The sequence below is a fragment of the Barnesiella sp. genome, from assembly GCF_022723415.1.
In the GTDB taxonomy this organism is placed as follows: domain Bacteria; phylum Bacteroidota; class Bacteroidia; order Bacteroidales; family Barnesiellaceae; genus Barnesiella; species Barnesiella intestinihominis.
The window spans coordinates 1-57,671 of record NZ_JAIJHU010000010.1 but is presented as its reverse complement, the minus strand read 5'-3'; the positions used below and the strand labels follow the sequence as shown (position 1 = coordinate 57,671).

33 protein-coding genes and 2 pseudogenes (1 of these 35 running past the window's edge) are annotated in these 57,671 nt (G+C 44.8%); 23 read left to right on the top strand and 12 right to left on the bottom strand.

Going from position 1 to position 57,671, the window contains the following annotated elements; all coding sequences use genetic code 11:
* The 23 genes and pseudogenes from QVD32_RS03695 to QVD32_RS03590 all read left to right on the top strand — a co-directional run.
* Positions 1-2,492, top strand: the 3' portion of a protein-coding gene (locus QVD32_RS03695; protein WP_287710149.1) for a family 10 glycosylhydrolase. 268 nt of this gene lie to the left of the window's left edge; only the last 2,492 of its 2,760 coding nucleotides appear in the window; the start codon falls outside the window, past its left edge; it ends in the stop codon at positions 2,490-2,492.
* A 66-nt stretch (positions 2,493-2,558) separates the two neighbouring features.
* Positions 2,559-4,016 carry a hypothetical protein gene (locus tag QVD32_RS03690; protein WP_287710148.1) on the top strand — a complete coding sequence of 486 codons (1,458 nt, stop codon included), beginning with the start codon at positions 2,559-2,561 and terminating at the stop codon, positions 4,014-4,016.
* A gap of 257 nt (positions 4,017-4,273) precedes the next feature.
* Complete coding sequence (locus QVD32_RS03685) at positions 4,274-6,712, top strand: phosphodiester glycosidase family protein (protein ID WP_287710147.1); 2,439 nt, start codon at positions 4,274-4,276, stop codon at positions 6,710-6,712.
* Between the two features lie 21 nt (positions 6,713-6,733).
* Complete coding sequence (locus QVD32_RS03680) at positions 6,734-9,196, top strand: phosphodiester glycosidase family protein (RefSeq protein ID WP_021891817.1); 2,463 nt, start codon at positions 6,734-6,736, stop codon at positions 9,194-9,196.
* 19 nt (positions 9,197-9,215) lie between these two features.
* Entirely contained in the window at positions 9,216-11,696 is a 2,481-nt protein-coding gene (locus QVD32_RS03675) for a phosphodiester glycosidase family protein (RefSeq protein WP_021891818.1), read from the top strand.
* An 18-nt stretch (positions 11,697-11,714) separates the two neighbouring features.
* Positions 11,715-12,626 carry a TolB family protein gene (locus QVD32_RS03670; RefSeq protein ID WP_021891819.1) on the top strand — a complete coding sequence of 304 codons (912 nt, stop codon included), beginning with the start codon at positions 11,715-11,717 and terminating at the stop codon, positions 12,624-12,626.
* Between the two features lie 10 nt (positions 12,627-12,636).
* Positions 12,637-15,021, top strand: coding sequence for an Ig-like domain-containing protein (locus QVD32_RS03665; RefSeq protein WP_021891820.1), 2,385 nt, complete (start codon positions 12,637-12,639; stop codon positions 15,019-15,021).
* Positions 15,022-15,368: 347 nt separating this feature from the next.
* A complete protein-coding gene (locus QVD32_RS03660; RefSeq protein ID WP_008861345.1) occupies positions 15,369-16,208 on the top strand; it encodes a hypothetical protein in 840 nt (279 codons plus the stop codon).
* A gap of 272 nt (positions 16,209-16,480) precedes the next feature.
* Positions 16,481-19,465 carry a golvesin C-terminal-like domain-containing protein gene (locus QVD32_RS03655; protein WP_021891821.1) on the top strand — a complete coding sequence of 995 codons (2,985 nt, stop codon included), beginning with the start codon at positions 16,481-16,483 and terminating at the stop codon, positions 19,463-19,465.
* A 3-nt stretch (positions 19,466-19,468) separates the two neighbouring features.
* Complete coding sequence (locus QVD32_RS03650; protein ID WP_021891822.1) at positions 19,469-21,337, top strand: outer membrane protein assembly factor BamB family protein; 1,869 nt, start codon at positions 19,469-19,471, stop codon at positions 21,335-21,337.
* A gap of 8 nt (positions 21,338-21,345) precedes the next feature.
* Positions 21,346-22,803, top strand: coding sequence for a glycosyltransferase family 2 protein (locus QVD32_RS03645; protein WP_021891823.1), 1,458 nt, complete (start codon positions 21,346-21,348; stop codon positions 22,801-22,803).
* Positions 22,804-22,808: 5 nt separating this feature from the next.
* Positions 22,809-23,738: a DUF4922 domain-containing protein gene (locus tag QVD32_RS03640; protein WP_046411266.1), complete on the top strand. Its 930-nt coding sequence runs from the start codon at positions 22,809-22,811 to the stop codon at positions 23,736-23,738.
* A 6-nt stretch (positions 23,739-23,744) separates the two neighbouring features.
* Positions 23,745-25,049, top strand: a complete 1,305-nt coding sequence (locus QVD32_RS03635) for a SpoIID/LytB domain-containing protein (protein WP_021891825.1) — start codon at positions 23,745-23,747, stop codon at positions 25,047-25,049.
* A 10-nt stretch (positions 25,050-25,059) separates the two neighbouring features.
* Positions 25,060-25,563 (top strand): annotated as a pseudogene (locus QVD32_RS13260) (MFS transporter); the annotation flags it as partial.
* 567 nt (positions 25,564-26,130) lie between these two features.
* Positions 26,131-26,925: pseudogene (locus QVD32_RS13255) on the top strand (MFS transporter); the annotation flags it as partial.
* Between the two features lie 17 nt (positions 26,926-26,942).
* Entirely contained in the window at positions 26,943-28,175 is a 1,233-nt protein-coding gene (locus QVD32_RS03625; protein WP_021891827.1) for an exo-beta-N-acetylmuramidase NamZ family protein, read from the top strand.
* A gap of 25 nt (positions 28,176-28,200) precedes the next feature.
* Positions 28,201-31,020 (top strand): FAD-binding and (Fe-S)-binding domain-containing protein, encoded by a 2,820-nt coding sequence (locus QVD32_RS03620; protein ID WP_021891828.1) that lies wholly within the window; start codon positions 28,201-28,203, stop codon positions 31,018-31,020.
* Positions 31,004-32,176, top strand: a complete 1,173-nt coding sequence (locus tag QVD32_RS03615; RefSeq protein WP_021891829.1) for an acyltransferase family protein — start codon at positions 31,004-31,006, stop codon at positions 32,174-32,176. The genes QVD32_RS03620 and QVD32_RS03615 overlap by 17 nt, the downstream gene beginning before the upstream one ends.
* Positions 32,173-33,009, top strand: coding sequence for a BadF/BadG/BcrA/BcrD ATPase family protein (locus QVD32_RS03610; RefSeq protein WP_008861355.1), 837 nt, complete (start codon positions 32,173-32,175; stop codon positions 33,007-33,009). The genes QVD32_RS03615 and QVD32_RS03610 overlap by 4 nt, the downstream gene beginning before the upstream one ends.
* An 11-nt stretch (positions 33,010-33,020) precedes the next feature.
* Positions 33,021-33,848: an N-acetylmuramic acid 6-phosphate etherase gene (murQ, locus tag QVD32_RS03605; protein ID WP_021891830.1), complete on the top strand. Its 828-nt coding sequence runs from the start codon at positions 33,021-33,023 to the stop codon at positions 33,846-33,848.
* A gap of 13 nt (positions 33,849-33,861) precedes the next feature.
* The gene (locus QVD32_RS03600) at positions 33,862-34,524 is read left to right on the top strand and encodes a GDSL-type esterase/lipase family protein (RefSeq protein WP_021891831.1); all 663 of its coding nucleotides are present in this window, start codon (positions 33,862-33,864) and stop codon (positions 34,522-34,524) included.
* Positions 34,525-34,877: 353 nt separating this feature from the next.
* Positions 34,878-35,369, top strand: a complete 492-nt coding sequence (locus QVD32_RS03595) for a T9SS type A sorting domain-containing protein (protein ID WP_021891832.1) — start codon at positions 34,878-34,880, stop codon at positions 35,367-35,369.
* Positions 35,366-36,826, top strand: a complete 1,461-nt coding sequence (locus tag QVD32_RS03590) for a CotH kinase family protein (protein WP_021891833.1) — start codon at positions 35,366-35,368, stop codon at positions 36,824-36,826. Before QVD32_RS03595 ends, QVD32_RS03590 begins: the two co-directional genes overlap by 4 nt.
* Positions 36,827-36,966: 140 nt before the next feature.
* Here QVD32_RS03590 and QVD32_RS03585 read toward each other — a convergent pair whose 3' ends face one another.
* The 12 genes from QVD32_RS03585 to QVD32_RS03530 form a co-directional block, all read right to left on the bottom strand.
* Positions 36,967-40,455 (bottom strand): T9SS type A sorting domain-containing protein, encoded by a 3,489-nt coding sequence (locus tag QVD32_RS03585; RefSeq protein WP_195242088.1) that lies wholly within the window; start codon positions 40,453-40,455, stop codon positions 36,967-36,969.
* Between the two features lie 82 nt (positions 40,456-40,537).
* The gene (locus QVD32_RS03580; protein ID WP_021891836.1) at positions 40,538-41,830 is read right to left on the bottom strand and encodes a DUF4832 domain-containing protein; all 1,293 of its coding nucleotides are present in this window, start codon (positions 41,828-41,830) and stop codon (positions 40,538-40,540) included.
* Between the two features lie 78 nt (positions 41,831-41,908).
* The gene (locus QVD32_RS03575; RefSeq protein WP_118687387.1) at positions 41,909-43,720 is read right to left on the bottom strand and encodes a hypothetical protein; all 1,812 of its coding nucleotides are present in this window, start codon (positions 43,718-43,720) and stop codon (positions 41,909-41,911) included.
* Between the two features lie 50 nt (positions 43,721-43,770).
* Positions 43,771-45,210, bottom strand: coding sequence for a DUF4832 domain-containing protein (locus QVD32_RS03570; RefSeq protein ID WP_287710146.1), 1,440 nt, complete (start codon positions 45,208-45,210; stop codon positions 43,771-43,773).
* An 82-nt stretch (positions 45,211-45,292) separates the two neighbouring features.
* A complete protein-coding gene (locus QVD32_RS03565) occupies positions 45,293-46,822 on the bottom strand; it encodes a RagB/SusD family nutrient uptake outer membrane protein (protein WP_008861365.1) in 1,530 nt (509 codons plus the stop codon).
* A 26-nt stretch (positions 46,823-46,848) separates the two neighbouring features.
* On the bottom strand, positions 46,849-50,064 hold the full coding sequence (locus tag QVD32_RS03560; protein ID WP_021891839.1) for a SusC/RagA family TonB-linked outer membrane protein: 3,216 nt from the start codon (positions 50,062-50,064) through the stop codon (positions 46,849-46,851).
* 51 nt (positions 50,065-50,115) lie between these two features.
* Positions 50,116-52,164 carry a glycoside hydrolase family 36 protein gene (locus QVD32_RS03555; RefSeq protein WP_195554690.1) on the bottom strand — a complete coding sequence of 683 codons (2,049 nt, stop codon included), beginning with the start codon at positions 52,162-52,164 and terminating at the stop codon, positions 50,116-50,118.
* 16 nt (positions 52,165-52,180) lie between these two features.
* Positions 52,181-53,245, bottom strand: coding sequence for an amidohydrolase family protein (locus tag QVD32_RS03550; RefSeq protein ID WP_046415944.1), 1,065 nt, complete (start codon positions 53,243-53,245; stop codon positions 52,181-52,183).
* Positions 53,246-53,278: 33 nt separating this feature from the next.
* Positions 53,279-54,106 (bottom strand): class II fructose-bisphosphate aldolase, encoded by an 828-nt coding sequence (locus tag QVD32_RS03545; protein ID WP_046415945.1) that lies wholly within the window; start codon positions 54,104-54,106, stop codon positions 53,279-53,281.
* 6 nt (positions 54,107-54,112) lie between these two features.
* A complete protein-coding gene (locus QVD32_RS03540) occupies positions 54,113-55,066 on the bottom strand; it encodes a carbohydrate kinase family protein (protein ID WP_008861370.1) in 954 nt (317 codons plus the stop codon).
* Entirely contained in the window at positions 55,063-56,304 is a 1,242-nt protein-coding gene (locus QVD32_RS03535) for a class II D-tagatose-bisphosphate aldolase non-catalytic subunit (protein WP_287710145.1), read from the bottom strand. Before QVD32_RS03535 ends, QVD32_RS03540 begins: the two co-directional genes overlap by 4 nt.
* Before the next feature lie 10 nt (positions 56,305-56,314).
* Positions 56,315-57,454, bottom strand: a complete 1,140-nt coding sequence (locus QVD32_RS03530; RefSeq protein WP_021891845.1) for an SIS domain-containing protein — start codon at positions 57,452-57,454, stop codon at positions 56,315-56,317.
* Positions 57,455-57,671 lie beyond the last annotated feature (217 nt).

The window sequence follows — 57,671 nt, the reverse complement described above, 5'->3', positions numbered from 1 at the left end:
TGTATAAATCCTCTTACGAACCGTGGTCGAGCGACCTCGTAGCGACACGAGGAATGGACCCGGGGTACGACCCCTTGCTGTTTGCTGTCGAAGAGGCTCACAAACGGGGTATCGAAATTCACGCATGGTTCAACCCCTACCGGTATGAGAGCGTACTGCACCAATGGGACGGAACGCCTCAAAATTATCGGGAATCTCACCCGGAATGGCTCTTAGACTATTCGGACGGTTCTATCTTGAATCCGGCAATGCCGGAAGTGAGAGACCATATCACCGCCATTATTCAAGAAGTCGTACAAAACTACGACATCGACGGTGTTGTCTTCGACGACTATTTCTACATGTCGGGGACGACCGACGACATGGACGACGAATTATACCAGCAATCCAATCCCGACAACCTCTCTCGGGCCGACTGGCGACGTCAGAATGTAAATAAACTGATCGCTCAGGTCTACCGAATGATTCAATCGGAAAAACCTTATGTGCGATTCGGTATCTCTCCCGCCGGTGTATGGTGCACCGATGCCACAATAGCCGAGCGATACGGCGTTACTCCTACCCCGGTAGGTTCCGACTGGGCGTACGACGATATCTTCTGCGATCCTATGGCATGGATACAAGAACACTCTATCGATTACATATCGCCGCAAATCTATTGGACGATAGGATCGAGCAGCGACTACACGCTTATCGCCGAATGGTGGAGCCAAATCGTAAGGCAATTCGGTTGTCATTTTTATTCGAGCCATTCGGCATCCGATTTGAGCTCGGCCAAAATGCCATCAAAATACGGAAAAACGACAACCGGTACGCTATCGTTCGATCTAAACGGAGAAAAAGTTTCTTCCAAAACGCTCTCTCCCATCGAACGGAAAACAGCCGAAGAAAACGAATACATCGTCGATGGCGCAACCGCTTCGTTCAAAGGCTCCGAACTGGTCAATCAAATTAAAGTAAACCGCACATATGACGAAACGGGAGCCCCGGGAAGCGTATTCTACAACATGCGCAAGGTAACCCATACTTCGGGAATGCTCTCCTTGTTGCGGTCGGACGTTTATAAATATCCGGCTCTGATACCGGCCATCAGCTGGAAAGCGACCTCCGATCCCGGATTAGTATCGAATATCGCTTTCACTAACGGTCAATTATCATGGACGGGAGCAGAGGGTATGCGATACGCCGTATATGCCGTACCGGAAAATGCGATACAAACGACCGCTTGCCGGGACGCCCGCTATCTGTTGGGGCTCTCATACAGCACCGACTATTCCATACCGACAGTTTATCGCACGGGGTATACATACGCTGTTTCCATCGTCGACCGTTACGGGAACGAGTATGCACCCTTGTTCATGGGAGCCACGACAGGTACAAGCGCAGCCGTGACATTAAACACTCCGGTAAACAATGGTACGGCCATAGGCAACTACGAGTTCACGTGGAGCAGTGTCGCCGATGCTTCCTATTATATAGACATTGCCCGCGACGATTTATTCACCGACCTCATACTCTCGCGGGAAACTACCGGTACTTCTTTCCCTTCGAGCTATCTGCCCGACTTGGAAAAAGGGACTTATTACTGGCGGATTCGTACACGAAAAACCAACTGTTCGGACGGTATCTCTGCCGTATATGCATTCCAGTCCGGTCCGTTCGAAATAGAATCTCCGACCAAAGGAGCCACCGAAGTGTCCGTCACGCCTTCTATCACTTGGACCGAATATCCAAACGCTACGGAATACCGACTCGAAATAAACAAATACGACGACTTCCGCTCTATGGGTAAAGTTCTCGACCAACGATATAACGAAAACTCCATTACCCTCCCCGAAGGCGTATTGGTAGGAAATACGAAATATTACGCACGCGTAACCGCATACGCAGGCTCGACAGAAAGTATCAGTAAAACGACGAATTTCACGACAGAATCGAAAGAGCCGTCCATACCGGTCATTCTATATCCCACGCAGGGAGCGACGGTCGAAGCCACGTCCTTACAAGTACGCTGGGCAGAAGAACCGTTCGCCAGCACCTTCCGTATCGAATTACACACCAACGACCAGTTTACCCCGATACGAAACGTAAAAAGACAGACTGTAAACGCATTCACTTACGAAACGGAATTCGACAACTTGACCGACGGTACATGGTATCTGCGGGCCCGCTCGGAATACATAGGAGGCGAAACGGAATATTGCGATACAATATCCTTCACTTTCAAAAATTCATCGGGTATGGAAACTCTCGAAAAGAGGGGTAAATGTTATGTCATACAGGGTGAGAATCCCGCTCTCGTCGTAGGAAACGACGCACGTCACATAACGGTCGATGTAGCCAACTTATCCGGACAAATTATCGGGCGTTTCGCCGATATGGAAAATCCGGCAGCAGGAGACCGTATCGAATTGAGCGGGCTTGTACGTGGAGTCTATGCGGTCATCGTCCACATCGACGGAAAAAGAGAGATATTGAAATTGATTCACTAACAATCTGATATATTGAATTATGCAATATAATTTTTCATTTATTTATTCATTTAATTTATTTTTATCATGAAAAGATTATTACTTGGGATGGTTGCTGCATGTATGGCAACATCGATGGTCGCTCAAGATCCGGCGACGTATGAAAAAGCAGGTGAATACACATTGGAAAACTTGTGGATGAAAGCTGCCACTACCGGGAATAATATGGGAGTAGCCGATCAGTTAGGTGGAGCTAATGACTCCCGTGGTATGACAGTTAAAGGAGACGAAATGTTGTTTGCGTACAGAGCTACTTTTACGGGTATCAAAATCTATGATTTGAAAACCGGAGATAAGAAACGTGATGTTCAATTCGACACAGAAAAGTTTAAAATCACCTACACTTATACCAAAATCGATACTATCGTAAACACTCCCGGCGACACGACATTCCAACAGACACCAATGGAAGAACAAAAAACGCCCGGATTCCTTTGCAACGATATTCAGGTAGACGATGCCGGAAACGTAGTTGTATTCAACATGTCCACTGCATTGAACGGCGAAGCTATCGGCGTTTGGAAAATCGACATGACGAGCGGAGAGCCCACCAAAGTAATGGAATTGGCCAACAAAGATGGTCTGCTCGACGGCTATCGTGTCGACTATTTTGCCGTGAAAGGCGATGTTACGAAAGATGCTATCCTCATGTTCCCGGTCAGCAGCGGGAAATATGTGATTCGTTGCGATATTAAAGACGGACAATTAGCCGGGCAAACAGGTGACTATGAAGGTTATAATTTCAAAGTTATCGAAATCAAATCCTATTATCCCGCAGAAGCTGTCGATAACGGAACCGGACCTCGTGTTTCAATCATCGATAACGACTACTTCTATTTGGACGGCTTCAATAGTGCAGCATCTCTCTACGACATGAGCGGTTCTTTGATCGAAAGCGTAGGTGATGCCCCCGAAGAATGCGCTATCAAAAACGTAGGAAACAACGGTATCTCTGAATTTACATTGAACGACAAACCTTTCTGCGCATACGTAATTTCCAATACGGCCACGACTCCTGCCCAAGCATGGAATATTATCGAAATGGGCGAAGGTCCTACTTTTGCCGGTGCAACTTATTACTGGACATTCCCGCAAGGTGGTATGGGCGATATTTCGAACCCTGTTCGTACCGCATTGCCCCGTATCGCCAAAGTAGCCGACAAAAACGGTAAAGAAGCTGCTTATATCGCTGTCTACGCATCGGGTAGCGGAGCTGCCGTTTACAAAATGACTCCCGACGGATATGACAATAACTCGGAATCGGGTATCGCTAATATAGCTACCGACAACGTGAAGATATTCGTAAGCGGCGATGCCATTTATTTCTCTGGCATGGCAAACGCTGTCGTTTACAACTTCGCCGGACAAAAAGTAATGGAAGCTGCCGGTGTACAATCTATGGCCGCTCCTGCCGCCAAAGGCATTTACATTGTAAAAGCGGTTATCGACGGTGTCGAAAAAGTTCAAAAAGTCGTTGTGAAATAAGCCCTTCGCACTAAGCGACATTTAAATCTATTTCTTAGAGGAAGGGCGGTATATGGCTATATATCGCCCTTCCCTTTACCCTTCCCTATATAAAAGTTCAAAAAATATTCAATCTGCCTATCGTATCTCAAAAATAAATGAAACTCCGAAAAACGGGAGATTCGAGGATAGGATTTGAAAAAGAAACTGAAATTCATTCTATCTATATCGATTAAAACATTTCTAAACCAATCCATTTGTATTAAACGGTTGCCCCTATGAAAAAGATTTTTACACTTTTCGCAATTTTTGCTTGTTTACCCATACTGCTCAGTGCCAAAGGCCCGGCAGTCATCGGTGGCAGCACCTACACGGCCGATACCCTCTCTCATTACAAAGTAGGTCCCGGAACCTATTACACCGCCATTCATTTCTATGGTCCCAAAGACATGAGAGCCTTTTATTTGGAAATCGACGCTACCAATCCTTATCTCTCCTTCCAATCGGTCTTGGGTCGGGATTCGTTGGTTACGTGCGAAGGCATTACCAACATGGCCGCCCGAAAAAGCAAAGAAGGCAGCCGTTATTTCGCCGGTACGAATGCCGACTTTTTCGCTACTTCGGGAGCTATCGGAACTCCGGTACACGGATGTGCGGTAGAAGGCCAATTGGCGAAAGTTCCCGTATCTTCGGGCCCTCAAACATCTTTCACGACAAACGACGAATGCTTCATCTCGTTCGTCACTTATGCCGGTGAACTCACCCATAACGAAACCACATATACCATACACAACGTAAACGGAAGCCGAAGTACCGATCAATTAGTACTCTACAACCGTTATGTCGGGAATTATACTCATACCAATGCTTACGGATATGAAATACCGGTAAGTCTCGCAGACGGAGAGAAATGGGGGCTGAACAAGACCGTGAAGCTGAAAGTGGCAGGTACAGGTTCGGCTGCCGGAAACATGGCTATCGCCGAGAACGGAGCCGTATTATCGGGGCATGGAACGTCTGCCGACTTTTTGCAAACCTTGCAACCCGGCGATGAACTGGAAATAAAAATAATGCTCCAACTCGAAGACGGCAGTTACCCCGACATTAATTGCATGGTAGGCGGGGACCGTAAAATATTGGAAAACGGAGAAGTTCTCGAAACCGATTGGGCAGAGCTCCACCCGAGAACGGCAATCGGTTACTCGGCAGACCGTAGCAAAGTGTACATGCTGGTAGTCGACGGACGTCAAGGCGGATATTCCGATGGCGCTACGACCAAACAAATGGCCGACATGATGAAATTCGCCGGAGCCGCCAATGCCATGAATCTCGACGGCGGCGGATCAAGCGGTATGTATATCGAAAAATACGGACAGGTGAACAGTCCCAGCGACGGACACGAACGCGCTGTCAGCAACGGTATTTTCGTGGTATCGAATGCCCCGGACGACAATACCGTAGCCGAAATCTTATGCACTTCGGCCTACTACTCTCTCCCCAAAAACGGCATATTCACCCCCCATTTCATGGGATACAACCAATACGGGTATCTGATAGATACCGATTTACAAGGCGTTACATTGCGTTGCGACGAGTCTCTGGGATATATAAAAGGGACCGACACATTCGTAGCTTCGGGTGACGGCAAAGGAAAACTATATGCGACTTACAATGGCATAGAAACCTCCATCGATATAGTCATCAACGAGCCGCAAGGTCTTACGCTTCGACTCGATTCGGTCATCAACGACGGGCTTTATGAATATCCCATCGAAGTAACAGCCATCGTTAACGGAGAGAGTATGCTCATTTCTCCCGATGCATTTTCATGGACCGTTCAAGACCCGACGATATGTACTGTCACTGAGGGACTTTTAAAGGGCATCGCGAACGGTAAGACCGATATATATTGCCGTCAAGACGACTTTACCGACACGCTATCGGTAACCGTACAAATTCCCGACAGGCGCAACAGAGCGATAGACGATTTCTCGGATGCCTCGTCATGGGACATCACCAACTCGGCATTGAAAGACATATCGATCGTACCGACAGCACAGGGAACAGAATTGCGATATACATTCAGTTCAGGCCGCGCTCCCTATCTGCAAATCGCCAAAGACATTTACCTGTACAGTCTCCCCGACTCCATGCGAATCACGCTCAACACCGGAGCGACCCAAGTGAGTAAAATAGCACTGTCGATGAAAAACAATGCATCGAGTACTTCCACATTGACCGAATTCGAAAATATACCCCAAAATACCGACCATGTTATCTCGATTCCCATGAACGGATATTTCGAAAACTACCGCGACATGTCGTTATATCCCGTGAAATTCCAAAGTCTGAAATTATTTATCCTCGGTTCGTCTCAAACGGTAGGGAACCCATATACTATCGCACTCAAAGAATTTTCGCTCATTTATGACGGTATCACGGTAAACGTATCGAATCCCGAAATAGCTTCCTTGCTGCGGGTTTACCCCAACCCTGTCGAAGCAGGCGAATCTCAAATACATTTCGTTTTACCCCAAAATGCCGATGTAAACTGTGAATTGTACAACCTCGGCGGGCAGCTTCTAAACCGAGTAGAAATGGGACAAACACCGGCGGGAGAAATTACCCTGCCGATAGGTAATTTGGCGAGCGGGACTTACCTACTGAAAATATATCGTAACGGAATCGCCGATAGCGTGAAAATCATTGTCAAGTAAAAAAATCAATATAAAAAAGTCATGAAAAAGATATTCAGCTTCCTTCTTTCCGGGGTATTGTCTCTCTTTATTTATGCTTCGGGAATAACCATCGGAGGCAAAACCTATGCGGTAGATACCATCGTACACTCGCACGATATAGGTCCCGGCACGAAATATGCCTTTTACGATATACCCGCCTATCCGCTTAAATTCCATGTCATGGAAGTGGACCTTACCAACCCATACGTAGACATCGAGACTTGCCTTAGCGGAGACAAAGCCGTCGCAACGGAGACTCCGTCGAGCATGTCGGCTCGCAACAACCGTCCGGGGCACGAAGTCCTCGGTGCGACGAACGGCGATTTCTATCAATTTCAAGACCCCATCGAAATAGGAATTCCCCGCAGCGGGCAATACCGTCGGGGCGAATGCGTGACGAATCCGGTAGGGCGCGCCTCATTCGTCCTCACTCCCGATCGGGTTCCTTACATCGACCGTGTAAACTTCGCCGGAACCGTACGTTCCGGCGATAACAGCCATCGGTTACACGCCGTAAACATGCAACGTCTGGAATGGGAAACAGAAACCGCCCCCAACTTCATGCTGCTATACACCAACGCCTACGGTACGGAAACTCACGCCACCACCGGCGGAACGAAGGTCATGCTGCATGCCAAAGAGGGCGAATTGTTTTTCGGAGCGAACAAAAACATCGTGTGCGTTGTCGATTCGGTTTTCGCCAATCCGGGCATATCGCCTATTCCCGAACAAAGAGCGGTCTTATACGGAGTAGGCACAGCCGAAACCTTTTTGAAAAGCCTCTCGGCCGGCGACGAACTGACTGTCTTTTTAGGTACAGATCTTGCCTCGACTCCGGGTTTGCTGACCGACTTCAAGGAACAAATGGGCGGAAGCGACCACATCATATTAAAAAACGGAGTCCCGGCCGACGTATGGGACGAAGAACACCCCAGAACATGCATGGGTATTTCGCAGGATAAAACCAAAGTCTATCTTATGGTAGTAGACGGCCGTCGGGCAGGATACTCGGCAGGGGCAACCCTCAGTGTATTAGGCGATCTGTTCCTTGCCATAGGCGCATACGATGCTGTCAATCTCGACGGCGGAGGATCCTCGGCAATGGTTATCAACCAACAAATAGTCAATCGACCTTCCGATAATAAGGAACGAGCTGTCGGTAACGGCGTACTAGTCATTTCAAAAGCGCCGATCGACGATGTTACCGCCCGGTTGGAATTCGAGCCGATTCACTATATACTTCCCTCCTACTGTCGGTTTATCCCCCAAGTGACGGCATACAACCAATACGGATTGATCGTAAACCCCGACTTCAAGGATTATACGCTTTCCTGTTCTCCCGAAATAGGTTACATAGACGAGAGCAATGCATTCGTAGCTTACGGTAACCCGGGACACGGAACCATCACGGCAACCTACAACGGCATATCGGTGACAAAAGATGTAACCATACAAGAAACCGATTTCGCCATGCGTCTCGACTCCGTAATTTTGGACGGATACGAAGAGTATCCCATCGAAATATCGGCTACAATCGACGACAAAGAATTCGTACTGAATCCGTCGACCCCTCAATGGGAGGTCGCCGACCCGGAAATATGCGGTATATCGAACGGCGTTTTATCGGGTCTGAAAAACGGCGTAACGACTGTAACTGGAAAACTCGATGATTTTACCGGCTCTTTGAAGGTAAAAGTAGAAATACCGCAAACTCATATTCAACAGGCCGACCAGTTCACCTCCGGCTGGGAACTCACAAGTATCTCGGCGATAAACGACGTGGCTCTGACACCCCATGCGAATGGAGAAACAAACCTCGAATACACATACAAAAGCGGCAGACAGCCTTACATACAAATGGCTAAAACTTTCAGCTTTTACAGTATCCCCGATACATTCAGAATAACGCTCAACACAGGCGACACCAAATGTTCCAAAATAACCATGTCGATGAAAGGCGGACTTATGTCGACCTCGCAAATCATGGAATGGCCCGCAGTGAACCCCAACGAAGACTTCACCTACGAAGTCGCCATGAACGACTTCTTGGACGATAAAGAAGACCTCGGCAATTACCCCGTACAGTTCCAATATCTTAAATTTTTCTTGGATGCCTCCTCACAGACCGCAGGACAAAAATATAAGATTCGCATCAAAAATTTCGATTTGGTATACGACAAAGTCACTTTGAGCGTCCCAAACATTGCATTGGCATCCGCGTTACGAGTTTTTCCTAATCCGGTTAAAGCCGGTGAGACAGACGTATATCTGCAAATCGAAGAACCGGCCGAAATATCGGTACAAATGTACGACTTGAACGGGAAACTGCTCGTCTCGAAAAATTACGGGAAATGCGAAAGCGGAATCATAGCCATACCCATTTCGAGCCTGCAACCCGGCAACTATCTGCTGAACATCAACAAAGACGGTAAAAGCGATGTCGCCAAACTGATTATCAAATAAATCACTTATTCACAAAATCATGAAAAAGGAACTATTCGTTTTCGCCTTATCTGCTCTATGCGGATTAAGTGCCGAAGCAACCATAAACATCGCAGGCGTGGAGAAACAGGTAGACACGCTGGAATGCCGTACGGTAGGGCCGGGCGTTCAATATGTGCGTATGCACATGCCCGAATATCCACTGGACGTCTATACCATGACTATCGATCTGAACAATCCGTATAACGATGTGGATGCTTTCATCGGGAAAAACCATGCCGGAAGTACCGAGGCCATGACCTCGGCATATACCCGATTGTCCACTCCCGAACATCAATCCATCGGATCGATAAACGGTAACTTCTGGATTGTTTCAGGACAAAATATGGACGACCGCCTGCTGGGACAACCGCACAGCGGTTGTATAGTGAACGGAGAAATAGCCACTGAACCGAATGGCTGGAACCGAGCCGGACGAGGAGACGAAATAGAGAAATTGCAGGAGATAGGATTCGTCGTTCTCGACCAAGACAAAAAAATGTGGATCGACGACATGAATTTCGAGGCGAAAGTCATAAACGCCGCCAACGAAAGTTTCGCCATCGCCGAAGTGAACCGTATCCGCAATGAAAACGAAATTGTACTTTACAACCACTTTACCGGACAAACGACCAGCGACATCGATGGAACCGATGTACTCATCAAACCCGTCGAGGGAGCATCGTGGGGGCTTAACAAGGACGTGGAATGCGTCGTAACCCGTATCGTGCAAAGCAAAGGCGGAACCGAACTCGAAGAGGGTGAATATGCTCTTTCGGGAAACGGAACAGGTGCAGAGTTTCTAAACCAAATGAATGTCGGCGATAAAGTAAAGATAAATACAAAACTTACTACCCGCACCGACAATCTGATTCCCATAGCCGAGCAAATGCTCACCGGTAACGCTCTCGTCATGAGGGAAGGGAAATTGACTCCCCGAAACGAAAACGAAGCATATAACTCGCAAACCTATTCGCGCTCGGGTATAGGCATGTCGCAAGACGGAAAGACGCTCTATCTGATCGTTATCGATTACAAGTCGAGCACTTCGGTAGGGACAAACACGGCGACGATGTGTTACATATTGAAACAAGCGGGAGCTTGGAACGTGGCCAACATGGATGCCGGAGGATCGGCTCAGATGATGTTGAGAGGCAAGCTCGTCAACAACCCGGCCGACGGAAAGGAACGTCCGGTATCGAACGGATTCATGATCTTCACCAACGCTCCCGAAGACAACACGTTGAACAGCCTTGCTTTCGATAATTACAATTTGGAAGTTCCTTCCTACTCTTGTTTCGAGCCGACTATTCTGGGATACAACTCATACGGCGTATTGATCGATACTGATGTACAAGAATTTACATTAAGTTGCGATGCCTCGTTAGGAACCATTTCTTCGGACGGAAAAAAATTCTATGCCTCGCCGAATGCGACTTCGGGTTACCTTCACGTCACTTCGGGAACAGCGACAGGAAAAATAAAGGTAACTGTAAAAGAAGCGGATATCGTCATGAAGAACAGTGAAATCATAGCCGACAAGGCTCACCCCTACTCTCTCGAAGTCATTTCTCATATCGGCGAAAACACGTTCACATACGATCCTTCGTCATTGTCTTGGAGTATTGAAGACCCGACTGTCTGCAAAATTGAAAACGGAATATTGACCGGAATAAAAAACGGAACGACGAACATTACCGGCAGCATAGGCAACTTCTCCGGGAACATGAAGGTAACCGTCGAAATACCAGAATCCCCCAAAATCCCGGCCGACGATTTTTATGGCTGGACTACAAAATCCATCAGCTCCATCACCGATGCCGCCGTTACTCCTTCGGGGAACAATCAGGCCATATTGGGATTCACTTACAAAACCGGACGACTCCCATACGTAGAAATGGACAAAGCGATTACCCTTTACAGTATTCCCGATACCTTGCGCATGCTAATCAATAGCGAGATACCCGTGTCGAAAATACAAATAGCCTGCAAAGCCAATGGCGACAAAGAGCAGTATCTCGAATACGAAGGAATAACAGTCAATGAAGATTATCTCATCAGCATTCCTCTATCCGACATCACCGGAGAAAACAACAGAGGAGGATTTCCCGTCTCTCTGAATTATATCAAATTCTATATCAACACGACCGGAACGAATAGCGGACAAGCCTATAAGATACATATCAAAGAGTTCTCTCTGGTCTATAACGGCATAGAAAGCGGAATAGACGAGACGGTGGCCGGTAACAAAAACATGGTCGTCTACCCGAATCCGATAACGGGCAATACCCTCTTCTTACAGGGAGAGAACATCGTTCCCGGTTCGTCGATACGCATATACGACCGAGTGGGGGCATTGATACTGGAACAACTACTCGACGAAACAGGAATCGTAAACATCGGCGACCAACAGCCGGGTGTATACATCGTGAACGTGCAAAATGAGCTAGGGACCCATGTATGCAAAATCGTTATTCAATAACTTAATTCATTATAATCCATGAGAGTAAATTTAACCATAATCCTGCTAGCATGTATCGCATCGCTATCGGGACAGAATGTAAAAGTTACCAAACATTACGAGATAACCCCTTCGGTCGGACAATCGGCCTTCTATCCGATACTTAGTCCCGACGGGAATCGAATCGTATATACCTCTGAAAATTTTTCCGGCTTAAAATCATACGATTTTGCATCAGGGAAAACCCAGATTATCACTACTGCCGAGGGAGCCGGGTTCGACCCGATTTTCAGCACCGACGGTTCAACGGTGTATTATCGGCCGCAAAGCATCATAAACGGACGTGTTCACCGATCTTTGAAAGAATATAACTTGATCGAGAAAGCCGAAAAACAACTTATCGCCCCAACCCGCGATTTGAAACGTCCGGTCGCCATCTCAGGCGGTATGGAAGTAGTGGCCGACAATAAACTTATGAAAAGTACAGGCTCTCAAATAAGCGGGAACTATGTCTATTCCATCATCAAAGAGGGAAAAATAATCGTGTGCGACGGTAAAAGCACCCGCATATTACGTCCTTACGGCGACAAAGTGGAAAGTTATTTGTGGACAGCCGTATCGCCCGACGGATCCAAAATCGTGACTTATGCCATAGGCGTAGGAACCGTTGTACTCGATATGCAGGGTAACATACTTGCCGAACTGGGCGACTACGAATCCCCTACGTGGTATGGCAACGATTTCGTTGCAGCCATGAAAGCGACCGACGACGGTCACCAATTTACTTCGTCGAAAATCGTATTGTTAGACTGCAACAGTAAACAGGTACATGATTTAACATCTCCGTCCGAAATGGGTATGAATCCGTCGGCCTCGGCCGAAGCAGGCAGAATAGTGTACAGCACGGTCGAAGGAAAACTTTTTATGTTGGAATTGAATGTAACGAAATAACCTCATCGCCATGAAAAAATATTATATCATTATCATTGCCTTCTTGGGCTGTTTAGGCTTGCAAGCCAAAGATATGACCGGACTTAAAATTTACATCAATCCGGGTCACGGCGGTTATGACTCGGACGACCGCAATGTAGCCGTATATCCGTATGCACAAGGCGACACACTCGGTTTTTGGGAATCCTCGTCGAATCTGCACAAAGGATTGATGTTAAGAGAACTGCTACAAGAGCAGGGAGCTACCGTAGCGATGTCTCGCGTATTAAATCGGACGGAAGACGACCGAGGACTCGAAACCATCGGGCGGGAAGCCAGCGAATGGGAGGCCGATCTGTTTTTCTCCATACACAGCAATGCGACCGGCACGAGCCGCCGGGATAATTTCCCGATGATGTTGTTCAGAGGATATACCGAAAATCCGGTAAAGCCCGAGGACAAGGTAGCGGCAAAGATACTGTTCAAGCACCTTATCGAAAACCAAGTAACCTATTGGACTCAAACGGAAGAGTATGTCGTGGGCGATTTTGACTTCTATCCCGACTGGAACAATGCAGGATTGGGAGTCCTCCGAAAATTAACCGTCACCGGGTTTCTTTCAGAAGGTTCTTATCACGACTATGTGCCCGAAACATATCGTTTGCTCAACATGGACTACAAATGGATGGAAGCATGGCATTTCACCAAAGCTGTCATGGAATACTTCGACACAGAAGGATTCACAACGGGAAATATCGCCGGTGTTATTTATGATAGTCGCATGACCCGTACCGAATCGTACGTACAACACGGAAGAGACAAGCAAGTGCCATTATGTGGAGCCACAGTAACCCTGTTGCCGAACAATATAACCTATACGACGGATAACCTATACAACGGCGTATACATGTTTAAAAACCTCGCTCCGGGTAATTACCAGCTAAAAATCGCAGCGGAAGACCATTACGATCGGACAATCGATGTAACAGTGACAGCCAATACAATAAGCTATACCAATGTGGCTATGGACAGAGTGAGAAATACAGCACCGGAAGTCACCTCTTACAGCCCTGTCATGGAAAACGAAACTGACAGCATCAACTGTACGACTCCCATTGTCTTGAATTTCAATTGGGATATGGACACGGAATCTGTACAAAAGGCTTTCTCGATCGACCCTCCCGTAGAAGGGAACATTACATTCGAAGATTCACAGTACCGAATGGTATTTACCCCCACTCGTCCTTACGAGGTAGCTACCCTATATACCGTAAAACTCGATAAAAGTGCAAAACACCCGGGTAATATGTCTATGGCCGAAGATTTTTCCTTCACGTTCTTAACGCAGGGAAGAAACCAATTGAAACTATTGGCAGCCAGCCCCTCGGAAGGAGCGGTACTACACTATCCGAAACCGACGATCGAAGTAAGATTCGATAATGTTCTCGACCCTGTCAATATTCGAGACCTCATCAAATTACAGGATAGTGAAGGAAACGATGTCAGCATCAACTTGCGTTCTGCCAAATACAACCAGTTAGGAGACTCCTACGGGAACTATTATTTTACCACAGCTGCCGATTTGAAACAAGGACAAAATTATAAATTGAAAATAGATGCCTCGTTGCACGATGTGGAAAATATAGCGATCGTAGACCCCATCGAAATCAATTTTACCGCCGGAGATGTAAGCCGCTCCGAAACAGCCGTCGAGGAATTCGAAACTCCCGACATGATTACATTCGATGCAACCCAAAGTATCGGGACAACCACTGCAAAAGCGATTCGCTCTACCGCTCAAAAACTGTTCGGTAGCGCATCTTACAATTTCACATACACATTCAATGCAGACGAAGCTCACGTTGTATTCACGACAGACGATACATTCGGAAGTTCCACTGTGGTCGACAATACCCAAACTATCGGTATGCACATTTACGGCGATCTTTCTTGCGACGAAATATGGCTGCAACTATCCTCTGGAAACGATACACAAGAGATTTTATTGACGAATGTCGATTTCAGAGGCTGGCAATTCCGGGAAACCCGTTTGGACCAGCTGAATCCGGGAAAGGACTATCGCATAAGCGGTATAAAGATAACGAGAACAAAACCGTTCTTCTCCGAATCGGGTAGTTTCTTCTTAGACAATATGCTGGTATATACCTCCTCGGACATTCACTTTATCGCTACATCGAAAGCCATAAATGTTTATCCGAATCCGGCTTCCGATATACTAAAAATTCAGTCTGACACCTCCGTACAACGGTGGACCCTGTACAGCCTATCGGGAAGCTGTATCGCTACCGGTTCAGAAACAACGATAGATACCTCGAACATTCCCTCGGGAACGTACTTGTTGAAAATACAGACCGAAGGAAAAGAGTTCTGTTATCCGGTTTTGATTGTACATTGACAAAGGATTAAGAATATACGGGCGATAAAGTATAAACGATCTGCTTTGTACTTTACCGTCCGTATTTTTATCGTACTATTTTTAACAGAATTTTGATACTTTACAGTAAAATAAGTATTCTATTTGGAAAATGAAGAAAGATATTTTATCTTTGCATAAGATGCAGAAATAGGTTGTGCCTCAGTAAAATCGATGCTAACATTGTTTCTACTTTCGAACGGCACTATTCTCATAAAAGATAAACGACACTCGCCGATACGAAAATTAATTTTCATTACGGCCGTCTGTTTTATCTTTATAAAGAGTTGAATGATGCCAGAAAGCACATCTATCAAGATTTTTTATTTATGAAAGTTATAGCAGAAAGTGGTTCCACGACAACAGAATGGGTTCTCGTCGATGGAAAAAATGTTTTGGAAAGAAGTTTTACGGAAGGAATAAATCCCTTTTTCCAAACGAGAAGGGAAATAAGCCACAGTATCCGTCTCAATTTACCGGAAACTTTTTTTAAGAAACGATGGGAACGGGTCTATTTTTATGGCGCCGGATGTGCCAATCTGGATAAGAAAAACATTCTCGAAGCCTCGTTAGTAGCACAATTCAAAACACCCATTTCGGCGGAAAGCGATTTATTGGCTGCCGCCAGAGGTTTGCTAATCGACAAACCGGGAATAGCCTGTATCTTGGGGACCGGTTCGAATTCTTGTCTATACGACGGAGAACGTATCATTAAAAACGTACGTTCCGCCGGATATATCTTAGGAGACGAAGGCAGTGGGGCTGCTATGGGACGACGTTTTTTAAGTGACTACTTAAAGAACCTTACTCCAAAGGATCTCTGCGATGCTTTTCATGAAAAATTCAAAGTTACTCCGGACGAGATTATGGACTCCATATATAACCACCCTTTCCCCAACCGTTCGCTTTCTACTTTCTCCTATTTCTTGAAAGACCATCTGGACAACAAATATGCTTTCAATTTAGTCTATGAAGAATTGATGAGATTCTTCCAGAGAAACATTATCCAATATGACTATAAATCATATCCGGTTTATTTCATGGGTAATTTGGCCTATACCTACGCCGATATTCTCGATTTGGTAGCTAAGGATTTCGGATTGAATATAGAAAAAACAGAAAAAAGCCCTATGCAGGGACTCATCGAATATCACTCGATCTACGGGTAAAGATATCTCATTATTTCGATTTATACTCATATGCAGGATCGTATCGACAGATTCTGCATATTTTTTTCTTGTAAAAAAGAGAGATGAATTCATATTAAAAAATACTAAATATATGTTCTCGAATCAAAAACATATATTATATTTGTATGAACCATAATAGAAAGGTATCTACTCATGAACTTTTAGCACCTAAAATAACGCTGTAAAAAGTTCTAACAAAGAGAAATAGATTGACAAAAAAACAGGAACCGAAGTTTATCCATTCGAAAAACATGAAAGAGAACCGATATATTTTATCATTTATAATTTTCTTATTAGGCTCACTATCAATCCATTCACAAACGCATAGCGACCTAAGAACGACTGTCGAAGAAGCACTTGTTTCTCTAAAACCCGAACACTTAGCCATCGGTGAAATAAAATTAGATACGCTTCTTTTAGAAAAGGGGAACAAACTTGTCGTTCAAATGAACGATGAATTTTCTTATCTTCCATTCAGAAAGGAGCTCGTTAAACGAGCCTATGACACCATACGTTCTATTTTACCCCCGGACCTGAAAAAGAAAAAACTTTTCATTCTCACCGATGGATATGAAATAAGCGAATTGATTCCTTTCGCCGACAATCGCAAAAGATTCGAAATTCATTGCGAGCGGCCGATCGTCAGCCCGATAAAATGTCACTACCTTCCTACAAAAGGTTTACTCAACAGACATATCGCTCTATGGCAAAGTCATGGATACTATTTCGAACAATCCTTGAACCGATGGGAATGGCAACGTGCCCGAATTTTCGAAACCGTGGAGGATCTGTACACCCAAAGTTTCGTCATGCCGTTCCTAACCCCCATGCTTCAAAATGCAGGAGCCTATGTATTTTCTCCTCGTGAACGAGATACGAACCGGCACGAACTCATTGCAGACAACGACAATGCCGATACTTATTTCGAAACAGGAACCGAAAAGGTAAAATGGGAGAACGGCGGCACAGGATTCGCCCATACAGTCTCGGTCTATACCGGCACTCGAAACCCGTTCGACGACGGAAGTTTCAGACAAACAAAAACCACAACCGATCCTCGGAAAGAGATACAGGCCCATTGGTATGCTCCGATACCCCAAACCGGGAAATATGCAGTTTATATCGCCTACCGCACAGTCAAAAACAGCACCGACGACGCTTTATACACCGTATATCACAAAGGCGGAAAAACACAGTTCAAAGTCAATCAAAGTATGGGCGGCGGCACATGGATATATTTAGGACATTTCGATTTCGCCAAAGGTGAAAACGCCCATGTAGAACTCAGCAATCTTTCCCGAAAAAATGGAAAAACAGTCACGGCCGATGCGGTGAAAATAGGAGGCGGATATGGCAATATCGCCCGACGAGTAGACAATTCGCACATCGACGAGAATCCGGGAAATTCATCTATAAACTATTCCTATGCGACAAGCGGTTATCCCCGTTTCACCGAAGCCGCCCGCTATTGGCTACAATGGGCGGGATTCCCCGAAAAAGTCTATTCCCCCAGTCAAGGGAAAAACGACTATACCGACGATTACAAATGCCGGGGAGAATGGGTCAATTATCTGGCAGGAGGTTCGGACATACTGCCCGACAGTTCAGGATTGAACGTTCCCTTAGACCTCGCTTTCGCTTTCCATTCCGATGCGGGCACAACCAAAAACGACTCGATAATCGGGAGCTTAGGAATTTATTTTACCGGAAAAGGGAGAAAGACCTATGGGAAAAATACTCCCAGACAAGTTTCTCGTTATCTCACCGATGTCGTATTGACACAAATCGCCGATGACATACGAGAGACTTATGAACCGGAGTGGAACCGCCGGGGCATGTGGAACAAATCCTATTTCGAAGCCCGTGTACCCGAAATCCCCACCATGCTCCTCGAATTGCTGTCTCACCAAAATTTCGCCGACATGCGTTACGGGCTCGACCCACGATTCAGATTTTTGGTTTCCAGAGCCATATACAAGGGTATTCTAAAATTTATCGCCAAACAAAACGACTATGAATATCAGGTACAACCCCTGCCGGTAAATCATCTGAGAACGGAGTTCATCGGGACGCACGAAATAAAACTGACATGGCGTGCCGTCGAAGATCCGTTGGAACCGACAGCCACTCCCGAAAAATATATCGTCTACACCCGAATCGGAAACGGAGCGTTCGACAGTGGCACACTCGTATCGGACACTTCATACACGAAAGGTATAATACCCGATTCGATTTATAGCTTCAAAGTCACAGCCGTAAATTCGGGAGGAGAAAGTTTCCCTTCCGAAACGGTGTCGCTTTGTCGCTGCTCGCAAGAAAAAGGCACGGTCATGGTTATTAACGGCTTCGACCGGATAAGTGCACCCGACAGCTTCGAAATAGACACCCTCATGGCAGGCTTCGACACACGCAAGGACTTCGGAGTGCCTTACCTCTACGACATCAGTTTCATCGGCGAACAATATGAGTTTCGACGAAATATCCCGTGGATAGACGATGATGCTCCCGGATTTGGAGCCAGTCGTGCCGACTACGAAACCCGCGTCATCGCCGGGAACACATTCGACTATCCATATATACACGGCCGAGCCATAACGAATGCCGGATATTCTTTCCTATCGGCAAGCGACGAAGCTGTGACCGACCAACTCGTCGCCTTGAACGATTATCGTATCGTCGACCTCATTCTCGGGAAAGAAAAACAAGTGAAAATAGGCAGAGGCGTCACCGACAGAGCATTTAAAACATTCCCCGAATCCCTGCAAACGATCATTGCCGACTATTGTGAAAACGGAGGAAACATCTTCGTCTCAGGAGCCTACGTCGCTACCGATTTATGGGACAACGGAGATGTGAATGAAACCGACAAACGATTTGCCAATGAAATCTTGCACTATACTTGGAGAACAGGACAAGCCTCGGTCAGCGGACAGGTGAAACCCGCAGCTTCGCCGTTCCCTGCATTCGACACGCTCCATGTCGAATACCACAATACGCTCAACGAAAATTGTTATGCGGTAGAATCGCCCGACGGGATAGAACCTTTCGGAAAAGGAAGTTATACCATACAACGATACGGGGAAAACAACATCGGCGCCGGAATCTTCTATCGGGGACAGCGTTATAACACATGCATTTTAGGATACCCGTTCGAAACCATCAAAACGGAAAAACAAAGGAATGAGCTGATGAATGCCATTCTATCATCTTTCGACCAAACAATAACCCATCAATAAGTTATGAAAAGAATTTATCTTTCTCTCTCGCTTTTATTGCTTGTCATTATCGGTAGTAGAGCCGCCAATTTCAAATTCGCATTTCTCACCGATATACACATTACCGCCGGAGATTCTATCCCTTACAACGATTTAGCCCGGTCGGTAAACCAAATCAACGATACTCCGGGCATTGAATTTGTCATTGTATCGGGCGACATCACCAATATAGGAGATCGCAAATCGATGGAAGTGGTCAAATCGCTACTCGACCGACTGAATGTCGAATACCATATCATTCCCGGTAATCATGAAACGAAATGGAGTGAATCGGGAGTAACCGATTTCGCAAGGGTATTCGGAAGCGAAAGATTCAAATTCGAACATGACGGTATCTTATTCATGGGAGTAAATTCAGGCCCCATCATACGAATGGCCGATGGTCACGTGGCGCCTCAGGACATCGACTGGATCAAAACGGAATTGGACAAAGCCGGTAAAGAAAAGCCCGTAATCTTTATCACTCACTACCCCCTACAACCGGGCGATGTAGATAACTGGTACGACGTTACCGATGCCATACGCCCCTACAATATCCGACTCGTCATGGGCGGACATTACCACAAATATATGCAACTGGAATACGATGGTATCCCCGGTATTCTGTGCCGGTCGAACCTACGAGCCAAAGAGAAAACAGGCGGATACTCTCTGTGTGAAGTCACCCCTGATTCTATTTTCATTTACGAGCATAAAATAGGTAATGTTCCTACCCGTAAAGGAGCATACTCCATGACCGGAATGAATTATCCCAAAAGCAATGCCGGTTATCCTCGTCCTGATTACTCGGTTAACAAAGAGTTCCCGCAAGTTTCGGAGCAATGGCTCGTCAGAAGCGGATATGAAATATTCTCCTCACCTGCCTATTGGGATAAAAAAGTTTACGTAGGCGATGACTCCGGGGCCGTTTCCTGTTATTCGGCCACCGACGGCCGAAAACTGTGGAGTTTCAAATCGGATATGCGTATCATAGGGACACCTGCCGCCGATAAAAACGTCGTCGTATTCGGCTCTGCCGACATGAATATATACGGTCTGAATGCATCCGACGGCCGACTGTTGTGGAAAATAAACACCGAAGCACCCGTATTGGGAGCCGTTACCATACGAAACGGAATAGCCTACATCGGAGGCAGCGACCACAAATTTCGCGCAATCGACATCAAATCGGGAACTGTCGTTTGGAGTTACGACGGCGTAGAAGGCTACATAGAAACCAAACCCCTCGTTTACGACAATCTCGTGATATTCGGAGCATGGGATAAAAACCTCTATGCCCTCGATAAGAAAACAGGAAAAGAAGTTTGGAAATGGCACGAAGGGAAACCGGGTAGATTCTATTCGGCAGCGGCCGTTTGGCCCGTGGCGGCAAATGGAAAAGTATTTATCGCCGACCCCGAAAGAGCATTGACAGCTATCGATGCTTCTACCGGAAAAACCGTATGGAGAACCAAAGAATCGATGGTACGTGAGACCGTCGGCCTGTCGGAAGACAAACGGAGAATTTACAGTAAAACCATGAACGACAGTGTCGTATGTTACTCTGCCACTACCGACTTCCCTGAAAAAATATGGGCTTCGAATGTCGGATTCGGATATGAGCACGCCCCGTCCATGCCGGTTGAAAAAGAGGGTGTTGTTTTCGGCAGTACCAAAAACGGATTGATGTTCGGGTTGGATGCCCACACAGGCAAAGTACTCTGGAAACACAAAGTGGGTAATTCGCTCATCAGTACACTCGTACCGCTCTCTAAAAACAAATGTCTGTTTACTGCCACCGGCGGTGAAATAGGATTGTTGGTAATCGATTATAAAATAAACAAACACAAATAATTTTCCCTATGAAAACAATAAACTGTTTCATACCTTTTTCTGGTAAAGTTCAAGTTACCGAAACCATCAAAGGATTACGCAACTGCGAATATGTGAAGAACATATATTTGCTATCTTCGGAAAAAAGCAAAGAACAAATAGAAGGTTGTGAAATATTGGACATTCCGTCGCTTAACGCCTCGACCACTATGAAACTTTTGGCAGCGTACAGCGATGCCGATTTCACATTGCTTTATACGAAACACACCACATTAGAGTTAGGATACTTCGCACTCGAACGTATGGTTCACATCGCCGAAGACAGCCAAGCCGGTATGGTATATGCCGATTCCTACCATGTAATCGACGGAGAACAGAAGAAAGCCCCGGTCATCGACTATCAGTTCGGCAGTTTGCGAGACGATTTTAATTTCGGTTCCCTGCTGTTATTCAACGCCGAAGCACTCAAAGATGCAGTTGCCCGCATGAAAACCGATTTCCAATTTGCCGGATTATACGACCTCCGTCTGAAATTATCTCAAAAAACATCGTTAGTACACATTAACGAATATCTCTACTCCGAAGTCGAAAACGATACCCGAAAAAGCGGAGAGAAAATATTCGATTATGTAAATCCCAAAAACCGGGGCGTACAAATAGAAATGGAAGCCGCATGTACTGAACACTTGAAAGAAATAGGCGGTTATCTCGAACCGGTATTCGAAAAGATCGAATTCAACGCCGACAATTTCGAATACGAGGCTTCGGTAATCATTCCCGTACGGAACCGTGTACGCACCATTGCCGATGCCATCGACTCGGTCTTGAAACAAAAAACGAACTTCAAATTCAATCTGATTATTATCGACAACCACTCGACCGATGGAACCTCGGAGGCTATCGATCGCTTTGCCGGCGACGAAAGAGTAATCCATCTTATTCCCGAACGAAATGACTTAGGTATAGGCGGTTGCTGGAACATGGGCGTACATCATTCCAAATGCGGGAAATTTGCCGTACAATTAGACAGCGACGATGTATACAACAACGAAAATACCCTGCAAACCATGATCGATGCATTCTATGCCCAAAACTGCGGTATGGTCGTAGGAACTTACATGATGACCGATTTCAATATGAACATGATTGCTCCGGGTATCATCGACCACAAAGAGTGGACTCCCGAGAACGGACGGAACAATGCACTCCGCATTAACGGATTAGGCGCACCCAGAGCCTTCTACACGCCACTGCTCCGTCAAGTGAAGGTTCCCAATACGAGTTATGGCGAAGACTATGCCCTCGGTTTGAACATCTCGCGCCATTACCAAATAGGGCGCGTTTACGAAGTAGTTTATTTGTGTCGCCGTTGGGACGACAACTCCGACGCTTCACTGAGTATCGAAAAGATGAACGCCAACAATTTATATAAAGATCGTATTCGTACATGGGAATTACAAGCCCGCATCGCCATGAACAAAAAATAATGCAAATGAAAGTTACATCGGAACAAGCCAAACAATTACTGACCGACCAACTCTCCGTATGGGAATCGGCGCGTGACAATTACAAAGCATTGGAAGCGGTACAGGTTAAAGAACTAACGGTAGAAGGTTGTACGGTCAAGATACAATTCAACCCGGCCCGTATCGTATCTTCGGCAGCCAAAGTGGATACTCAATCGCTGAAAGAGCGCAAATGTTTTTTGTGTGCCGAAAACCGTCCGGAAGTGCAAGAAGGATTACCCGATGGCAGCTATACATGGTTGATTAATCCTTTCCCTATATTCCCGGAACACTTTACCATTCCGGTAAACGAGCACCTACCGCAACTTATCGAAAAGAGATTTGGAGACATGCTTCGTTTGGCTCATGCTGCCGAACATTACGTACTGTTCTACAACGGCCCCAAATGCGGAGCATCGGCCCCAGACCATGCTCATTTCCAAGCCGGTAACAAAGGATTTCTACCTCTCGAAAAGGAGTTGAAAAAGTATAGGCGCATTCCCATACGAACCGAAAAATCGGCTCGTCTAAGTCAAGTCGAGGATTATATCTGTCCCTTCTTCCTTATCGAAGCGGAATCGGAAGAAACCGCCGAAAAGCTCTTTGTGAAGCTCTATAACGCACTCGAACTAAAAGAGGGCGAACCGGAACCCATGATGAACATACTCACATGGTATGAAGATGGTAAATGGAGCTCTTGTATTTTCCCGAGAGCCCAGCATCGACCGTCGTGTTATTTCGCCGAAGGCGACGAAAATATCTTGCTCAGCCCCGCCTCGGTCGATATGGGAGGTGTGTTCATCACCCCTCTCGAAAAAGATTTTAGGAAAATCGACGCTGAACATCTCGAAAAAATACTTTCAGAAGTCTGCCTCGACCGGGAAAAGATGTACGAAATAATAGAAAAACTTAAATAAATATTCATGAAAGAGCCACAAGTTACCGTAGGAATCATGTCAGAACGACAAATACGTTTCGTCTTCAACGGGACGTATCTGGCAAATGGCGTTCCAGTCTCAGGAGAGCATGAGGCTCATACGGACGGGAAACAGATCTTCTGGAACGGAAACCGCTATACCCGAATCGTTTTCACTCCCGAAAAAGAAGACTATTCGTTTTGTCTCAAAGAGGTGACTATCGGAGTAAAATTTCATTGGGAAAGGAAAGAAGACCAAACTTTCAAAGGTAATCTGAACCTGATAGTGGAAAACGGACTTATCACAGCTATAAACGCTTTGAGCGTAGAAGACTATCTACTTAGTGTCATATCTTCCGAAATGAGTGCGACCGCCTCGCTCGAACTATTGAAATCGCACGCCGTCATTTCTCGGAGTTGGTTGTTGGCCCAAATACGAAAAAACAAAGAGTTAGCCGGAAAGAAACCCGACTCGTTGATTCGTACCGACAAAGAACTGATTCACTGGTATGACCGGGAAGACCATATCAACTTCGACGTATGTGCCGACGATCATTGTCAACGCTATCAAGGCATCACTCGGGCCTGTACCGAAGTTGTCGCACAAGCCATACAAGCTACGCACGGAGAAGTTCTCACATACGATGACGAAATATGCGATGCCCGCTTTTCAAAATGCTGCGGAGGCGTCGTGGAAGAATTTTCCTCTTGCTGGGAAAACATAAATCCCCCCTACCTGACGGCTCTACGGGACGACAAAAATGAAAAAGATTTTCCCGACTTGAAGAACGAAGACACCGCCCGGCAATGGATATACACCTCCCCCACAGCCTTCTGTAATACGACCGACAAAAAGATACTCTCGCAGGTTCTCAACAATTACGATCAGGAAACGACCGATTTCTATCGATGGTCCGTTGTTTACTCCCAAAGCGAGCTGGCTCACCTCATTCATGAAAAATCCGGAATCGATTTCGGTGAAATCATCGACCTAAAACCCATAGAACGAGGAACGTCGGGCAGATTGGTACGGTTACAGATACAAGGTAGCAAACAAACCCTTATTATCGGGAAAGAGCTGGAAATTCGCCGTGTACTATCTCCGTCTCATTTATACAGCTCGGCCTTCGTCGTAGAGCGAGAAGATATACAGAACGGAATACCCCAACGGTTCGTCATACACGGAGCCGGCTGGGGACATGGCGTAGGACTCTGCCAGATCGGAGCCGCCGTCATGGGCGAACAAGGCTATCCTTATCGCGAAATACTGCTACACTATTTCGTAGGTGCGAACATAGAAAAACTATATTAAAATACACACCATGAACCCTCAAAAGAAAACATCACCCTGGGCGTGGATCCCTACTCTTTACTTTGCACAGGGATTACCCTATGTAGCCGTTATGACCATATCGGTCATCATGTATAAAAGATTAGGCATATCGAACACCGACATAGCGTTATATACCAGTTGGCTTTATCTGCCGTGGGTAATCAAACCGTTTTGGAGTCCATTCATCGATTTACTGAAAACCAAACGATGGTGGGTAGTCACTATGCAGATGTTGGTAGGCGCCGGACTGGCAGGTATCGCATTCACCATTCCTGCCCCGCATTTCTTTCAAATAACACTCGCCATTTTCTGGTTGGTCGCATTCAGTTCTGCCACCCACGACATAGCAGCCGACGGATTTTATATGTTGGCTCTCGATACCCACGACCAAGCGATGTACGTGGGTATCCGCAGCACCTTTTACAGAGTCGCGACCATAGCCGGACAAGGTCTGCTGGTGATTCTCGCCGGATTGCTCGAATCGAATACAGGCCTCACTCCGTTGAACCTCGAAATAAAGGCCGGTCCGGAATATGCCAACGAAATAGTTCTTCCCTCCACCGACTACATCATCGACGCAAACAATGAAGAAATGCACTTCGTCGCATCACCCTCCACCCTCGAAATAGGAACAACGGCCGATCCCCATGCAGTAGACTCTATCAACGCATGGGTAAAATGCCAAAACATTGCGAACGGATTTGTCCTCGCAGAGGCGAAAAACCCATCGCAAACAAAAGATGAAAACAGTAGCGGAATAGGCGAAAAAATAAACACCTTTATCAAAGAGACATTCGGTGAAAAAAGAGAAAGAACCGAACACAAGCTCACCGGGAATATGGGCGTTATAAAAGTTTGCCTCTCCCAAAAGCCCGAAAAAGAAGAAAAGGTCGTTTTAAATACAGTGCACAAAAGCGGAGACCAAAGTATCTATCTCACGCAAGGCGACCGTTTGGAATTTACCGAAGAGAATTGGGATAAGCCGGCTTATATCGCGGTACAAATAGACCCGAAATTAAAAGAAGCATCGAATGCTTCGTTCGAATCCACATCGGGAAATATCTCGCTGGCATGGTCAATCACATTCTTTGTCCTCGCCGGATTCTTTATCGCTATATGCTTGTATCACAAGTACATTTTACCTAAACCGAAATCAGACAAAGCTGTATGTGAAGCAACCGCCTCGAACATTTTCAAAGAGTTCTTTGCCACGTTTGTCACATTCTTCCAGAAAAAACAAGTATGGGTGGCTGTCCTGTTCATGCTACTATACCGATTGCCCGAAGCCCAGTTGGTAAAACTTATCAACCCGTTCTTGCTCGACCCCAAAGAATTAGGGGGATTAGGACTGACAACGGGACAAGTCGGTTTAGTATATGGTACTATCGGGATTTTAGGTTTGACGATCGGTGGAATCATCGGTGGAATCGTAGCGGCAAAAGGTGGACTCAAAAAATGGCTTTGGCCTATGGCTTGGAGTATTTCCCTCACCTGCGCTACATTCGTTTATCTCAGCTATTACCAACCCGATAGCCTGTTCGTCATCAACCTCTGCGTTTTTATCGAACAATTCGGTTATGGATTTGGATTCACAGCTTATATGCTGTATTTGATTTACTTCTCCGACGGGGAACATAAAACGGCCCACTATGCCATTTGCACGGCATTCATGGCCTTAGGTATGATGTTACCCGGCATGGCTGCCGGCTGGCTGCAAGAACTCATAGGATATAAACACTTCTTCTATTGGGTAATGATCTGTTGTGCAGCGACTATTGCAGTATGTGCATTCATAAAAATAGATCCCAATTACGGGAAAAAAGAGACAGAAGAAAAAGAGACAGAAACAAAATAATATAAAAAATAAAGTCTATGAAATTAAAAAAGTATATAATTTTGTGTTTGATTACAAGTCTTACAGGAGGACTGAGCGCACAAAAAACAATGACGGGTATCGAAGTTCTGAAAAAAGATAATTTCAAAATATTAGAAGGGAAAAGAGTAGGCTTGATTACCAACCCGACAGGGGTTGATAATTCGTTGAAATCTACTATCGATATTCTGTTCGAAGCTCCTAACGTCAATTTGGTGGCCCTGTACGGGCCCGAACACGGCGTGCGCGGCGACGTGCATGCCGGCGATAAGGTAGAAAATTCCACAGACCCATCGACCGGATTACCGGTATATTCGCTATATGGGAAAACCAGAAAACCGACACCCGAAATGTTACAAGGTATTGATGTGCTTGTCTACGACATACAAGATATAGGTTGTCGCTCCTTTACTTACATCAGTACTATGGGCGTGGCTATGGAAGCGGCCGCTGAAAACGGAATCGAATTTATCGTACTCGACCGACCCAACCCCATCGGAGGAGAGAAAGTGGAAGGGAATCTCGTGGAAGACGGTTACATCTCTTTCGTAAGCCAATTCAAAATACCATACATTTACGGACTTACTTGCGGAGAGCTTGCCCGAATGTTGGTGGGAGAACACATGCTTGCCAAAGACTGCAAACTTACAGTCGTCCCCATGAAGCATTGGAAACGAAGCATGGACTATACTAAAACAGGTTTGCAATGGATACCCTCCTCACCACATATTCCGCATCCCCATTCGGCATACTTCTACCCCCTGTCGGGAATCGTGGGAGAGCTGCCCTACCTCTCCATCGGAGTGGGATATACCATACCGTTCCAAATGTTCGCAGCAGAATGGATAGATGCCGATAAGCTCGCCGACCGCATGAATAATTTGAACCTGCCGGGTATTAAATTCCGCCCCATGCATTTGAAGCCTTTCTACGCTTTCGGAAAAGGGGAACATTTACAAGGAGTACAAGTACATATTTTGGATTATAAAAAAGCTCGACTTTCCGAAGTTCAATTCTACATCATGCAAGAATTGGCCGCCTTGTATCCCGATAAACCCGCATTTTGCAAAGAAAATGAAAGCCGATTCGACATGTTCGACAAGGTATGCGGAAGTAACCAAATAAGAGAAAGATTTTCAAAAAATTACCATTTCGACGACATCAAGGACTATTGGTATAAAGACGTCGAAGATTTCAAAAAACTATCTCGAAAATATTATCTCTATAAATAAAGAACAAATTGTTTAACGTACCGAGATGAAAGAACAAAAGTATAACGCTTATCTGAAAGAAATCGGGAAATTTATCCCGAAAGATCGGATATATACCGATGAACTTCGTTTGTTGGCTTGGGGAACCGATGCCGGATTCTATCGACTAATCCCGAAAATAGTCATTCGGGCAAAAGACGAAAATGAAGTTTCCCGGCTCCTCGCTTTGGCCGACAAATATACACTGCCTGTCACATTTCGAGCGGCAGGAACTTCACTCTCAGGTCAAAGCATAAGCGATTCTATACTTATCGTAGCCGGGAAAAATTGGGAAAAATATTCCATCTCGGAAGATTTCGAACGCATTACACTCCAACCCGGTATTATCGGGGCACGTGTCAATGAAATATTAAAACCCCACGGTCGTAAATTCGCACCCGATCCTGCATCGGTAAAATCGGCTATGGTGGGCGGAATCGTCATGAACAATGCATCCGGTATGAACTGCGGTACACACGCCAACAGCGACAAAGAATTGCTTTCGGCGAAAATCGTGCTTGCCGACGGTACTCGGTTGAACACCGGCGACCCGGAAAGTCGAACGACATTCGAAAGAAAACACACCCCGTTCTTGAACAAAATCATCGAGATAAGAGACGAAATACGAAACGACAACGAACTGAGTGACCGTATCCGCAAAAAATATTCCATCAAAAATGTCACCGGGTTGAATTTATTACCTTTTGTGATATATGACGACCCATTCGATATTATCGCCCACCTCATGGTGGGGTCAGAGGGTACGCTCGCTTTCTTATCGGAAGTTACGATGAAAACCGAGCATGACTATCCCTATTCGGCGAGTGCCATGCTTTACTTTTCGAACATAAAGGATGCCTGTCGAGCGGTCGTTGCCATGAAACCCGGTCCCGTATTCAGTGCAGAGCTGCTCGACAAAAAGTCTTTGGCTTCGGTCAACGACACGACCGGAACGGGTCTTACAGCAGTTTTGACCGAAACGAAGGCCGATACTCCCGAAGAACTACAAGCCAATATCGAAGAAATAAAAAAGATACTTTCTCCATTCGAAACCGTTACTCCTATTCACTTTACGGACAAACCCGAAGAATATTCGAAATACTGGGCTATCCGTTCGGGTATTTTCCCATCGGTAGGAGGAACTCGCCGGCCGGGTACGACCGTTTTGATCGAAGACGTAGCGTTTCCATTGAAAGAGCTGCCAGAAGCGACCGCCGATTTACAAGAGTTATTGGTAACGAATGAATATCACGACGCTTGTATTTACGGACATGCGTTAGAGGGAAACTTCCACTTTATCATCAGCCAGTCGTTCGACTCTCCCGAACAAGTCGCCCGATATGAAAAACTGATGGACGAAGTAAAAACATTGGTGGTGGACAAGTACGACGGTTCGCTGAAAGCAGAACACGGAACCGGACGGAATATGGCTCCATTCGTCAAATACGAATGGGGAGAAAGGGCCTATGGATTCATGAAAGCCGTCAAAGAGTTGTTCGATCCGAAAGGATTACTCAATCCCGGTGTCATTTTCAACGAAGACCCACATTGCCATTTAAAACACTTCAAACCTATGCCTCTGACAAACGCTCACGTAGACAAGTGCATAGAGTGCGGATTCTGTGAAGTGAATTGCCTGACTTGTGGATTCTCTCTTTCTTCCCGTCAACGTATCGTCATTCAACGGGAAATTTCCCGGCTCAAAAAACTATCCGATACGGAAAGTTCGGAACGGCTGAAAACATTGCAGAAACAATACAAATATTTAGGAAACGCAACCTGTGCGGGAGACGGACTTTGTTCCATGTCTTGCCCGATGGGAATCAATGTAGGCGATTTAACGCACGATATCAGACAAGCGAATTTACCCGAAAAAAGCATTGGATACAAAACCGGCGATTTCGTCGCCAATCATTTTGCCGAAACGAAATCGGCTCTCAGACCTGTTCTTTACTTGGCGAACATGGCCCACAATATGTTGGGCGACAAAGTCATGAGCTCTATTGGGCAAGGTCTTCACCAAATAGGTGTTCCATTGTGGACACCATCTATGCCCAAACCCTATTATCCTCATCGAATACAACAGCACGAAGAATCTCTGAAAGTGGTCTATTTCCCAAGCTGTATCAATCAAACTATGGGTACGGCGAAAGATTCACCCGACCAAACGCCTCTGATCGACAAGACTGTCGCCTTGCTGCAAAAAGCCGGATATGAAGTCATCTTTCCCGAAAACATGAAGAATCTCTGTTGCGGAACAATCTGGGAAAGCAAAGGTATGATGGACATTGCCGACCGAAAATCGGCCGAATTGGAAGCTGCGCTATACAAAGCCAGCAACGGAGGAAAATATCCTGTACTCTGCGACCAAAGTCCCTGTCTGCACCGTATGCGCGAGGTCATGACCCAAGTAAAACTATATGAACCGGTAGAGTTCATATATACTTTCCTGAAAGACAAACTCGTTTTTTCTCCTATCGACGAACCAATCGCCGTTCATATCACTTGCTCGATGAGAAAAATGAATTTGGGAAACATGCTCGTCGATTTGGCTCGTTTATGTTCTACAAAAGTAATTGTTCCCGAGGAAGTAGGTTGCTGCGGGTTCGCCGGTGACAGGGGATTCACTTATCCCGAGGTCAACGCCTATGCTCTCAGAAAGCTAAAACCTCAAATAGAAAAAGCAGGAGTAAAAACCGGTTATTCCAATAGCCGCACTTGCGAAATAGGACTGACGACCAATGCAGGAATACCTTATATTTCTATCGTTTATTTAGTGGATAAATGTACAACTTCAAAAAATAAATGCCATGAACAACCCGCCTAATAAAAGGCTTCTTTCTCTCGATATACTGAGAGGTATCACCATCGCCGGAATGATTATGGTAAATAATCCCGGTTCGTGGGGACATATCTATGCACCGCTCGGCCATGCCGAATGGATAGGTCTGACTCCCACCGACCTCGTTTTTCCGTTCTTCATGTTCATCATGGGAATATCGACTTATATGTCGTTGAGAAAATTCGACTTCCGACTATCGGGAGCGGTAGCGTGGAAAATCATACGCCGCACGATTGTTATCTTCGCTATCGGATTGGCTATCGCTTGGTTCGGATTAACCATGCGTACCTATCATCAACTGGGGGGAGAGTCTCTATCCTTTTTCGAACGATTGGGCCGCTCTATGTGGAATTTCGACCATATCCGAATTTTGGGAGTCATGCCCCGTTTAGCGATTTGCTACGGAGCAGCCGCATTTATCGCCTTGATTGTCAAACATAAATATATACCCCACATCGTATCGGTCACGTTGATTGCCTATTTCGTCATACTGATAACAGGAAAAGGGTTCGAATTTTCCGAAGATAACATCATCTCGGTAGTCGACAGAGCTATTTTAGGAAGCAACCACATGTATCACGATAACGGGCTCGCTCTCGACCCCGAGGGGTTGCTCAGTACGATACCGTCGATATGCCACGTACTTGTCGGCATATTTTGCGGAGGACTCATCATGCGTACAAAAGATAACGCCGTACGCATGCAGAATCTTTTCATTGCAGGAACGATACTCACTTTTGCCGGATTACTTCTCGAATACGGTTGTCCTATCAGCAAAAAAATATGGTCTCCTACATTTGTTCTCACCACATGCGGATTAGCAGCCAGCTCATTGGCTTTGCTCATCTGGATCATAGACATCAAAGGATACAAAAAATGGAGTCGATTTTTCGAAGCATTCGGTATCAATCCCTTATTCATGTACGTATTGGGAGCTGTGTTAAGCATCCTCATCGGTAGTATTTACGTTACTTACGGAGGAGCGAGTATGACTTTGAAAGGAATGATTTACAACGAATGGCTCGTTCCTCTATTCAAAGACGAAACTTTTGCATCGCTTATATTCGCTCTTTTATTTATCGGTGTAAACTGGATTATAGGGTATGTTTTGTATAAAAAGAAAATATATATAAAGATATGATTATTATTGCAGACAGTGGTTCTACCAAAACCGATTGGTGCGTAGTAAACCACGGAAAACAGGTTAAAAGAATCACAACGGAGGGAACCAATCCGTTTTTTCAGACAGAAGAGGAAATAAGCCAAGTGGTAAAAGATAAACTCATGCCCCATTTGGACGGAGTGAAAATAGATGCCGTTTATTTCTATGGGGCAGGTTGTGCCTTTCCAGAAAAGAATGAGATTGTCCACAATGCCATTTATAGGCACATACCGGTAACTATCGAAGTCGGGAGCGACTTGTTAGCAGCTGCCCGCAGCCTTTGTGGACATAAAGCGGGTATCGCCTGTATCATGGGGACCGGATCGAACTCTTGTTATTACGATGGCAAAGAGATCGTAAACAACATATCCCCATTGGGATATATCTTGGGCGACGAAGGCAGCGGCGCTGTTTTGGGAAAATTATTGGTCGGCGACTGTTTGAAAAACCAACTGACTCCCGAACTAAAAGAAAAATTTTTCAACCGCTTCAATCTCACGCCAAAAGAAATTTTGGATAACGTATACAAGAAGCCTTTCCCCAATCGTTTTTTGGCATCGGTATCGCCGTTCCTCATCGAAAATATCGAAGAGCCTTGTATCCACAGAATCGTTCTGAACGGATTCAAAAACTTCTTCACCCGTAATGTCATGCAATATGACTACAAAAATGTAAAAGTACATTTCATCGGGTCTATCGCATACTATTACAAAGAAGTTTTGGAAGAAGCCGCCCTTGCCCTGCAAATAGAATTGGGAACAATCATAAAAAGTCCTATGGAAGGACTCGTCGAATTTCATTCAACTTTATAAAAACGCATATTATGGCATTCGTAAAAATAACCGAACAACCGTCTCTTTACGACAACCTCGAAAAAAAATCGGTATTGGAAATATTGCAAGATATCAATACCGAAGACCAGAAAGTCGCTTTGGCCGTGAAAAAAGCGATTCCTCAAATAGAAAAATTGGTATCTCAAATCGTTCCCCGCATGAAACAAGGCGGACGCATTTTCTATATGGGAGCCGGAACCAGCGGACGTCTCGGAGTACTCGACGCTTCGGAAATTCCCCCGACATTCGGTATGCCCCCGACATTGGTCATCGGACTAATCGCCGGCGGCGATACAGCTTTACGTAATCCGGTCGAAAACGCCGAAGACGACATGAACCGCGGCTGGGAAGAACTGAAAGAGCATAACATCAACGAAAAAGACACGGTGATAGGAATCGCGGCATCGGGTACAACCCCTTATGTTATCGGAGCTCTACATGCGGCAAGAGAGCACGGTATTCTCACCGGGTCCATATCGAGTAATCCCGATTCCCCCATATCGAAAGAGGCCGACGTGGCGATCGAAATGATTGTCGGACCTGAATACGTTACGGGGAGTTCCCGCATGAAATCGGGAACCGGGCAAAAAATGATTCTCAACATGATAACAACATCTGTCATGATACAATTGGGACGGGTCAAAGGTAACCGTATGGTAAATATGCAGCTCTCCAACCAAAAACTAGTAGACAGGGGCACTCGTATGGTGTCGGAAGAACTGGGCATGGACTATGACCAAGCCAAACGATTATTGCTTCTGCACGGTTCTGTGAAAAAAGCAGTCGATGCCTACCACGCAGAAAATTCAAACTCATAAACACATCGAATTTATGAAACCGTTTTTTATCCTTTTAGGGCTATCGATATGCGTAATGAGCCTGTCGGCACAAGAAGCATACCAATATAATCAGTTTTATTACCAACGCTCCACATTATTCGAGAAGTTACCTATCGACAGCGACGATATCGTATTTTTAGGAAACAGTATCACGAACGGTTGCGAATGGCACGAGTTATTCAATAACCCCAATATCAAAAACAGAGGAATAAGTTCGGACGTTTCAATGGGGGTTTACGATCGTCTCGACCCGATTATCAAAGGGAAACCGGCAAAAATATTCCTGATGATCGGTATCAACGACATCGCACATCATTTATCAACCGACAGCATCGTTAAGAACATAACCCAAATCATTCGAAAGATTAAGAAAGAAACCCCTTCCACACAACTTTACATACAAAGTTTGTTACCCACGAACGACTCTTTCGAACGATTCAAAACAATTGTGGGAAAAACGCCCCAAATTATTGAAATAAACCAGCAATTAGAAGAGCTTGCCCCGATAGAGAAATATACATACATCGATCTGTTTCCACATCTGACGACTCCGGGAACGACCGTACTCGATCCCCAATATACGAATGACGGACTGCATCTGCTCGGAGATGGTTATCTAGTCTGGAAAGACGTTTTATTACCTTATTTGCAATAACAAAAATCCGGCAGAAGTCTTTTCTTGATTTTTCTGCCGGATTTCATTTTTTATTTTTTTCCAACTACCTTAATCTCTATCCTTCGACCATAATCGTCAACACTTCCATTCCCTCAAATGGAGAAACACAGAGGTTATTTTGAATATACTAACCGATAGTAATATCGGGACAAAGTCAGTTTCAACATCGGCTACGGGATAACTCTGCATTCAATAAAAAATTTACAGAGCTATTCGATAAACCAAGACATAATATATTGTTTTTTTGAATATAAATTCAAAAAAATCTCTTGATTAACATGATTAAAACATGTAGCTTTGTAACTAAATTTATTAAACAAATTTAATTTACCATGAAAAAGATTGTAATACCTCTTCTTTTGGGTCTCTTTGCCATAATACCACATCATCTTCCGGCAGCCTCTTACAAGAGCATTATCGTCAACCAATCAGATGGCTCCGAAATGAAAGTAACCATCGAAGACGATATGAAAACAGCGGTTGCCGAAGGGAATCTAGTAATCACTTGCACCAAAGGCGACATAGTCCTGCCTGTCATCGACATAAAAAACTGGACATTCTCTACAAGTGCAGGCAGCGACGACGTGTGGACCGGAATAGAATCGCCGACCGCAAGCGGAACAAATTGCATACTCAACTCCGACAGAATCATTCTCAGTAACTTACCCGAGGGTTCCACGGTCACTCTTTGTTCCATCGACGGACGAATAGTTAAAAGTAGTCGTGCCGAGGGCGATTACGAGTTCTCTATCTCCGAACTGCCCAAAGGCATATATGTATTGACTTATAATAAAAACACACTTAAAATAGCGGTTGCAAAATGAAAAAAATTCTACTTCTCACCGCAGCCGTTCTCATAAGCGGTTCTGCAATGGCTCAACACGAACATTTCCACGTGTTCCGCAACGACAAGCAAATCAATACGTTCAACAACGTACAAGAAATAACCTATCAGGGATCACCCTCCTCGGGTTACGACAAAATGCAAGTAACCGATGCCAAAGGTAATACGACCACTATCAATATAGAAGCTATCGACAGTGTTGTAGTCCGTTCCACAGGGATTCCCGAATTTCACGTGAATCTAACCGATCACCCCGAGTGGACGGAACTTACCGGCAGCAAGAGTGACGAACATCCGGCCATACTGCGCATGGACGGAAACGGAATGTACGACGACCTGCCCGAACAAGAAGTTATATTTCGCGGTCGAGGTAACTCCACGTGGAATATGAAAAAGAAACCCTATCGTTTCAAAATGGATAAGAAAACAGAGGTCTGCGGCATGAAGAAAGCAAAATCATTCGCGTTGATAGCCAACTACATCGACTGCTCTCTTATGCGCAATACCGTAGCTCTTTGGCTTGCCAATTACCTCGAAATGCCTTTTGCGAACCATTGCGTACCGGTAAAAGTTTATTTCAACGGCATCTGCAAAGGCCAGTATATGCTCACCGAAAAAACAGGAATCGGCAGTGGCAGCGTCGATATCGACGAAGAAAAAGGAATGTTATTCGAAATAGACTCGAACTACGACGAAGATTACAAATTCGCTTACGATCTCTATTCTCATACCGCAGTTCAAAACGGGTATAACAATACCCGAACCCTACCCGTAATGATTTCCGACCCGGATCTGACCGAAATAGCTCCTGCCCTCGGACTCACGGCCGATGAATATTTCGATACATGGAAGAACGATTTCTCAGCCATGCTCACCGCCGTGATGACAACTCCCTCGACAGGTAGTTTAAAAGAATATATCGACATTGAATCGGTCGTTAATTTCTTCATGGTCAATTCTCTATCTTCCAATCATGAAATGAGGCATCCCAAGAGTTTCAAACTTTATAAAGATTCACTCGATGGAGTCTACAAATTCGGCCCGGTATGGGACTTCGACTGGGCATTTACATTCGACGGAAGAGAAGGTGCTCCTGCCAATACTCCTATGGTCGACAACAACGGAGACTGTGGCGGCTACACTTTCATCAAAGCCTTGCTGAGCAATGAAGAGATACGCACGCTATATCAACAAAAGTGGAATGCTTTTGTCAAAGATGGTTATCCCGAATTGAAAGCCTATATGGAAGAATACGCTACCCTCATAGAACCTTCGGCCAAAGAGAACGGAGTGCTTTGGCCTGCCGATTACAGCGTGGATTGGAGATTAAGCGAAAGCTCTTTCGACTTCCGAGAAAACTTCGATAAGCTCAAAGCGTGGATTCAACAGCGTATAAACTATTGTAATGAAGACCCCAACTTCGGTCTATACCGTTGATTTTCGTAATTACATCTCTAACCAGACTATCATTGTAACGATTTAAAAGTTGGGAAAAACTTCATTACGTCATTCAAAATAAAAAAGTCCGGCAGAAACCGATTCTCGATTTTTCTGCCGGACTTCATTTCTTATTAACACTACTCCACGACAATTTTCCGATTATATATCTGCCCCGACGATTTCACGGAAACCAAATAAATTCCGGGGGACAACCCCTCAACAGGCAAAGAAGTAACCGATTCTTTAAGTTTTTCTCTCATAACAATTTCCCCTTGTGAATTTATGACCGAGAGTTCCGATACGCTATCTCCGGGAAAAGTTACGGTTACATATTCGCGAACTGGATTGGGAGCAACCGTAAAATCTACTCTCTTATTACCGTCAACACCCGTCGTCACCGTATATTTCCAAGTAGCCGCCTCGGTAAATTCCGAATAGTTTTCCAAATCATCGCGCGAAAAAGCAGCATAATAGTAAGTCGCTTTTTCTAACTCGGAATCCGTATAGCTCTCGCCATCTCCATCATAAACAACCTCGCCGTCCGTTTCATCAGCAGCGAACCGGTCATTACGGAGGACAATAGTCGTCGCCTCAAAATCGGGAGCCGGATTAATAAGTCCTGTCATAGCAATATCGTCGAGAGCCAACACTCCACCGCTGCACGGTGTACTACTGGGAACGACAAAATCCAACGAGATCACTCGCAAAGCATCACATTTCTTACTCGTATTCGGATGCCAATCGAACGCTTGGAAAGTGCGAATATCTATTTTCGCTTTTTTCCATTCGGTCGAATTCAACGGCAATGTTTCGTTATACCACCAGTCATCGGCATTACCGTCCAAGTCGTTATCTTCTTTTACAATAAGACGCAATGTCCGGCTCGACCCATCTCCCTTATACCAAAACTCCAAATAAGGAGAATCGGAAAAATCTCGTGCCTTTTCAAAAGCGAGAACCGCCGCATATTCACCCCAAGCCTTGTCGATATCATAAGTCATTTGAAGAGCCTTTCCCTCATAACCGTCTACCTCTTCAAGAGACCCTCTACCACCGCTATCGCCTACACCTTCGACCGAAGTTATTCCATTTTCGAAATCGTCCACCGTGATATTCACCGGTATTTCATAAACCGGATTTTTCCAAGAAAGCGTAATTCTCCCATCGACAAAATTTCCTGTAAATTCACTCGGTGCAGGAGGAGGCGTAGTATCCCATAGAACCGACACCTTACCTTTGGCATAAGCCCTTACGGGAGTATTCACTCCATCGTCGATAGTTCCATAAATCCAATAATCTCCTTTCGGTTGTAAATTGCGTACATTCCAATCGTACGAGTCTATTGCCTGTACATCGCTGGATAACCCTGTTACAATAGAAGTTCCATTAATACTGTCCAAAGAATAATACAAATTGATTTTTGCCGTACCCTGAGGATCGAAACAGGACCATTTGATTTTAAAACTATCGGTCACCGGGTCGTTATTTCCGTTCGGTTCCGTAATATATAAACTCGGCTTTAAACCTCCCGAACGAGTAAATTCATACGAATAAAATTCATTCCCGTCTCTGTCGCGAGCAATCAATTTGACCTTTTCACCATTCTCCGACACATCGATCGTAGAGAATCCGGCAATCTTATTAAACATCAAACTATACGGTTTATCCACCATGTTATATTGATCCCGGTTGCTCCCGTTCATCGCACCCGGACGAAGATAGTGCACGCCCGCTTTATACAGATGCTCGAAATTATGTTCGTCACCACCAAAGACAAGAATATGCTTACCCGCCAATGCGTGTTTCTCCAACAACGGCGCTATATATTCCTTTTGGCTGGCCGACCACTGCCCATGATAACTGGTTGAATAGACATTGACATGCGCAAAAATAAATATCCATTTCGAATCGGCATTCGTTAATTGCTCGTCCAACCAAGTCAACTGTTTCGAACCAGTGGCAAACGAAGGATCGTCTTTACCTTCATTCCAGTTACAACCGATAATTTTCACATCGCCGTAGTCCATAGCGAAATAGGACTCTCCTCTCGGGTCTATCCGTTCATCGGTATCGATATATCCATGAGATGGGACAGAAAAATAATCGTAATAAGTAGTAGGGCCGTTTTCATCGGATTTATCCATCGTTTCATGATTACCGATAACGGAAGTAAGAGTCTTCGCTGTAAGCATGGATTCTCCGGGAATAAAAAATGCCGAGTTCCAAGTGCGCATATCGCCTTTATTTACCAAATCGCCGATAGTAATCCACATATCGGGATCGACACCCAACATAATCGGGGCTGAGTTCTGCCAAATCTTTTCATCGTTATCATGTACATCGCTGAACGCGACCAAACGGAAATCGGTTCCTTTCTCTGGGGCTGTTTTCGCCGTACAAATCGTTTCATAACGACGACTTTCGTCCCCCACCTGATAATAATATTCTGTAAAAGGTTCGAGTCCCGTCAATTCGATAACGTGTACAAATCCCTCGCCGTCCACATTCCAACCAGTCTCGGCTGTGACCTTTTGTCCCAAATCGGGTGTTTTCCCATAATAAACCGTACCAGACGGATTAGCATCCAACGTCTGCCAAAGAATACGCACCGAATGGGTTGTCGGGGACATACTGTATGGTTTTTTGAAACACTCATAAGGCAATTCGCCTACCGGTGCGTTTTCAGTAGAAACGCCCCAGCGCGGGTCGCCCAAATCGCTACCGTCATCACCGGCTCCCACAGCCGGAGAATCTTTGTACAGCTGGAAGTTTCCATTCTCTGCATCTACAAACAGAGGATTCTTGGATATAATATTCTCTTTCGGTGCACTTCCATACAAATCCACGTTATAGGAGATAACGTTCTTTACAATGCTTTCATCTCCGTAGGCCGTAAAGCTCTTGGTATCGTCTCTTCTTTCCGAAAATGCCGAAATACAATTTTTTATCGTCGAACGGCCTGCATTATACAGATATACGCCACGACGGTCATAGCAGTTATAGAAAGTACAATGGTCGATCAATACAACCGGCATCAAGACTAGTTCTTCGCCACAATTTATACGGAAGAAATAATTGCTCCCTGTATTAAAATTAAGGAATGTAGAATTAGTAACGGAAAGAGTTTCGACCTGCGTATGAGCGCTAGAAGCATAAATCGCTTTGTTTGTTGTACTGTTGTCTGCCCCTATAAATATACAATCGTCGATCGTCAACGATTCTATTTTACCGGACAAAGAAACATAGACAAAACGATTGGTATAATTACGTACCGTACAACCGGATATAACCACCGGAGCTCCGGTGACCGTATCATCGATTCGAATCGCATCGGCAACTTCGGAGGCTCCATCAAAAACGATTCCCCGAATGGTAGCCCCGTCTTTTATCGAAAGCTTTCCTTGAATGATCGGAGCCGACTCCAACCCCTCGGCAGCACGTAGAGTAAGGGACTTATCTATCGTGACATTTCCTACATAGGTAACAGCTTCGGACAACTCGATGATATCGCCTGCCACTGCCGAAGAGACAGCGTCGGCAATAGTTTCCGTTCCCGAAACCGGAACAACCGCCGCCCTTACATACAGAGCTGACAAAAATAATGATAACAATAAAAACTTTTTCATTTGGATTAAATTAAGGATTAATAGTAAGTATAACTCTCGGCAAGCATAAACGGTTATTGCCATTATCCGGCATTCACCCTCATTATTCGCCTTTTACATCGGCGTCAAATTCGATTTTTTGTCCGCTTACCAAACGATCGCATTCTATGGTTATCTCCATATCGGTACTACCGGCCGGTATCCCTACCCAACGGCTCTGACCCGGCTGTAAGTCTTTCAAGCTGGACTCGGAACGAACTCCATTGACTGCGACGTAGGCATCGTAATAAATGGGAGCCACTCCCGAATTCTTTATCTGTACACAAGTAGAGTCCTCTTTCACTCTCACATCTGTTATTTCATAACGATAGCCGCACAGCATACTCGCTTGTTTGATTCTATTCATTGTCTGGTACGAAGGCTGGTTATTCCCGATCATATAAGTTATGTGAAACCGTTTGGACTCACCTTCGAAATTCCGGCCATGTATACCGTCGGGATAATCCAATACATGTTCCTGATCATATTTCGTATAATAGCCGAACTCACCTCCTGCGGGCGAAGTCTGATATCGTTTTTCTCCCAAAATCTTCCAATTTTTGCCGTTATACTCGTCGTGCGTCTCGTGCATAAACGAGTCGTCGAACACACCGAATTTTAGATTTCTCAATGAAGCATCGGCTTCCAAAGGAGTATATTCCGAACTTGCGGCATCGATAGAAACGCTCCACGGTGTACTCTTGAATGTTTCGCTCATAAACCTGAAAAACTCGGCTTGAAATTCTTTGGAGGGAAATGTCTGTCCCATAATTCTCGGCCCATCGTATATATGGTACTCAGCCCATAAGCCGAAACCGGTTTGAAGGAATGCCAAACGCGGATCATTGTCATACCGTTCTGCAAACTTCTGATAAAACTCTTTGTGGAACCGTTGTAAATCGGGATGCCGCCAGTCGGGAAATCCGGTCCGTTTTCCCTCACTCAACGCCACGGTTTCTTCATAATCGGGCAACTCGCGGATATATTGAGGCACAGCGCTTTCATATCCCGGATAGGTATACCAAAATCGGATAATGGCTTGATGCTTTCGGGATGCGACAGCATCGAGAATTTGTTCGAGAGGAGTCCAGTCATACACGCCTTTTTCTTTCACTATATCCGTATATTGCATATACGAATATTCAAGGCTGATGGCATCGGTATTCCGCTTGGCGTTATCTGCCCACAAAACGATACCCGTCATCGGTTGTACTCCTGTAATTTGCGACTGCAACGATATCTTTACGAAGCCGTCGAAATCCGGTTCTTCCATTTCATGTTTCGCTTCTGTATCGTGACAAGAAAAAAGAGAAAGCATAATAACCGGGAAAAAGAGATGTATAATTTTTTTCATCATGATATATCGAATTTAAGAAAATAAAAGCGGAGCGGCGGGATTGCCGCTCCGCAATAAAGGAATGAAAAAGCTATGTAATTATAATGTTGTAGGAGTAAATGTGACCGTAAATTTCTTACCGTTTGCCGGAACAATCGTGTAATAATTACCGTCCAGATTTTCTTTGTCGATAGTAAATCCGTCTTTCAAATCAACAACTATTTTATAGTAAGTTTCTTCTGTCGGAACAGGCAATAACAAACCACTATCGCCAGCAGGAGTCACCCCGTCAAAATATTTCGCAGAAATACAGTATTTACCATATTCCTCTGCCGTATAAGGAGCTGCCCAGAACGAAACGTCACCACCCCACGGCAAAATGGTTGCTATTGCCTGATAGGTATTCGCCGTCGGCGAAGTGCGATACAACGTTAAACGAGTCTTTTCATTCCAAGAGCCACGTTCAATACCCATAAATCTATTCCAACACCAGCCGTCCATATAAATTACATCGGGATAACCCACGTTATTCATGACGTAAACCGTTCCCGAGAAAGCATCAAGACGTATCAAGTATTCGCCTGTCGGGGCAATCATCTTCCAAGTAGGATTACCGGCCCCGGTAAACACGTCGTGATCACAATAAGCCATAGACAAATCGACTCCCTCGGCCGTTACGGTTTGGTCTTTCGTCAACTGAGCCAATCCCTCGTACGAGAAGTACTCTCCATCGATCAACGCCAACGAAGAGCCACAGAAAGATATGGCAGAAGGAGCCAATGCTCCGTTAATATAAATACCTTCGTTCGTATAAGCCAATGTGCGAGTACCGTCGCTCAACTCTACTTTGGTATATTCTTCACCTTCTTTAAACACTTTCATCGAGAAAGCTCCGCCCAAAGTAATCGAGAAGCTGGCAGCCTTGTCCTCTGCTCCCAAAGTCAATTGACGATTGGCGAATGTCAAGAAATTATCTTTTCCTCCCTCTTTGAAATAAAATTGTCCGGCAACGATAGCGCCCCACATATCGGTTTCTACGCTACCCGTACCGTCCGACGGCGGAGTCCATGCCCAATATTTGCGATTACCATTTTGATATCCCTGCATCTTCGTTTTCGAACGTTCTATCCAAATACCATTGTCGGGAGCATCGTTATCGTCCCAGTGACCGGAAATCGTACCGAAGATATAAAGCGATTCGCTAATCGGCGACCAATTTTGAGCATTACCCAAAGTCAATTCGAAACTAACTGCATTAAACGAAATTTTGAAATAGGCTTCTTCCTCGCCACCGAATACGATATTGTCTTTTCCAAGAGCTATAATCTCGTCTCCTTCCATACCCCACGACATACCGGTTTTATTGCTATTGGCATAAATCTTGCCCGTAGCACCGGCCGGAATAAAATCTTCCACGGAAAATACATTTCCGTCCTTTTCCATCGTATAGACCAAATTGTTATCTAAGGCCAGATAAAGAGCATCGAATGTCGGAAGCGTCACACCTTTAATGCCAACTTCTTCTGTACTCAACTCATTGCTGGAATTTTTCACCGTAACCGAAATAGTCAAATCCCCGGCTACTGCATTTTTAGGTAACGGAAGAGCTATCTTTTCATTCATGTCATACGTTTTTCCGGTAAGCATTTTTGTCGTTTCATAAAACGCCCCATTGGCATTACTTACCGAAATCATATATTGACGCAAACCTTTTTCATCGGCAAATTTAGCCGTCAAAGTCACCTCATCGCCATATTTTACATCGGCATTCGGAGTTACCGCCAGTTCTGAAATAGCAGAGTTCCCAGCAGTACCGCCGCCTCCATTAGGTTCATCATCGTCTTTACAAGAAGTAAATACAACCATTGTACTTACCAGTAAAAACATAAAATACTTCATTGTTTTTTTCATCACAGTAATTTTTTTGGTTAATAAATTATATCACTTCATTTACGAATCACTCATTTTTTCGTAAATACTAAATCTCCATTATAGATATCGGTCTTCTCATCAGAAGTTACATTAATTCTCATTAAAAGACTGTTATATCCGGTTTCAGCTTCCCAAACGCCTTCATTCGCCAATTGTATCGAATAATCGGGATTATCCCTCAATGTTTCCATAGGATCCGGCAAATTCAGATAAATATCATAATCTCCAATCGGCATATCGGTCGGCAATCCAGCTTCTATTTCGATAGTGCTTTCCATATCGGGTTTCCATTTACGAGGGTCGACATCGAGAGGCAAAACATAAGTAGTCTGGTCCGATACATTTCTCAAAGCCAACTCTACCGCCCGAGGATTAAACGGAGCGGCATATCCTTCATTTTTCACCCGCAAAACGACTTTCAGTAAATGACCCGGAGTCACATTAGTCGTATATCCGCCCGAAGTAAGGACAAAACGATATCCCATCTCCCGTTTAATTTTATCCATACAGCCCTGAGCGATCCAACGATCGTTCACGCCTTTATAATAATCGCTGTTCAAATAAGACCAACGAAGGTTACGCATTTCTTCCTGAGCCTTACTACAATCGGCAGGAGAAACCCCATCGGGAGGACAAGTCTCTCCACCCATAGGCAAATAAAGACCTTCCTGACCTAAATATTTTTTATCTTCGGTCACATTTTGGTACGTTCCATAATCGGTCTCACTGGCCATGAAACAGTCATTGTGGTGGCCAATACGCGCGGCAATTCCATTGGTATAAGCATTTGCCGCAGTCAATGCCGTGGTAGGCTTCCCGTTCAATCGGAGATATTCCTGCTTATATTGAGGCGTGCGCACTTGAACAACACGTTCCTCCGGCAATGCTTCAAGCAATTTATCGAGGACAGCCTTACGAGCCGACGGTGTATTCAAGTTATTGGTCGTATAATACCACTCTCCCCAAGAACCTATAAACCCCGCTTGCCAAACAGCTATTACATCGGCGTTCTTTGCCAAATAGGGTTTCAATTGGTCGATATGTGTTTGAATAATAGACAGCGGTGCATCAGGCTCAGTCTCCAAACTAGTATAAGCAAAACGTAACACACACTTTACACCGGCCTCCCGCATAGCCGCCATATCTTTATCGAAAAATTGAAGAGCTTCGTCAGTAAGAGCTTTATCTCTAAAATTTTTCAAATAGAAATACCTGAATATCAAAGAATATCCATTCGCACGATAATTTTTCAACGTAGATACACTCAACGCTCCCGAAATTCCCATTTCACAAGAAGTCGCTTTATAAAAACCTCGTTCGGGATTAACGATTATTTCATTGGAAGCCTTATAAGAAACCTGCTCCATAGGAATATCCGATTCCTTATTGTTCTCATTTTCCTTCTCACAAGAAGTACATGCCACTCCCAAAAACATCAATGCACCGGCACTGAATAATTTAAATATCATATTCATAGCTCTTTCATTTAATTATTGAATTAATGTCAGAGAAACCGGTGCCCCTCGTTTGAGGGACACCGATCCCCATCTCTTAAATAGTATATCCGGGATTTTGAATTACCTTTCCTTTACCATCGACAATAACCGACGGAGGCAATGGATAGACATATTTATATTTCGAAGCATAAGGGGCTTGGTCGGCATTCAATTCCAATACCCTATCCAACAGTTTGTCGAAACGAATCAAATCGGCTCTGTATTGACCGCTTTCACACCAAAATTCATGAGCCCTTTCTATCAACAACTGATCGATAAATGACTCTTTCGAGGGAAAATCGGATAACTTTTTATCATCGAGTTTAGCCCGGCCACGAACATCATTCATCAAGTCGACAGCCTCTTGCGTCACACTGCCGCCCGGTTTCATCACGATAGCTTCGGCCAACGAAAGCAATACATCGGGATAACGATATACGACTATATCCAAATCGGAATATCCGCCACTACCGGGAACCGCAGGATCGATCTCATACTTTTGGGGAAGAGGCCCCAAATCGAGATATTGATCGGGATTTTCCCGATTACGAATCTCACCGTCTCCTGTCGTATATTCAGGAATCAAATAGGTTTTACGCGTATCGTTAGGCTCGAACGAATCATAAAAATACCACGTGCTTTGTACCGTCGCCCAACCTTGAACGAGACCATCGATATCCGGCGGCATAGCCATCATGTGCCACTGGTTCTGACTGGGACCATCAATAGCACAAGGTATTATATAAATGTATTCCGACGTGCATTTAGACTGTCCCGCCAATTCGAACAAGGACGGGTAATCGTCGACCATCGCATAGCCATAATCGGCCGTCATCATCTCTCGGGCAATAGTCTCTACCTTGTTATAATAAGATTGATCCTCGGGAGTTTCATGCAGATATAGACGAATTAACAACATATTGGCCAAACCTTTACTAAATTTTCCATACTCGGTATCTTTCGGATAAGGCAAATTATCGGCAGCGAATTTCAAATCGTCTTCGATAAACTTAACCATCTCCTCACGAGACAAACGAGGAAGCGGAGCTTCATTCAACGGCTCATCAAGAACTTCTACCGGTGCAATTACCAGCGGACCGAACATATCGTACAAAATGTATGACAGATAACCACGAGCACAACGTACCTCGGCGATATAACGATCTTTTTCCTCGCGAGATAATTCGCTCTTTTCTATCATATTCATTACCGTAGTACAACGACTTATCTTACCGATAAAACCGTAAGGCTCGTCACGAGTATAATAAAAATAGGTTACATCGGTAGTTTCCGTATTGAAAGAAAGTTCATGGCAATACTTCTGAGCGCCAAACTTTCCCGCCAGAATTTCGGTGCAAGCATCGTTCACAAACATTTGCCCCCTTTCGGAAGTCGTATTGATACCGTCCCACCAGCTACCACGCAGAGGATAGTAACACGAAAGAACCATTGCCTCCAAATCTTCTTTCGATTGAGGAAAGATAGACGGATTTATATCGCTATAATCGATTGGATCCAACTCGCAACTATTCAGCATAGGAACCAACAGCAACAACAGTGTAAATTTTCGAAAAATCTTTTTCATTGTATTCCGTATTATATTGTTGTCTACTAAAATTTAATATCTACACCGACCGTAAACGTGCGGGCATTGGGATAAGCCGCCGCATAAGAATCGGTTTCAGGATCGAGACCTCCATAAGGAGTAATAACGAATACGTTATTTACATCGACATGGAAACGCATATTCTGGAAAATTTTCCGTGTAGTAGCAGTAGAAGGAACCGTATATCCCAACGTTATATTTTGTAAGCGGATATACCAAGCATCTTCATAGAACCAGTCTCCGTATCCATAGGTCGAACCCGAGAAAAAAGAACTGGGATTTTTAGTCGAAGGATTATCGGGCATCCAGCGATCGTCGAGACAACGCAATCCGTTATAACCATACTGTGCCATTCCCCAAGCAGAAACGCCATAAGCCATACGGGTGGGATCCATCATCACCCGGTCGAAAGAGCCGTAGAAATTGAAATTCAAGTCGAAGCCTTTGTACCGGAAAGTATTGTTGAAACCAATTGTAAACCCGGGATCCGAAGAGCCTAATAAACGGTTATCGGCATCGTCGATAATACCATCTGGTTTCCCGGTCAAGACAAAACGTCCGTTACGAACTACGGGATCGCCGGTCTCAGGGTCACGCAAATAACCGTTCAAGTCCTCAATAATCAACTGACCCGGTTTCAAATCGGGTTGCGCAGCAGGAGCCTCGTCTCCCTCTTGCATAATACCGATGGCCTTACGAGAATAAATGGCCCGAATAGGATCATTATCCCCTTCGTATACCGAAGGTTTCCAATCGGTCGTATGCTCTACCCACCAGTTTTTCACACGAGAAAAAGTAATATCGGAGAACCAAGAGAAATCTTTTGTCACGATATTTTTCGTATTCAAGGTAAATTCAAATCCCCGTCCTCCTGTCGTACCGATATTAGCCGAAACGAAAGTCAGGTCATGATATGTATTTAAAGGTTTATCTGTCAACAAATCCGTTATCCGACGTTCAAAAAATTCGAACGTACCGCCAATACGTCCATCGAACAAAGCAAAATCCAAACCGACGTTGAACTCTTTGGTTGTTTCCCATTTCAAATCGGGATTTTCCAAACGCCCTAAAAATACACCTGTTTGTTGGCTATTATCCTGTTTATTATATGCCAACTGTGCATAATAAGCTGCAAAAGCATTATTGGTTACACCTGTCGCATTTCCTACCGTACCATAGCTGACACGAGGTTTCAACATCGATACTACCGAGCGGGCAGGTTCCATAAACGGCTCTTCGGCCATATTCCAAGCCAATGCCACGGACGGGAAATAGCCCCACTTGTGATTACGGGCAAATACGCTGGCTCCATCGGCACGGAAAGTAGCGGTCAACAAATAACGATCCATGAACGTATATCCTACACGGGCGAACGCCGAATAAATCTTATTCTCACTACCACCGGAAGCCACTTGTTTCGTACCTTCCCCAGATTGAAGACTGTTCCATAAGAATGCATCGGTGATAAATCCATTGTTGCCAGCACTTACATAATAGTCCTTATTAAACTCGGCCGACCAACCCACTACCGCATTAATACGGTGATTACGGTTGAACTCTTTCATATAGCTACCGGTCGTCTCGATCAGATATTTCTCGCTATCGTTTTCACTAATCGTAGCGATACCGTCGGAAAGACCGCCAAAAAGAGTCTCCTTAGGCATATAAGTCTTACGACTTTGATGAGCCCTATCCATACCCATACTGAACTTGAATACCAAATCTTTGATCGGTTCATAAGTCACATACGCATTTGCCAAGATACGATCCATCAATCCCTTATCCGTATTCAACAACAATGAGGCCGGATTCGGCTGGGTCGGTAACTGCGGATTGACAGGATAATTGCCATCTTCATCTTGCGCCGGAATATTCGGATTCATCTGTACGGCAGCCCGAATCATACCCGATTTTTCATATTCTTCGGCTCCGAGCTGCGTATTATCGTTGGCTATACGAGAAGCTGTAATGTTGACACCGGTTTTGAAATATTTATTGATAACCTGGTCCACATTAATTTTTGCCGAATAACGTTTCATTCCCGAATTTTCAATAATACCACGATTATCATAGTAATTCAATGACATCATAAAATTGGTATTTTTGCTACCGCCTTGCACACTCACATTGTGTTGTTGCACACTACCGTTGCGGGTAATCAAATCGAGCCAATCGGTTCCTTCACCGGCAGCTGCAATCTGTTTATCGGTAAACGACAGTTTATAAGCCACTCCGTTTTTGGGAGAATCGATTGCCTCCTGTAAAGTACGATTACCATAGGGATAAACGTTATTCTCATACATCCACAAATCCCAAGTTGCGGTATTCATGGCGTTCATCCACTCTTTCAGATTATAGACATCGTAATTATCGGTGTATTGCTGAATAGAATAAGACCCCGAATAAGAGACAACCGTCCGGCCCTCTTTTCCTCGCTTGGTCGTAATTAAAACTACACCGTTAGCAGCACGGGAACCATAGATGGCCGTAGCCGAAGCATCTTTCAGAACTTCGATAGATTCGATATCGGCCGGATTGATAAAATTCAATACGCTCTGTGTCCCAGCAACCATTCTTTCATTCGTCGTCGATGGTTGTTCCAATTCTGTTATAGGAAAACCGTCCACTACGTATAAAGGAGTTTTAGAACCATTGATAGAACCCTCTCCACGTACACGGATATCCAATCCACCACCCGGCTGGGCACTATTCTGAGAAATCACCAAACCGGCAGCTTTTCCTTGCAAGGCATGAGCAACAGAAGGTGCTACCGCAAGATTAAGATCATCGCTCTTCACCGAAGAAACAGATCCTGTCAAATCACGTTTCTTTACCGTACCATAACCGATAACGACGACTTCGTCGATGTAATTTCCATTTTCGGTCATAGTCACATCTAATTTTTTCGAACCGCCTATTTTCACCTCTTGGGTATCCATACCCACATATGAAAAAACAAGCGTTCCATCGGCTGGGGCCGAGATGGTGTAAAAGCCGTTATAATCGGTAGAGGTTCCTTTTGTTCCTCCTTTCACAAGAACACTGACACCGATTAACGGATCTCCAACAACATCTTTCACAACACCGGATATTTGTATATTCTGAGCCATTGCTCCCAAATATCCGCACATAAGAATCAAGGAGACGAAAAATCGCGTACAAAACCGAAATTTCATACTGTGTTTTCCATGATTCCGTTCTACTTTCTGTAATAGATTCATAGATCGAGATTTTTAGTTTGTTAAAAAAATTATATAGAGAAATTTGGACTTTCACTTTTTCACCTCGTTCGCTTGGAACAAAAGCGCTCTCTCAAACTTGCAATGCAATCGAGCCTCAGGCCCCTCAACCTCACCCAACGAAACTTCATTGAAGTAATCATACAGTTCATACTTTTTACCTTCTTCCAGACCTTTCACAAGGATATCACCGTCGAACGACGAAGCATAAAAAGCATAATACAATGTACCGTCCTTACGAATGACATGAGCTTCGGGACGAGAATAGCCGATATCATACAAGCCATTTACATATTCTCCTGTCGAAAGCATCTTCTCGTTATACAGCGAGAACCATTTCTTCCAGATAACCTCCTTCTCAGAAGTCAATCGATAATCGGCTTTTACCTTAGGATTATTCTTTGGCCAAGTAAATTTGGTTCCCAATACGGCTCCTATACCGAACGACGAAGCAAAGTCATCGCCATGATCGCTCAATTCGACATGATCGCCGAAATAGGCCGTTCGAGGAACCAGTGCTTTATAGACATATCCTTTCAAACGTACTTGCCAGCTACTGGTCGGGTCGGAGGCTACCGTTTGGTTGGTATAAGGCAAATTATAAAAAGACATACAGCAGCCGCAGGGACAGTTTTGAATAACCGCATGCGGATTGATTGACCGAGATTCGTCATATATCATCTTGAAGAATCCGGGTAACTGCTCATAAGAATATTGGGGACATTCGGGGTGATGCTTCCAATTATAATCGGGATGCACGCTATTCAAATGCTGACCATCGAGTTTCAATCCGTCGAAGTCGTATTTTTTCATAAATCGATCCACCAGATCTCGACTATACGACACCACGCCCGAATCGACAGGGGAAAGGTAATAACTGTCCCACCAAGTAATATAATGCGGGGTCTGTTGTTTGGAAAGCGTAATAAAATCGGGATTTTCTTTCAGCACTTTCGTACCCGGATCGGCAGCCAGCGGAGCCCACCAAAGTTGAACTTTCAAACCATAGGCCTTCATCTTTTTCACCAAATCGACCATATCCCTATCGCCACCGGGGAAACGTTTGGTATCGAGCTCCCAGTCTCCTTCGGCAATTTGGTAACCGTCATCGACAGTCGCCCATTTGATGCCCAATTCTTTCACCTTAGGCAAAGTCCCTAAGATTTCGGCAAAAGTGGCTTCTCGTTCATATCCCCACGCACACCACATGGGCTCGAATGCGGCCGGTTCCGATTCGGGCATTACCAACCCGGAAACCTGCATATATTCTGAAAACTGTCGAAGCGGAGCAAAGCAATCTCCTTCATATACCGATACGAATGTCCGCACCGTAGAAATCGTATCGCCCTGTGTAAATGCCACGACCGATTCTCCCGCACTTTCGACCGCAACCTCTGCATAGTTATCGTATTTCGATTTCTTCACCGGAAGCGAGACCAACCGGGGAGAAAGTTCTACATGTCCCACGGCAATACCTTGATCTCTACGCCACAAACAAGTTACAGGAATACCTCCACCGTAATCCGAATCGTTCATTCCCATATAGTTACGTTGATAAAAGCTAGAATCGACTGGGAGAATCCAATCGGCTCGTTCTATGGTAGACTGACCTTGAAAAGACCAGAACGCCGGAGTATCTTCGTTATCGATCACCCGGAACGCATGGTTTACCCACTTCACTACATGCAAATCGCGAGACGATTCATTCACATATTTTACTTCGGTAACGGCCATACCGGGGAAACGACTATCCACACTAATCGTTTGTATTTTTTTGATAGTACCGCCGAAAGGCATCGAAGCCTCTCCAATCAACGTATAGACAGTAGTATCCCCGGCCACCCGAATATCCCGGCTTTTCAATTTAAAATCAGATACCGTCCCCTCTTCCAGCTCTATATATTCAGTCTGGCTTTTTTCGGTCAAAGGAGCATCATTTCCGGTTAACTCGACCGTCATGTGCATATCCTTATCCACAGACAGAATCATCGGACCGCTTTTTATTTCGAGACCTTCGCTGCAAGAAAACAGTAAAAACGAGGACAGTATTGAAATAATCGTGTATTTATCGATGTGTTTCATGGTTTCTTTTCTTAAATTATTTCATAATTCGAATGAAATTTTCCCGGTAGATTTTTCGCAAGACTTCATCGGGAAGGTCAAAACCCGAATAATACCAGTGATAGTGATAATCGGGAACATAAAAGTGTTCGTCGTCGGTTTCGAGAATCCGAAATGTCGTTTCATACATTTCGGCAGACATACCGTTATCAGTCCCATATAAAATGCGATCGGCGTAACGAGTATAAAATTTCTTCATGTAGCGAGGAATACTTGCCGTCTCTCCGAAACGGGCCGACATATCGACATATAAATTGGAATACTCGTCGAGTAACCTCCCCACGATAGAAAGATCATAACTGCAATTGATGAAATGGCAGGCGACAAACAACGTGTTCGGGTGATTCTTAACAGCCTCCGAAAATTGTGCAATCAACTGTTCGTGGGATTGCATGCCGGGTATTGACATATCGATTTTCCATTTCTTCCCATTCATTAGCCCATCATTATATTTATCATCGGGCAGATACATCCAATAAGGCTCTGCTACATGGATATTCAATGGCATCCCCAACTCTGCACAAGTTTCATAAATCGGCGACATCAAAGGGTCGTTCAAATGGATTCCTTCGGCCATATTCGTCTGGAATGCGACATATACGCCCAATCCTTTATCGGTTACCTCTCCGACACCCTTAGCTCCCATTTTGTGGCAACGCTTCAATTCCTCGACGGCTGTTTTTACAAACGAAGACTTTCCGTAATCCGACAGGTCGAGGCCACACCACAAATCGAACCGGTCCTTATAAGGAGCATAAACTTCTACGATGGAATCGAAAGAAGCCCCGGTATATCCAGTCAATACAACTGTTTTCTCGATGCCTTTCCTATCCATAGTTTTCACCCACTGAGCAACCTCTTCGAGTGAAGAAGGGTAATCGTGAGAGTGTGCATCGATAACCGGATATTTCGCTTTCTCGACCTTCGTTTCGGGTATTTTATAAATAGATTTCGGCATATACTCTTCCAACAGTATATTCTCCTGTCCATACCCGGTCGAAACAAAAAGCAAAGCGACTAAAAACAGATAACAGTGTTTCATATACCAAGATTAAGTTCGTAATAATTCTTATCGTCATTCGGTGGCGCTTCCCACCATTTTATATTTATCGCACAATAGTTCTACCACAGAATCGGTCGCCTTAGGGAATACTTTTCGCAAATCGATTTCATCGCTATTCTGCAAGGTTTGTTTCAATGCCCGCATAAACGTGTCTTTTATCTCTGTCGCCAAATTGACTTTGGCTATACCGTTGCGAATAGCCTCCCGAACCATATCGTGAGGAATACCCGAACTCCCGTGCAAAACCAAAACCACATCGGTTGCGGCATGTATCTCGGCCAAACGGTCGATATCGAGACGAGGTGTCGATTTATAAAATCCATGAGCCGACCCAATAGCCACAGCCAAAGCATCTACCTGTGTAGCCCGGACGAAACGAACGGCATCTTCCACGGTCGTAAAACCGGACGAATCTTGCATTTGTCCCAACTTAGGCACATAGCCCAATTCGGCCTCCACATTAGCCCCGTACGGTCGAGCCATCTCTACAACCTTACAAGTCGTTTCGATATTCTCCTCCATACTCTTTTCGCTGGCATCGATCATTACCGACTCGAATCCGGCATCGAGGCAACGTTGCACCAACTCGACAGAACCTCCGTGATCCAAGTGTATGCAACCGTCAAGCCGGTAGTCTTCGAGTCCCTGACGCGCCAATACAACCGCCCGCTTCAATCCCATATAATCGATCGAGCTCCTTGTCAATTGTAACATAACAGGCGCCTGCACTCGCGATGCGGCTTCGAGTATGCCTTTCAAGGTCTCGTAGTTGTAAAAATTGGTCGCCAGAATGGCTTTCCTTTCAAGCTGAAACTGTTTAAGTTTTTCCTGAACTTTCATATTCTGTTATAATGTGATGTGCTGATTAAACCTATTCCGTGCTATCTCCTCGATGGTCTTTTTATCGGCAAAAGCTCCCGTTCCTCCTGCCGCAGTCGTGTTGATGGCGCCTGTGAGATTCCCGAATCGCTGACAATCTTCCAAAGTCTCGCCTTTGACAAATCGCGAAATACACCCGGCATTGAAACTATCGCCGGCGCCGATTGCATCCACGACTTCCGTATTCAAGAACGAAGGCAGAAATGCCGGTTCTTCTCCCCGACGAACCAACAGAGATCCTTTACTCCCCATTTTTATAATTGCTGTATTGACATAAGGTTTTATTTTCCCGACAGCTTCATCGATCGTTTCGGAAGAGGTCAATAACATAAGTTCTTTTTCATTCGGCAAAAACACCGAAACCAACGGTAAAATGCGGGTATAATCGAAATCCCAGATTTCTGTCGGGTCCCATTGCGTATCGAGCGAAGTCGTCACGCCTTGTACACGAGCGTAATCGAGTATTTTTTCCAAATCGGCTTTTAACGCCGGTTGTAGGAATATGGAAGATATATGGATATGACGACATTTCTCAAATACCGATTTGTCTATATCGGCAAACGACATGACCGCCATCGCACCCTGATAAGTTACCATAGCACGGTCTTCGCCATAATTCAGTACAATCGTCGCCCCCGAAGAGTGTTCATCGGTTTCTATCAACATGGAGGTATCCACTCCTTTGGCTTCGAGGCTCTCTCTTATCAGATTACCGAGAGTGTCTTGCCCTATCATTCCCACAAAGCCCACTTTTGCACCCAACGCGGCGGCATTGGCGGCAAAAATAGCAGTCGAGCTTCCCAACGTAAGAATCATATCCCCGGCAAATTTCTCTTTCCCCACTTCGGGCTCTCCGTCGATATTATTCAGAATCAAATCGACATTCAACTCCCCGATAGCCAAAATATCGTACGGTTTCATAGCAGATAATCATTAAGGTTTACCAAATTGAACGCGTTGAAATACTTATCCATATCGTGTTCGATGCGCATCAAAACAATATCTTCGGACTCATAACCATTCCGATTCAAGTTTTCATAAAGTTGATTGCGGGCTACTATCGCCTCCGGTTTTTGCCAGATATAACGGCAACTTGTCCGCACTAACCATAACTTCCTCTCCTCGGAAAGCTCATTGAAATGATGGCCTTTTTCCGATTCGAGCAACCATTTGCGCCAACGATTCGATTCATCGACAAGTTTCCAAAGCACATTTTTCATATCGGAACAAACAGCGACTCTTCCCTCCGCATGAAGTCGCTTCTCTATTCCTTCGAGTTCCATCAACGCATCATATTCACTGATTGTAAACTCAGGCCCTACATTGGCAGCTCCCATTCCGCACAACGGATAATCTTCGGGATTCAAAACCCCGTCGGTATAGTGCCCCTTGATGTAGCTCCCGAACTTCGCCACCTTAGCGGTCAATTTACGCGCTACCTCCTTATCGAAAGTAACCGTATGCAAATCGGTTCCCACTTTACCGACAATGAAGCAGGGCCATACATCGTCCAAACCGCAAGCCTTCAATCCGGCTTTCAACTCGACGATAAACGTATCGAACACACTCTCATCGGCCAAACCTCCATGAACTTCTTCCGTCCCCACTTCATACGAAACCGGGGGAAAACCGTTAGACCGTCGGAATGTTTCGGTATGTTCGATCAGCTCCACCGTACGTTTAGCTACCAGATGTATATCTATGATTTCCCCTTTGGGAACATGAATATCGACAGTCGGATCGACATGTATCAAATCGTAACCGGCAGCGACCGCAGCTTCGAACGATTTCTTAACCGCAGCCATAGCTCTATCGGTATCCCATTTCTCGACGGACTGTATATCTTTCAACCACGGCCCTCCGTGGTCCACGGCCACGATATAGGGCCCCGTATAATCGACTGCCTGAGACTCCATACGCAATACATCGGTAAAAACCGACTGAGTCATTCCGGTATATCCTCCGTCGCAATCGACTTGATTAAGTGTCGCCGCAAATTTTATAGGCGCATTATTTCGTTTAGCCGAACGGAATGCCGCCTTAATGACCGCCATCGAATTGGGGCACACGGCCAACAACGTGCGGGATATATGTTGCGTTTCTTTTAGTTCGGCAATCCTCCTCAGGATATATTCAGTTTTCGGTTGTGTCGTTTTCATGTCGTTCGATTTAAAGGTCATAGATTTTCACACCTTCCACTACACGGGATATATTTCCCGAAACCGAAGGTTCATCGGGATTCAATCCCAAATTCTCCGATTTGAAATAGCCTAACAATTGCCCCACCAAAACATAAGGGATACAGGCATATTCATTTTTTTGCAATTCTCCGGGATTTGTCGCTGCAACGACACAATCGAGATTCACCCCCGGTATGACTATCCCCGAAGGCGAGACCGCTATTTGAGCTACGACTTTATTATTTTCGTTAATTTGGCGTATCAGATCACGCTCGTAATGAAACACTTTTTCATCATCTGAACAAAGATATACAAGCACGGTATCTTCATTGATCACAGCTTTGGGGCCATGACGGAATCCAAGAAACGAATCGAACTTGCAAACGACCAATCCATCGGTCAGTTCTTGTAATTTCAAATGACACTCTTCCGCTATTCCCTTCAATGCGCCGGAGCCTAAAAATACAGCCCTACCGAATTTTCGCGCAGCAATCTCGAAAAGCGATTTTTCACCGCTCTTCAAAATATCCCGTGCAAAAGTTACTATCGCCTCTATTTTACTTCTTTGCGCCGGCAACTGCTCTATATTGAAAATCAAAATAGAGACCAATGCCATAGTCGTAAAACTGCTGGTCATAGCCAATCCTTTGTCGTTTGTTTCCGGTGGAAGTAACACCAGCAACACATTATCCCGAGAACCCTCTCTCGCTAAATCGCCCGTTTCATTACAGGTTATGATAATATGAAATACTTTCTTACAATATTTATCGGCAATATGTACGGACGCCAAACTCTCAGGACTGTTTCCCGAACGGGCAAAAGAAATGAGGACGACAGGTTTTCCGGTAGGCAAACAACTTTCGGGATAAGTAATAATATCGGTCGTCGCTACGGCTCGACATTGAGAATAGCCTTTTTCCACAAAAATCCCGGCCAATGCATTTCCAATAAAGGCCGACGTTCCAGCACCCGCCAAGATAATTTCGGTATCCTTTCCTATATGGTTGTTCGAAATGAAAGTTTGTATCGCGGCCTCATTTCTGCAAACCAAATCATATGCCTTCAACCAAACATCGGGTTGCTGCATAATTTCACAATATGTAGCCGTTTTATGATCGCTTGAATTCATAAAGTACTGTGTTAAAATAAATTGAAAACTCTATTATCACTCTTCTTGTCCTATTTCTCTATCACAAATATAGACAAGCGAAACTTTCGATTCGAAATATTATATCAACAAATATCTAAATAATACTTTATGAAAATCTATAAATAAAAGATTATCAATAATTTATATAAAAATAAAAATATTTCGAAATGTTTCGATTGTTAAAATACATTATAAA

Bases quoted from the DNA above. Each gene is read 5' to 3' on its own strand.
- QVD32_RS03580 (WP_021891836.1), bottom strand. From the start codon at position 41,830: ATGATGAAAAAAATTATACATCTCTTTTTCCCGGTTATTATGCTTTCT.
- QVD32_RS03595 (WP_021891832.1), top strand. From the start codon at position 34,878: ATGAAAAAGATTGTAATACCTCTTCTTTTGGGTCTCTTTGCCATAATA.
- QVD32_RS03660 (WP_008861345.1), top strand. From the start codon at position 15,369: ATGAAAGTTATAGCAGAAAGTGGTTCCACGACAACAGAATGGGTTCTC.
- QVD32_RS03545 (WP_046415945.1), bottom strand. From the start codon at position 54,106: ATGAAAGTTCAGGAAAAACTTAAACAGTTTCAGCTTGAAAGGAAAGCC.
- QVD32_RS03555 (WP_195554690.1), bottom strand. From the start codon at position 52,164: ATGAAACACATCGATAAATACACGATTATTTCAATACTGTCCTCGTTT.
- QVD32_RS03620 (WP_021891828.1), top strand. From the start codon at position 28,201: ATGAAAGAACAAAAGTATAACGCTTATCTGAAAGAAATCGGGAAATTT.
- QVD32_RS03650 (WP_021891822.1), top strand. From the start codon at position 19,469: ATGAAAAGAATTTATCTTTCTCTCTCGCTTTTATTGCTTGTCATTATC.
- QVD32_RS03610 (WP_008861355.1), top strand. From the start codon at position 32,173: ATGATTATTATTGCAGACAGTGGTTCTACCAAAACCGATTGGTGCGTA.
- QVD32_RS03680 (WP_021891817.1), top strand. From the start codon at position 6,734: ATGAAAAAGATATTCAGCTTCCTTCTTTCCGGGGTATTGTCTCTCTTT.
- QVD32_RS03560 (WP_021891839.1), bottom strand. From the start codon at position 50,064: ATGAATCTATTACAGAAAGTAGAACGGAATCATGGAAAACACAGTATG.
- QVD32_RS03615 (WP_021891829.1), top strand. From the start codon at position 31,004: ATGAACAACCCGCCTAATAAAAGGCTTCTTTCTCTCGATATACTGAGA.
- QVD32_RS03600 (WP_021891831.1), top strand. From the start codon at position 33,862: ATGAAACCGTTTTTTATCCTTTTAGGGCTATCGATATGCGTAATGAGC.
- QVD32_RS03550 (WP_046415944.1), bottom strand. From the start codon at position 53,245: ATGAAACACTGTTATCTGTTTTTAGTCGCTTTGCTTTTTGTTTCGACC.
- QVD32_RS03585 (WP_195242088.1), bottom strand. From the start codon at position 40,455: ATGAAAAAGTTTTTATTGTTATCATTATTTTTGTCAGCTCTGTATGTA.
- QVD32_RS03570 (WP_287710146.1), bottom strand. From the start codon at position 45,210: ATGATATTTAAATTATTCAGTGCCGGTGCATTGATGTTTTTGGGAGTG.
- QVD32_RS03530 (WP_021891845.1), bottom strand. From the start codon at position 57,454: ATGAATTCAAGCGATCATAAAACGGCTACATATTGTGAAATTATGCAG.
- QVD32_RS03535 (WP_287710145.1), bottom strand. From the start codon at position 56,304: ATGAAAACGACACAACCGAAAACTGAATATATCCTGAGGAGGATTGCC.
- QVD32_RS03640 (WP_046411266.1), top strand. From the start codon at position 22,809: ATGAAAGTTACATCGGAACAAGCCAAACAATTACTGACCGACCAACTC.
- QVD32_RS03685 (WP_287710147.1), top strand. From the start codon at position 4,274: ATGAAAAAGATTTTTACACTTTTCGCAATTTTTGCTTGTTTACCCATA.
- QVD32_RS03565 (WP_008861365.1), bottom strand. From the start codon at position 46,822: ATGAAAAAGATTTTTCGAAAATTTACACTGTTGTTGCTGTTGGTTCCT.
- QVD32_RS03655 (WP_021891821.1), top strand. From the start codon at position 16,481: ATGAAAGAGAACCGATATATTTTATCATTTATAATTTTCTTATTAGGC.
- QVD32_RS03670 (WP_021891819.1), top strand. From the start codon at position 11,715: ATGAGAGTAAATTTAACCATAATCCTGCTAGCATGTATCGCATCGCTA.
- QVD32_RS03665 (WP_021891820.1), top strand. From the start codon at position 12,637: ATGAAAAAATATTATATCATTATCATTGCCTTCTTGGGCTGTTTAGGC.
- QVD32_RS03540 (WP_008861370.1), bottom strand. From the start codon at position 55,066: ATGAAACCGTACGATATTTTGGCTATCGGGGAGTTGAATGTCGATTTG.
- QVD32_RS03590 (WP_021891833.1), top strand. From the start codon at position 35,366: ATGAAAAAAATTCTACTTCTCACCGCAGCCGTTCTCATAAGCGGTTCT.
- murQ (WP_021891830.1), top strand. From the start codon at position 33,021: ATGGCATTCGTAAAAATAACCGAACAACCGTCTCTTTACGACAACCTC.
- QVD32_RS03645 (WP_021891823.1), top strand. From the start codon at position 21,346: ATGAAAACAATAAACTGTTTCATACCTTTTTCTGGTAAAGTTCAAGTT.
- QVD32_RS03675 (WP_021891818.1), top strand. From the start codon at position 9,216: ATGAAAAAGGAACTATTCGTTTTCGCCTTATCTGCTCTATGCGGATTA.
- QVD32_RS03575 (WP_118687387.1), bottom strand. From the start codon at position 43,720: ATGAAAAAAACAATGAAGTATTTTATGTTTTTACTGGTAAGTACAATG.
- QVD32_RS03635 (WP_021891825.1), top strand. From the start codon at position 23,745: ATGAAAGAGCCACAAGTTACCGTAGGAATCATGTCAGAACGACAAATA.
- QVD32_RS03625 (WP_021891827.1), top strand. From the start codon at position 26,943: ATGAAATTAAAAAAGTATATAATTTTGTGTTTGATTACAAGTCTTACA.
- QVD32_RS03690 (WP_287710148.1), top strand. From the start codon at position 2,559: ATGAAAAGATTATTACTTGGGATGGTTGCTGCATGTATGGCAACATCG.